This is a genomic window from Bacteroidota bacterium, from assembly GCA_018831055.1.
GTDB lineage: Bacteria > Bacteroidota > Bacteroidia > Bacteroidales > B18-G4 > M55B132.
This window is the reverse complement of the sequence record JAHJRE010000088.1, coordinates 1-51,903: the sequence shown is the minus strand read 5'-3', so window position 1 is coordinate 51,903 and position 51,903 is coordinate 1. Positions and strand designations below refer to the sequence as shown.

General features: G+C 43.2%; 41 protein-coding genes and 1 tRNA gene. 23 read left to right on the top strand and 19 right to left on the bottom strand.

Going from position 1 to position 51,903, the window contains the following annotated elements:
* The 7 genes from KKA81_05410 to KKA81_05380 form a co-directional block, all read left to right on the top strand.
* The coding region (locus KKA81_05410; protein MBU2650351.1) for an ATP-grasp domain-containing protein at positions 1–411 on the top strand (411 nt) is incomplete at its 5' end.
* A gap of 11 nt (positions 412–422) precedes the next feature.
* On the top strand, positions 423–1,784 hold the full coding sequence (locus KKA81_05405; protein MBU2650350.1) for an alanine racemase: 1,362 nt from the start codon (positions 423–425) through the stop codon (positions 1,782–1,784).
* Positions 1,781–4,000, top strand: a complete 2,220-nt coding sequence (locus tag KKA81_05400) for an urea transporter (protein MBU2650349.1) — start codon at positions 1,781–1,783, stop codon at positions 3,998–4,000. Before KKA81_05405 ends, KKA81_05400 begins: the two co-directional genes overlap by 4 nt.
* On the top strand, positions 3,988–5,457 hold the full coding sequence (locus tag KKA81_05395) for a hypothetical protein (GenBank protein ID MBU2650348.1): 1,470 nt from the start codon (positions 3,988–3,990) through the stop codon (positions 5,455–5,457). Before KKA81_05400 ends, KKA81_05395 begins: the two co-directional genes overlap by 13 nt.
* 26 nt (positions 5,458–5,483) lie before the next feature.
* Positions 5,484–6,071: a tetratricopeptide repeat protein gene (locus tag KKA81_05390; protein ID MBU2650347.1), complete on the top strand. Its 588-nt coding sequence runs from the start codon at positions 5,484–5,486 to the stop codon at positions 6,069–6,071.
* A gap of 20 nt (positions 6,072–6,091) precedes the next feature.
* A complete protein-coding gene (zupT, locus tag KKA81_05385; GenBank protein ID MBU2650346.1) occupies positions 6,092–6,913 on the top strand; it encodes a zinc transporter ZupT in 822 nt (273 codons plus the stop codon).
* Positions 6,914–6,963: 50 nt separating this feature from the next.
* Complete coding sequence (locus tag KKA81_05380; protein MBU2650345.1) at positions 6,964–7,467, top strand: flavodoxin; 504 nt, start codon at positions 6,964–6,966, stop codon at positions 7,465–7,467.
* A gap of 61 nt (positions 7,468–7,528) precedes the next feature.
* On the opposite strand, the gene KKA81_05375 is transcribed toward KKA81_05380, so the two are convergent.
* Both KKA81_05375 and KKA81_05370 read right to left on the bottom strand, forming a co-directional pair.
* Entirely contained in the window at positions 7,529–7,936 is a 408-nt protein-coding gene (locus KKA81_05375; protein ID MBU2650344.1) for an Hsp20/alpha crystallin family protein, read from the bottom strand.
* Positions 7,937–8,176: 240 nt separating this feature from the next.
* A complete protein-coding gene (locus tag KKA81_05370; GenBank protein ID MBU2650343.1) occupies positions 8,177–8,839 on the bottom strand; it encodes an EthD domain-containing protein in 663 nt (220 codons plus the stop codon).
* 64 nt (positions 8,840–8,903) lie between these two features.
* Between KKA81_05370 and KKA81_05365 the strand changes: the two genes are divergently transcribed.
* Positions 8,904–9,929 (top strand): NAD-dependent epimerase/dehydratase family protein, encoded by a 1,026-nt coding sequence (locus KKA81_05365; protein MBU2650342.1) that lies wholly within the window; start codon positions 8,904–8,906, stop codon positions 9,927–9,929.
* Positions 9,930–10,186: 257 nt separating this feature from the next.
* Here KKA81_05365 and KKA81_05360 read toward each other — a convergent pair whose 3' ends face one another.
* A complete protein-coding gene (locus KKA81_05360) occupies positions 10,187–10,795 on the bottom strand; it encodes a DUF1684 domain-containing protein (GenBank protein ID MBU2650341.1) in 609 nt (202 codons plus the stop codon).
* Between the two features lie 684 nt (positions 10,796–11,479).
* On the opposite strand from KKA81_05360, the gene KKA81_05355 reads away from it, so the two are divergent.
* Positions 11,480–11,956: a nucleoside deaminase gene (locus KKA81_05355; protein ID MBU2650340.1), complete on the top strand. Its 477-nt coding sequence runs from the start codon at positions 11,480–11,482 to the stop codon at positions 11,954–11,956.
* Between the two features lie 200 nt (positions 11,957–12,156).
* Positions 12,157–13,224 (top strand): flippase-like domain-containing protein, encoded by a 1,068-nt coding sequence (locus KKA81_05350; GenBank protein MBU2650339.1) that lies wholly within the window; start codon positions 12,157–12,159, stop codon positions 13,222–13,224.
* Positions 13,225–13,360: 136 nt separating this feature from the next.
* Here the strand turns inward: KKA81_05350 and KKA81_05345 are convergent, their stop codons facing one another.
* Entirely contained in the window at positions 13,361–14,863 is a 1,503-nt protein-coding gene (locus KKA81_05345; GenBank protein MBU2650338.1) for a glutamine synthetase family protein, read from the bottom strand.
* Positions 14,864–15,009: 146 nt separating this feature from the next.
* Here KKA81_05345 and KKA81_05340 point away from each other — a divergent pair, with 146 nt between their 5' ends.
* Entirely contained in the window at positions 15,010–16,062 is a 1,053-nt protein-coding gene (locus tag KKA81_05340; protein MBU2650337.1) for a TerC/Alx family metal homeostasis membrane protein, read from the top strand.
* A gap of 60 nt (positions 16,063–16,122) precedes the next feature.
* On the opposite strand, the gene meaB is transcribed toward KKA81_05340, so the two are convergent.
* The gene (meaB, locus tag KKA81_05335) at positions 16,123–17,226 is read right to left on the bottom strand and encodes a methylmalonyl Co-A mutase-associated GTPase MeaB (protein MBU2650336.1); all 1,104 of its coding nucleotides are present in this window, start codon (positions 17,224–17,226) and stop codon (positions 16,123–16,125) included.
* A gap of 144 nt (positions 17,227–17,370) precedes the next feature.
* Between meaB and KKA81_05330 the strand changes: the two genes are divergently transcribed.
* From KKA81_05330 to KKA81_05315, 4 genes are all read left to right on the top strand, one after another.
* Entirely contained in the window at positions 17,371–17,784 is a 414-nt protein-coding gene (locus KKA81_05330) for a DUF2384 domain-containing protein (GenBank protein ID MBU2650335.1), read from the top strand.
* Complete coding sequence (locus tag KKA81_05325) at positions 17,781–18,239, top strand: RES family NAD+ phosphorylase (protein MBU2650334.1); 459 nt, start codon at positions 17,781–17,783, stop codon at positions 18,237–18,239. Before KKA81_05330 ends, KKA81_05325 begins: the two co-directional genes overlap by 4 nt.
* A 154-nt stretch (positions 18,240–18,393) precedes the next feature.
* A tRNA-Lys gene (locus tag KKA81_05320) sits at positions 18,394–18,466 on the top strand.
* 39 nt (positions 18,467–18,505) lie between these two features.
* Positions 18,506–20,053: an organic solvent tolerance protein OstA gene (locus tag KKA81_05315; GenBank protein ID MBU2650333.1), complete on the top strand. Its 1,548-nt coding sequence runs from the start codon at positions 18,506–18,508 to the stop codon at positions 20,051–20,053.
* 46 nt (positions 20,054–20,099) lie between these two features.
* Here the strand turns inward: KKA81_05315 and KKA81_05310 are convergent, their stop codons facing one another.
* Positions 20,100–21,047, bottom strand: coding sequence for an MCE family protein (locus tag KKA81_05310; protein ID MBU2650332.1), 948 nt, complete (start codon positions 21,045–21,047; stop codon positions 20,100–20,102).
* Between the two features lie 81 nt (positions 21,048–21,128).
* Positions 21,129–22,277, bottom strand: coding sequence for an N-acetylmuramoyl-L-alanine amidase (locus KKA81_05305; protein MBU2650331.1), 1,149 nt, complete (start codon positions 22,275–22,277; stop codon positions 21,129–21,131).
* 159 nt (positions 22,278–22,436) lie between these two features.
* On the opposite strand from KKA81_05305, the gene KKA81_05300 reads away from it, so the two are divergent.
* From KKA81_05300 to KKA81_05290, 3 genes are all read left to right on the top strand, one after another.
* Complete coding sequence (locus KKA81_05300) at positions 22,437–25,142, top strand: hypothetical protein (GenBank protein MBU2650330.1); 2,706 nt, start codon at positions 22,437–22,439, stop codon at positions 25,140–25,142.
* Positions 25,143–25,248: 106 nt separating this feature from the next.
* Positions 25,249–25,626, top strand: coding sequence for a RidA family protein (locus KKA81_05295; GenBank protein MBU2650329.1), 378 nt, complete (start codon positions 25,249–25,251; stop codon positions 25,624–25,626).
* A 43-nt stretch (positions 25,627–25,669) separates the two neighbouring features.
* Positions 25,670–27,838, top strand: coding sequence for a S46 family peptidase (locus KKA81_05290; protein ID MBU2650328.1), 2,169 nt, complete (start codon positions 25,670–25,672; stop codon positions 27,836–27,838).
* Positions 27,839–28,150: 312 nt separating this feature from the next.
* Here the strand turns inward: KKA81_05290 and KKA81_05285 are convergent, their stop codons facing one another.
* Positions 28,151–30,022 (bottom strand): T9SS type A sorting domain-containing protein, encoded by a 1,872-nt coding sequence (locus KKA81_05285; GenBank protein ID MBU2650327.1) that lies wholly within the window; start codon positions 30,020–30,022, stop codon positions 28,151–28,153.
* 23 nt (positions 30,023–30,045) lie between these two features.
* A complete protein-coding gene (locus KKA81_05280) occupies positions 30,046–32,124 on the bottom strand; it encodes a hypothetical protein (GenBank protein MBU2650326.1) in 2,079 nt (692 codons plus the stop codon).
* Positions 32,125–32,432: 308 nt separating this feature from the next.
* On the opposite strand from KKA81_05280, the gene KKA81_05275 reads away from it, so the two are divergent.
* A complete protein-coding gene (locus tag KKA81_05275) occupies positions 32,433–34,319 on the top strand; it encodes a methylmalonyl-CoA mutase small subunit (protein ID MBU2650325.1) in 1,887 nt (628 codons plus the stop codon).
* Between the two features lie 18 nt (positions 34,320–34,337).
* Positions 34,338–36,491: a methylmalonyl-CoA mutase gene (gene scpA / locus KKA81_05270; protein ID MBU2650324.1), complete on the top strand. Its 2,154-nt coding sequence runs from the start codon at positions 34,338–34,340 to the stop codon at positions 36,489–36,491.
* A 36-nt stretch (positions 36,492–36,527) separates the two neighbouring features.
* On the opposite strand, the gene KKA81_05265 is transcribed toward scpA, so the two are convergent.
* The gene (locus KKA81_05265) at positions 36,528–37,244 is read right to left on the bottom strand and encodes a serine/threonine protein phosphatase (protein ID MBU2650323.1); all 717 of its coding nucleotides are present in this window, start codon (positions 37,242–37,244) and stop codon (positions 36,528–36,530) included.
* Positions 37,245–37,249: 5 nt separating this feature from the next.
* Positions 37,250–37,996 (bottom strand): 2,3-diphosphoglycerate-dependent phosphoglycerate mutase, encoded by a 747-nt coding sequence (gpmA, locus tag KKA81_05260; GenBank protein MBU2650322.1) that lies wholly within the window; start codon positions 37,994–37,996, stop codon positions 37,250–37,252.
* Positions 37,997–38,127: 131 nt separating this feature from the next.
* On the opposite strand from gpmA, the gene KKA81_05255 reads away from it, so the two are divergent.
* From KKA81_05255 to KKA81_05245, 3 genes are all read left to right on the top strand, one after another.
* Positions 38,128–41,319: a DUF2723 domain-containing protein gene (locus tag KKA81_05255; GenBank protein ID MBU2650321.1), complete on the top strand. Its 3,192-nt coding sequence runs from the start codon at positions 38,128–38,130 to the stop codon at positions 41,317–41,319.
* A gap of 29 nt (positions 41,320–41,348) precedes the next feature.
* Positions 41,349–41,933 (top strand): polysaccharide deacetylase family protein, encoded by a 585-nt coding sequence (locus KKA81_05250; protein ID MBU2650320.1) that lies wholly within the window; start codon positions 41,349–41,351, stop codon positions 41,931–41,933.
* A 92-nt stretch (positions 41,934–42,025) separates the two neighbouring features.
* Entirely contained in the window at positions 42,026–43,885 is a 1,860-nt protein-coding gene (locus tag KKA81_05245) for an Ig-like domain-containing protein (GenBank protein ID MBU2650319.1), read from the top strand.
* A gap of 140 nt (positions 43,886–44,025) precedes the next feature.
* Here KKA81_05245 and KKA81_05240 read toward each other — a convergent pair whose 3' ends face one another.
* From KKA81_05240 to groEL, 8 genes are all read right to left on the bottom strand, one after another.
* Positions 44,026–44,325 carry a metalloregulator ArsR/SmtB family transcription factor gene (locus KKA81_05240; protein ID MBU2650318.1) on the bottom strand — a complete coding sequence of 100 codons (300 nt, stop codon included), beginning with the start codon at positions 44,323–44,325 and terminating at the stop codon, positions 44,026–44,028.
* 72 nt (positions 44,326–44,397) lie between these two features.
* Complete coding sequence (gene ade, locus KKA81_05235) at positions 44,398–46,029, bottom strand: adenine deaminase (GenBank protein MBU2650317.1); 1,632 nt, start codon at positions 46,027–46,029, stop codon at positions 44,398–44,400.
* 17 nt (positions 46,030–46,046) lie between these two features.
* Positions 46,047–47,045: a mevalonate kinase gene (locus KKA81_05230; protein ID MBU2650316.1), complete on the bottom strand. Its 999-nt coding sequence runs from the start codon at positions 47,043–47,045 to the stop codon at positions 46,047–46,049.
* Complete coding sequence (mvaD, locus tag KKA81_05225) at positions 47,042–48,112, bottom strand: diphosphomevalonate decarboxylase (protein ID MBU2650315.1); 1,071 nt, start codon at positions 48,110–48,112, stop codon at positions 47,042–47,044. The genes KKA81_05230 and mvaD overlap by 4 nt, the downstream gene beginning before the upstream one ends.
* Entirely contained in the window at positions 48,087–49,028 is a 942-nt protein-coding gene (locus KKA81_05220) for a GHMP kinase (protein MBU2650314.1), read from the bottom strand. Before KKA81_05220 ends, mvaD begins: the two co-directional genes overlap by 26 nt.
* 11 nt (positions 49,029–49,039) lie before the next feature.
* Positions 49,040–50,365: a hydroxymethylglutaryl-CoA reductase, degradative gene (locus KKA81_05215; protein ID MBU2650313.1), complete on the bottom strand. Its 1,326-nt coding sequence runs from the start codon at positions 50,363–50,365 to the stop codon at positions 49,040–49,042.
* 145 nt (positions 50,366–50,510) lie between these two features.
* Entirely contained in the window at positions 50,511–51,086 is a 576-nt protein-coding gene (locus tag KKA81_05210) for a DUF4468 domain-containing protein (GenBank protein ID MBU2650312.1), read from the bottom strand.
* 105 nt (positions 51,087–51,191) lie between these two features.
* Positions 51,192–51,903, bottom strand: a 712-nt coding sequence (gene groEL, locus KKA81_05205) for a chaperonin GroEL (GenBank protein MBU2650311.1), incomplete at its 5' end; no start/stop codon positions are given.

Genomic DNA, 51,903 nt, shown 5'->3' with positions numbered 1-51,903 from the left:
TTGGGTGATGGGAAGGGAAATACAATCTCAGCAGTCCCGATGCGGAAGCAATACATAACTGATAAAGGAAAAGCATGGGGAGGAATAACTATTTCCGACCCCAAGATATTGGATCTTACACGTAAGTTTTTAAGTTCGACCAAATGGAAAGGAGGCTTTGAGCTGGAACTCATGAAGAATAAAGACAATGAGTTTTATATTCTGGAAATAAACCCACGCATACCGGCCTGGATCTATCTGGCAGTCGGTGCAGGGCAAAATATCCCTGAAGCTTTAGTCAACCTTGCTTTTGGTAAAGACGTCCCTCCATTTCAGGAATATACGGTAGGAAAAATGTTTATCCGTTATTCCTGGGATATGATCGTAAACATTGAAGAATTTCAGCAAATTTCAATTAACGGAGAATTATAATTACAATAACTATGGAAAAACTAAGATATGAGCGGCCGGTGATACGCCGGCATGAAAGCAATCTTCCCAATAAATTCGGCATGAAGGCGGAATACTCTCCTATGCCATACATCGATAATGTTTCGGTTAGTGAATTGATTAAAACTTACGGTTCACCTTTGTTTGTGATCTCTGAAAAGACAATTCGCAATAAATACAGGGCCGCACTCAAATCTTTTACCACTCGCTATCCAAAAGTGCAATTCGCCTGGTCATACAAAACCAACTATTTAGATGCCGTATGCAGGGTTTATCATCAGGAAGGTTCATGGGCTGAGGTTGTATCGGGTTTTGAATACGATAAAGCTATTGCCAACGGAGTAAGTGGGAACAGGATCATTTTTAACGGGCCTGACAAGACCGGAGAGGACCTGACCAAGGCTATCCTGAATGAGTCTCTTATACATATTGATCACCTCGATGAGTTATATTCCGTTATTGAGATTGCTGAAAAGACCAAGAAGAGGCCTAAAGTGGCCATCAGGGTCAATATGGACACAGGCGTTTATCCCATGTGGGACCGTTTTGGCTTCAATTATGAAAACGGCCAGGCCTGGGAAGCCCTGAACAAGATCATGCATTCTGATATGCTTGACCTGGTTGGTCTTCACACGCATATCGGGACTTACATGATGACGGCAAAAGCATATGAAACAGCAGCGTATAAAATGGCCGATCTTGCCATCGGACTTAAGAACAAATACCAGCATGAGATTAAATACATCGATATGGGAGGCGGCTTTGCTTCCGGAAATACGCTGAAAGGGGCATACCTGCCTGCAAGCGATACAAATCCTACTTTTGATGATTATGCCGAAGCTATAACTACACCACTCCTGAACAGCAACTTCGACCGTGAGAATATGCCTTTACTTATCCTTGAAACCGGAAGAGCCCTCATCGATGATGCCGGTTATCTGCTTGGTACCGTCATCGCCAATAAACGTCTCTCCGATGGCAGGCGCACAACCATCGTTGACGTGGGTGTAAACCTCTTGTTTACTTCTTTCTGGTACGATCATAAGATTTCACCTGCAAGGAAACAAACCCAGTATACGGAGGAAACTGTAGTTTACGGACCCCTCTGTATGAATATCGATGTGATCCGTGAAAGTATCAACCTTCCATTGATGAACAAAGGGGATCATTTTGTCATTCACAGCGTTGGTGCCTACAATATGACCCAATGGATGCAGTTCATCACGCTGAGACCCAAAGTAGTGATAATCGACGAAGACAGTATTCCTCATGTTATCAGGGAGAATGAGACCTTGGATCAACTGGTTCAGAACGAATTGGTCCCTGCTAATCTTAACCGTTTTGACCTTAAATGATGCAACCTATATCATACAAGCGTTGGAAATCAGTTGTTTCGGCCTTTTTGCTGAGCATTGGCAATAGCTATTCGCAGGTTTTCTTTTCCCATTCGAGGATTTTTGCGGTTATTTTACTCGTTGTTACCTTGTTTGATATAAACGCGGGTCTTGCCGGATTAATCTCTGTGGTGATTTCGAATCTCGCAGCGTTCTTCATGGGGTTCAACCGGTTTAACATCAAAGCTGGATACTATGGATTTAACAGCCTGTTGGTAGGATTAGGACTGGGAGTGTTTTATCAGCCGGGTGTGGAATTCTACCTTATTCTGGCTTTTACAGCCATGTTTACACTGTTTATTACGCTTATGATGGAAGGTGTGATCGGAAAGTACGGACTGCCTTATCTCAGTATTCCTTTTCTGATCTCGCTCTGGATGGTGACCCTGGCTGCTCGTTCTGTAACTTCGCTTGAGATTAGTGAAGGCGGCATCTTTTCCCTGAATGAAATGTATGCCATTGGCGGGATTAACCTTGTGAAAATTTATGAGTGGTTCAACAATCTCAACATACCTCAATCCTGGGTTATTTATTTTCGTTCCCTCGGGGCCATCTTCTTTCAGTATCATCTCTTTCCAGGGTTGATCATTGCCATTGGAGTGCTGATCTGTTCCAGGATCTCTTTCCTGCTGAGCCTGGTAGGTTTCTTTTCCGCATACTACTTTTACAGGTTGATAGGGGCCGATATTTCCGAATTAAATTACAGTTACATCGGCTTCAATTTCATCCTCACAGCCATTGCAGTTGGAGGGTTTTTCATCATTCCTTCCAGGAGCTCTTTTCTTTGGGTGGTCTTATTAATCCCTTTGATTTCAATCACGATCAGCAGCACCTCAGCATTGTTTTACACATTACAGCTTTCGGTGTATTCCCTGCCTTTTAATTTCATTGTTCTGCTCTTTCTGTATGTAATGAAGTTTCGGGAAAGGTTTTTCCGCAGCCCTGAACTGGTTTATGTGCAGCACCATTCCCCGGAAAAGAATTTGTATATCAGTCGCAACTTTCTTGAACGCTTTCGCCCCGATGTAAATATGAGCTTGTCTCTGCCTTTTTACGGTGAATGGAAAGTGACACAGGGATATAGCGGCAAATACACCCATCAGGGAGAATGGAAACACGGACTGGATTTTCAGATTGAGGATGAAGAGGGAAAGGTTTTTAATAGCAAGGGAGATGATTTGGCGGATTATTACTGTTTCAACAAACCGGTCATAGCTCCTGCCGACGGGAAAGTAGAGGAAATCGCTGATGGTATCCCGGACAATCCGGTTGGCGAAGTCAATCTAAGGCAAAACTGGGGAAACACCATTATCATCCGGCATACTGACAAACTATTTACCAAGCTTAGCCATCTGAAGGAAGGATCGTTCAAAGTGGCTAAAGGCGATTTTGTAAAAAAAGGTGATGTTTTGGCTCATTGCGGGAACAGTGGAAGATCTCCTTATCCTCATCTTCATTTTCAGGTTCAGAAAGATCCCTTTATTGGATCTGCTACGATTCACTATCCTTTTGCTTATTATATCAGCTTCCGGGAAAAGAGACCCGAATTGAAGGCATACGCAGTCCCGGAAGAAAATGAATTATTATCCAATATCAGCAGGAATGCAATGCTGAAAAAGGCTTTCGGACTGGTTCCCGGTCAGAAATTTTCTTTCCTGGTTAAAGACTTGTTGAATCACGCTGAGGAAAGGGTTTCGTGGAAAGTGGAGGCCGATAGTCTGAACAATACTTACATTAAATGCGAAGAATCCGGCTCCAGAGCATATTTCAAAGCAGTCGACGGCGTTGTCTTTTTTATCGATTTTACAGGAAACAGAAAGTCCCTTCTGTATTATTTCTACCTGGGTGCATTCAAAGTCATTTATGGGTATTACCAGGGGATAACGATAAATGATCGTATTCCCGATCATATGTTTACGGTTTCCTGGATCAAACCTTTTCAGGATTTTATGGCTCCATTCTTGAGGTTGGTAAACATAACCTATACACTTGAATTGGCTGAAAAGACCAGCGATTTTCTGAATGAAAAAATCACCCTGAATTCCAAAGTTAATGCTTGTATCGGGAAAAAGCCGATCAGGAACATCCGGTTCCGGATGGAAATCGCAGACGGAAAATTGTCGGTTTTTACCATTACTGCCCCTAATAAAGAAATTAAAGCCATATGGGAAGATTAGTGATGTTGGTATTAGTCATTTTTACGGGTATGCAAGCCGGTTTTTCCCAGGAAAGAACATTTCATGCATCCGATAGCATTACGTACAGCCTTTATCTGCATCAGGACTGGGACAGACTGGTGAAAAAAGGAAAGGAAGCCCTCGGGGCAGGCACGGATTATTTCTATCTCAGAATGAGACTGGGTATAGCATACTATGAAAAGCACAATTATATTGAGGCAGCCCGCCAGTTTCGCAGGGCTCTTGACTTCAACAGCCTTGATAAGGATGCCTGGACTTACTACTACTATTCCCTGAAGTTTTCAGGGCAAAACGATGTCATTACTTCCGTAAACCGAAAAATCCCTTCATTCCTGAAACAATCCCTGAAAATCCCGGAAAATAAATTCCTGGAAATGGTATATGCAGAAGGAGGCCTCTTGACTACCAATAATATCTCTAAGAATTCGGACCTGAATATTATGGGCAAGGATCAGATTTATGGAGAGCAGCTTTTATATGGTAACGGCAGATATGCTCATGCCGGAGTGCGCTTCCGCCTTTCAGACCGTGTTAAGATGTATGTTGGGTATAACTTCATCGAAGCAGATATGAGAAAACGCTTTGAATATACCCTGTATGAAGCAAAGGTGGATTCTGTTGTTTATGAATCGTGGGGTTATTCAAAGTATTATTCTTTTCCGGTGACCGATAATCAGAATATCATAGATTATAAGGTCAGACAAAATGAGCTGTATCTTAATGCCACTTTTACATTAAAAAATGAAATTCAGATTATTCCTGCATTTCACTACTCAATGCTAAATTTTCCCGTTACGGAAGCCCGGTATGAACCGCAAGAAGCTTCCGACACGGCTTATTTTGTTTATGATGGTCAACAAACGTTTTGGTTTACTTATGAAAGACCCGCTTATAGTTTTACCACCAGGAATGTCAGCACAAACGATTACCTGGGGGCGCTGTCGGTGAATAAATCCTTTTCCCGATTTAACGGAGGCATTTCTGCAATTTATTCCAGCCTGAACGAAAGGAAGTTTTTTCAGATCGATGGGCGGCTGACCTGGTTCCCCAGTGGTAACCTGAATTTTTATTCCACGACAGAATTGAGAAATTTCTTAACAGACAAGGAGTATCGTTTGATCTTTCACCAGGTATTGGGAGGCAGGATTTTATCCTGGCTCTGGACTGAAGGCTCGGTCACGGTGGGTGACCTGTCTTATACTTCTGAAAACAACGGCCTGGTAATATTTACCATTACTGATAAAATTAAATATCGACTTGCAATGAGGTTGATTTTCCCACTATCGGAGCACCTTTCTTTTAATCTGCGTTATCAGTTCCTGGCAAAGGAGGGAGTATACGCAGTGTTTCACGATTCGCCAAAGGGCGAATTCCGGTTTCATAGTTTTGACTACTTTCACAATAATTTTTTCGGAGGAATACAATGGAACTTTTAGCGCATAGGTTTTTAACTGTTTTATTTCTGATATTCTCAGGAATAACCCTTTCGACAGCACAGGATTATAATACGATGAAAGAGGCTTTTCGTTCAAGTTACACCTGGCAGGAATCGGGCGAATATACAAAGGCCATTAAAGCATTGAAAGATGTTTACAGCGAGGATCATTATATCCTGAATTTAAGATTGGGATGGCTGAGTTATCAAAATGGAAGCTTTACCGAATCCATGGCCTATTACCAGCGTGCAATCGGGTTGAAGCCCTATTCATTGGAACCACGGTTTGGCATAACCTTTCCGGCTTCCGCCCTGGGAAACTGGAATCTTGTCGTAAATCAATACGAAAAGATCCTGGAGATAGACCCCCAGAATACCATTGCCCATTATAAGTTGGGTTTGTATTACTACAATAATGAAGTATACGATAAGGCATTCACTCATTTTGAAAAGATTGTGAATCTCTATCCTTTTGATTATGATGGATTGATCATGTACGCCTGGACGAACCTGAAACTGGGAAAACTAAGAGAAGCGGGGGTGCTTTTTCGACAGGTGTTACTATACAATCCCGAAGATGAATCCGCCATTGAGGGGTTGAAATGGGTGCAATAATTTTCATAATTTAGCCTGGTATGGAATTTCAAACGGGAACGGTATTATTTGCCTTTGCGCTTACCCTGTTTGCCGGTTTGTCGACCGGGATAGGCAGTGCACTCGCTTTTTTTACAAAGCAGACCAACACGAAATTTCTCGCTATATCGCTGGGTTTTTCGGCTGGGGTAATGATTTATGTCTCTTTCGTGGAAATATTCGGAAAGGCCAGGGACTCACTTGTCGGCGTTTACGGCGATACTTCGGCATTCTGGTACACAACGGCCGGATTTTTCGGCGGGATCTTACTGATTGCGATCATCGACAAGCTTATCCCGGGATATGAAAATCCGCATGAGATCAGGATGATAGAAGAAATTCAACCTGGAACGGCAAATAACGGGCGTAATGAAAAGCTTATGCGCATGGGTTTATTTACTGCCCTTGCCATAGCTATCCATAATTTTCCGGAAGGGCTTGCCACCTTTACCGCCGCATTGACCGAGCCCGGACTGGGTATCGCCATTGCAGTTGCTATTGCAATTCACAACATCCCGGAAGGCATTGCAGTATCTGTTCCTATTTTTTACGCAACCGGCAGCAAAAGAAAGGCATTCTGGTATTCCTTCTCTTCGGGTCTGGCAGAGCCTGCGGGAGCCATCCTGGGTTATCTTATCCTTATGCCCTTTATCACACCGGCTGTTTTTGGCGTCTTGTTCGCATCTGTTGCCGGGATCATGGTCTTCATCTCTATTGATGAACTATTGCCGGCAGCAAGGGAATATGGGGAACACCATCTTTCCATTTACGGACTGGTTGCCGGTATGGCGGTAATGGCGTTTAGTTTGCTGATGTTTGCCTGAAACATATTTCGTCGCCGTTTGTTATTGTTTTCAGGAAAATATAGAATATTATGGCAAAAATTGGAATATTTTACGGATCTTCCACAGGAAATACGGAGTTCGCCGCCAGGAAGATAGCAATGCAATTCGGTGAAGGTAAAGCCGATGTTTACAACGTTGATTCAGCCGATGCATCTGATATTGAAAAATACCCTTATCTTATCTTCGGAACCTCTACCTGGGGAATTGGGGATATGCAGGACGATTGGGAGGATTTTATCGAAGTAGTTGAGTCGGTTGATCTGAAAGGGAAAAAGGCAGCCATTTTCGGTGTGGGTGACCAGGATACGTATCCCGACAGTTTTGTGGATGGAATGGGAACACTCTATAAGAGATTGAAAGATAAAGTTGAGTTCGCAGGAGAATGGCCAACGGATGGTTATGATTTCGATCATTCAGACGCGGTCATTAAAGACAAATTTGTTGGATTATCCCTGGATGTCGATAATCAGGATGAACTGACCCAGGAAAGGATAGAACAATGGGTTAAGATTCTTATGAAAGAATTTAAATAAAAAAGGCCGGATTTCCGGCCTTTTTTTCGCATTAACCATTTTTGCTAACTTTGGCTTAGTATTAAGAGATTTCTATAGTCCTGGCAGGTTTAGCCCTGGCTTCTTCCTTCTTCGGTAAATGCAGTTTCAGTATACCATCGTTGTACTCAGCTTTGATCTCATCCGTGTTGATGCTTTCCGGGATAGAAAACGAGCGGCTGAAGCTGCCAATTCCAAATTCCCTTCTTGTGTAATTGCTTACATTTTCCTGCTCTGCTTCGGCTGATATGGTCAGGATATCCTTATCGAGGTCAATCTTAAAGTCTTCCTTCTTCATTCCCGGAACCATCAGTTCAATGCCAAAACCATCTTCTTTCTCAAGAATATTGGCAGCAGGACGGCAGGTATTGCAACGGTTGCCGAAACGGTTCATTCCGTAGTTCATCAATTCTGCCATTAAGGGGTCTTTGCTCCATTTAATAAGTGTCATGGTTTTATCCTCCATCTATTTTTAAGTTATTGTTTTGATTTCTTTCCACTCCCCAGTCAATTTCCATACCAGCGAAAATCAAACTTCAAAACAAGACAAAATGACACATAAATTAAAATGAAATACGCCATAATGACATTAAATACTCCATCTCCCAGCCCCCCAGCCCCTAGTCCCCAGCCCCCTGCCCCCTGCAACCTGCCCCCTGCAACCTGTTCCCTGTTCCCTGCCCCCTGTATTTCACCCCCCCATCACATACTCCCTGCACAAATAAGGCTCTATACTCTTGTAATCCAGGAAAGAATTAACATCACGATAGACACGCAGCATGTTCCAGGGCATTTTAAGCGGGCCACCGAAGAATCTGGCAGGATTGAAGAGGAGGGAAGGTTTTTCCACATGTTCTTCGACGATACCGTCGAAAGGTTCGGAATCTGGGGTGAGGGTTTCCAGGATAACATTACGGTTGTAATGGTAAATGGGATGGACCTCCAGGGTGAGAGGGGTATGGCCGTTATGCCAGCGGTGGATAAAAGTATCATGATTGAGGTTTTTCTTTTTCCGGAATAGAGTGAGGAGGCAAAGGCCGGGAGTAACGGTTCCCGGATCCCAGTTGCGTCGGTATTTGATGGGAAATGCTTTATCGACCTTGTAAGCACCGGCAAAACCGGGAATATCGGCCAGTTGCTCCAGGACTTGTTTAATTGGGGTAGAAACCGAGACAGCAGCGATTTTGTTTTTCCGGAAAGGGATCACGGATAAAGTTGGAGGTTTGCTTTCCGTCAGGGTTACGCTAACTTTAATGTCTTCCCTCAGCATCTTTGCGGCGGATAGTATTCGTTTTGAGAATTCAGGGTAAGTCTCCCGTTCTTCTCCGCGGATCAGGTAAATTTGGTTTTCCATGAAGTTTATTATTTTCTATGTTTGCAATGATAGAATATTTTGTCGTTTCTAAAGTAATTGATTTATGAACCAACCCAATGTTTTGATTACAGGTGGCAACGGTTTCCTGGGAAAGGCCATAGTTAAAGAGTTCCTGGATAATGATTCACCTTTAAGACCCGGATCGCTAACTGTTTTTGATATTAAAGACACAGGATCAAAGGTTGATGGAGTTGAATACGTTCAGGGGGACATCCTGGATTATAATTTGCTTTTAGAAGCCTTACAAGGGAAAGATATTGTCATACATTCGGCGGCGATAGTTGATTGGGGAACGAAAAGCGATAAGGAGGTGTTGGATGTGAATTTGGAGGGTACGAAGAACGTGATCCGTGCCTGCCGGGAGAGCGGAGTAAAATACCTGATCTTTACAGGATCGGTGGATGCGGTCTTCGGCGGTAAGCCTCTTATCAATGTTGACGAAAGCCATCCATATCCTGAAAAGCATTCCAACAGTTACTGCACTTCAAAGTACCTTGCGGAAAAACTCATCCTGGAAGAAAACGATGATGTACTAAAGACTTGCGTACTCAGAGGGTCGGACATTTACGGTGAAGACGACCCCTATCATATCAGCTCTTTGATAAATATGGCCAAAGGAGGATTCTACGTCCGGCTGGGCAATGGCAAAACCCGTTGTCAGCACATATACGTTGGAAATGCGGGATATGCCCATGTGCTTGCTGCTGCAGCCATGTGGAACGGGAATGAGAAAGTCTGTGGTCAGGTTTATTTCATGACGGATGGTCCGGGCAGTAATTTTTTTAAATTCTTTGACCGTATCGTGGAAGGGGCAGGATACAGAATTTGGCCGAAAAACCTGTGGTTACCTCGTGGGTTTGCCTATGCAATCGGCAGTATATCCGAATTCATAGCCTGGATGGTCAGACCCGTTAAAAGTTACCAGCCAAAATTCAGTCGCTTTGCCGTGGTTTATACCTGTACTGATATCACCTATTCATCGGAGAAAGCACGGAAAGATTTTGGATTTGTGCCTAAATACAGCGAGGAGGAAGGAGTGGAAAGGACAGCGGAGCATTATAAGATCTGAGATCGACGATCGCAGATCGCAGATATTGTCTTGCTAACAGAGTGTTCTTTTAATTACTAACTGTTAAAGTGTCGCCCCTACGGGGCTTTGGTTTATCAGGTAAAAAATATAATCCACATCAGAAAGCAATTTATAAACCTATCTATTTCCCAGCCCCGTAGGGGCGCACCTCCGGTAGCCAAATGGACGCGACACGTTTTCCGGAACCCCGTAGGGGTGACACTTTTATACAGATGACATCTCCCATGACTAGGATTTCATTTGCCAGGTTTTTTAACCCCCGCCCTGATTTCAACCTCCATCCTGTTTTCTCTGGGCGGGACCGGACATGAGTATTTGTGATTATAGGCACAATAAGGGTTGTAAGCCTGATTAAAATCGATGATAATAGTGTCTCCTGCCGGTATTTTCAGGTCGATATACCGACCTCCACCGTATGTTTCTTCACCGTTGGTGAGGTCATTGAAAGGAAGGAATAAATAATCCCTGTATTCTTCCGATTCAGTGAGCTTGATGTTTTGGTAAATGTTCAGAATTATATCTTTCCCGTGAAGGTTAAAATGAGCTTCACCGTATTTGACATAAACCGGAAGCCTTTCGGTGGTTGTTGCCATCCCGAAGGGATCTTCCCCGGGGGTACGGATTAATTCTGCGGAAATTCTGTATTTCAAATCTATGGGATATAAGTCCAGCCCGCGAAATGTTGCCTTCTCAGCTTCAGGTAATGGGGAGCTAGCTGTATCTGCAAAATGTTTATTTAATTCCAGGCGGAATTGGTTGATTTCATTTTCAGCTTCGGATTGGGAATAGGTAAGGGTGGAAATAAAGATAAATAAGGATATCAGAAGGAGAATGATTGTTTTCATTGCATGGGTATTAAATCAGAGGGTAAAGGTATTAAAATGGAGGAGAATTTTTCTTATACAAATATTTCGTCCCTTCTAACATGCCGCCCCTAACGGGGCTTTGGAAACCGATCTGCGCCTATTTTGCTATAAATATTCCGCCCCTCCGGGGCTTGGTTTATCAGGTAAAAAATGTTTTCCACATCATATAGCTCTTTAATAACCCTATCTATTTTCCAGCCCCGTAGGGGCGCCCCTACGGTAGCAAATGGACGCGACTCGTTTTCCAGAACCCCGTAGGGGTGACACTTTTAAACAGATGACATCTCCCAGGCCTGAGATGTCATCTGCCTTCAAAACAAAGCAAACAATATAAAAACCATGATAACCCAGCCCCGTTAGGGGCGGAATATTTATAGAAAAGGACGGCGCAACCAACAGAAAGCCCCATAGGGGCGACATATTTGTTATTATTGATATGAAAATAATAATAAACACCGCTACGGGACTTATAATGCGAAAACCCAAAATGACCAGCGGGTAAAATTACATTAATGAAAATTACTTTTTATTTGACAGTATATTAAATGACCGGTTCTAGCTTTTCCTGAAAATCAAATCTTTTTGTTTCGAATTTAATCATATTTGTTGTCTTTGAAATAATCTCCTTAAAAAATCATACATTAGTCGAAAGTTTACAACGTGATCCCAAAAGAGGACAGCAAATTTCTGCGCAAAGCCATTGAATTAAGCGCCCGCCACTCGCACGACGGGATTCACGGACCTTTTGGTGCTGTGATCGTTAAGGATGGGAAGATCATTGCCGAGGGTTGGAACGAGGTATTGAAAACCAACGATCCCACTGCCCATGCAGAAATCGTAGCAATCCGGAATGCATGCCGGTATCTGGGTACCTGGGATCTGGGGGGAACAACGATATATTCCAGTTGCGAACCCTGTCCAATGTGCTTAGGGGCTATCTACTGGGCGAAAATTTCACGGGTGGTTTTCGCCGCCAACCGTAACGATGCTACCAAAGCCGGGTTTAGCGATGAACATATCTATCGGGAAATTGAAATCCCTCATGATATCCGGATGGTGGAATTTGTCCAGCACCTCCGGGATGAAGCTGTTGAGGTGTTGGAGAAGTGGACAGAAAATGAAACGAGGAAAATGTATTAAGCTTGCAGGAATATTTGGTGAAAAGGCTGCAAGTTACAAGATGCAGGTTACAGGTTGCAGGAGGCAGGGAAAGGTTACAGGTTGCAGGTTGCAGGGGTCAGAGTGCAGGGTGAGGGTAATATTTTGCAGTCGTAGCTTGTAACTTGTAGCTTGTAGCTTGTAGCTTGTTTTTCCACTTCACATAATCTCAGAATTCGTTCATGGTCAGCGATCTAAGAAAAGTACTACGTTTTTTTCAGCTTAAACGCATCATCATTCCGATCGTCATCGGTTTAGGGGTGGCGGCATGGCTTATTATCCGGGATTTTGAAACGGAGCACCTAAGTGGGGTCCAATGGTCGGGGTATATGGTCGGATGGTTGCTGGCTGCCATCTGCCTGCAGGCGATACGCGATATTGCCTATATGTATAGAATAAGGCTGATGACCGATAAGCAGATCTCCTGGCGGCACAGCTTCGATGTGATCATGCTTTGGGAATTCGCTTCGTCAATAACACCTTCAGTGGTTGGCGGTTCTGCAATAGCCCTTATCATTGTCCATAAAGAAGGAATTTCCGTTGGGAAATCCACGGCAATTGTCATGGTTACAGCCATGCTGGATGAACTTTTTTATATTCTCATGGTACCCTTGATCTTGCTGCTTATCGGTACCAGTAATCTATTTACCAGCAGCCAGTTATTTCTGATGAACTGGGGTAGCGAAGGGGTTTTTATTGCAGGATATGTTTTTATCCTATTACTGACTACAATAATCACTTATGCCATATTTCTGAATCCCAGGGGGTTTAAATGGATATTGCTGAAGATCTTCAAGTTGAAATTCCTGAAAAGATGGAGATATGACGCTGCGAGGACAGGGGATGACATCATCACCACTTCCCGTGAAATGAAAGGCAAATCCTGGAAATTCTGGTTAAAAGCATACGGGGCAACGGTTTTTAGCTGGACAGCCCGTTTCTGGGTGGTTAATTGCCTTATACTGGCTTTTAATCCTGCCGTCCAGGATCAATTGCTGATTTATGGCCGGCAACTGGTAATGTGGGTCATACTCCTGATCAGTCCTACCCCCGGAAGCAGCGGAATTGCAGAATATGCCTTTCCTATGTTCTTAGGAGAATTTATACCACAAGGGTTTGAAGCTGCCGTTGGTCTTTTATGGCGCATACTGAGTTATTATCCTTATCTTGTTATTGGCGTGATCGTATTGCCTTTCTGGATCAGAAGGGTTTTCCTGAAGCGGAAGCTGATTCGGTTTAGAAGCGTTTGAATTGTCAATTCTGGATTCTGTATTCTGTATTTACAATAGGATTTTCGATTGGAAATATTCAATTTTCAATGCATTGACAATATCAAATTGCAAATCCAATTGTAAATACAGAATACAGAATCCAGAATCCAGAATATTATCCGCAATGATAGTACTTCTTCACCAGCTTCATGATCTCTTCTTCATTGTGGCTGATTTCGGTGCGAAGGTTTTTATCGTTGAAGTTTTTCAGGTATTGCGCGATCCAGTCGAGCATGCGTTCCGGGAATACCCCGTATTTGGTATATATATCTTTCTGTTTTTCCAGATATTCGCCGGATTCGTAGCAGGATGTTGGCAACTGATTCAATTCCTGGAGTTTTGCTTTATTCTCATCTTTGAAAATGTTGACATCAACATAAGTTTTCCGGGCATATTCCAGGGCATCTTTCATTTCGAATCCATGTCTTGCGGCAACCGTGAGTCCGGCCATTAACAGGTAAATGTCTGCTGAGCCGTCGGGGCAGCGGAATTCGACAGTTTGTTTGACGGTCATATCTTCTGTGTGCGGTTTTTCCTGGGGATTTACCTGGGAGACCATATCTTTTCCGAGCGACCAACCCAATGGAACCCTTACCAGAACGGAGCGGTTGCGGTCACCCCAGCAAATATTGGTAGGGGCTTCCTGATGGGGAACCAATCTGAAATACGATGTTGGATTGATATTCCCGAAAGCAGTCAGTGAAGGAGCCAGGTCGAGGTAACCGGCAATGGCTTTCCTGGCTGTATCACTGAGCCGGCCGTTTTCTACCATCATGTTTTTCCCGTCTTTCATCAGGCGGGTATGCACATGCAGACCGCTCCCGGCTTTTCCCACGGTGATCTTGGGAGCAAAGGAAACAGTTACTCCATAGCGGTATGCAAGGGTGCGGAGCATCCATTTGGCAACCATAAGCTGATCGGCTGCATCTTCTACATTGGTTGGAAGGAATTCGATCTCGTTCTGCTCGTATTCCATATCACCCAGACTGAAATTTCCAACTTCAGAATGCCCGTATTTAATGAGTCCTCCTGCCTGAGCAATAGCCTGCATAGCATCAATGCGCAATTGTTCCCATTTGGTAAAAGGGCTGGATTCGTGGTATCCACGTTGGTCGGAGGCCTGGAAAAGGTCTTCCCTGGGAAAAACAACGTAATATTCCAGTTCCCCCATGGTTTCGAAGGTCATGCCCGTTACATCCTTAAAGGCTTTATGAGCTTTTTTCAGGATATACTCAGGAGCGGATTCGAGAGGATTACCCTCTTTATCAAAATAAGAACACAATATGTCGAGTGTGGGGATATCATTGAACGGGTTGACAAAAGCCGTTTTGTACCTGGGAACTACATAGAGGTCGCTTGAACCGGCCTCCACAAAACTGAAAAGGCTGGATCCGTCGACGCGCTCACCGTTGGTAAGGATCTCCTCCAGGTGTTTCTTGCTGTTAATAATGAAATTAAGGGTTTTCAGACGACCATCCCATCCTGCATAACGGAAGTTGATCATCTCAATGTTGTAATCCTCACAATATTTCACGAGATCATCACGTGTGAAATCCTTTGCGGGTTTGTTCAGATATTGAACCAACTGATTCGGGTTCATGGCAGTTTTTTCGTTCATAGCATCGGGTTTGGGATACAGGCGTCAAACTTAGGAAATTTTTGTTAATTGCTTAACAATAGAACATTAATCTTTGGAAAATTAAAGTTGGTTCATGCAAACAATAGCACCCCAAAACTTGTTATTTTTGCTCCTTAGTTCCATTTATGTCAACAGAAGTAATTTTTATAGCAGGATTCATATTCTTTATCCTTCTTATCCTGTTTCTCGACCTTGGGATATTCTCAAAAAAGGATCACGTGGTTGGATTCAGGGAATCGCTTATCTGGACAATGGTCTGGATCACTTTTTCAATGGGATTTTATACCTTTTTGTATTTTGAGGGGCATTTTCTGCATGGCCTTGGAAGCTGGGAGGAAATTGCAGAAAATGTAAAGCGCTTTTCACATCAGATCGATATTAACGGTCTGGATTATGAAGCAGCCAAAACCGTTTATAATCACAACTTATCACTTGAATATCTTACGGGTTATATTATCGAGTATGCTTTATCGGTCGACAATGTTTTTGTAATGATCCTGATATTTATGGCTTTTGGGGTTGAGGAGAAGTATTACAAAAAGGTTTTGTTCTGGGGTATCCTGGGTGCCATTATCATGCGCTTCATTTTTATTTTCCTGAGTTCCGCCCTGATACAACGTTTCGATTGGATTTTACTGATCTTTGGAGCTATACTGATCTTCACCGGAGGAAAAATGTTGCAGGAGTTCATTAAGGGGAAGGAAAAGACGATCGATCCTGAACATCATCCTGTTGTCAGGTTTGCATCCCGTTATTTTTCGGTACACCCGCGGTATGAGGGTCATAAATTCTGGATACGTCAAAATGGCAAACTTTTAATAACTCCATTATTCATTGTTTTACTGGTCATAGAGTTTACGGATGTGATCTTTGCCGTGGATTCCGTGCCTGCCATTTTTGCTGTCACCAAAGACCCTTATATTGTATTTTTTTCAAATGTGTTTGCCATTATTGGGTTACGCTCCCTGTTCTTCCTTATTTCACATGTGATCAACCGTTTTTACTTTCTTAAGGCGGGGTTATCGGTATTACTGATTTTCATCGGATTGAAGATGCCGGCGCATTATTTTCATATCCTGGATATTGATACGCAGACCAGTTTATTGATCATAGTGGGGATTCTGGGATCGTCAATACTGATTTCCTTGATGTTTCCGAAAAAGGTGAGCGGGTTGTAAACACAGATTACACGGATTTTCACAGATTTTCCGGAAACAGGCTGGAGAATACTTGTAGCTTTAAAAGGATGATGGTTTTTTGAATGCATTGATAAGGAGAGAGGCGGCGAGATATGGACTGGTTTTATTGGCCAGGATGTCGGTTTCCAGTTTTTTCTGAAGGGTTTTGATTTCAGGATTCCGGTAAAAGAGTTCTCTGAGTTCGGCTTCAAGAGCTTCGTACATGATCCCGATGTTTTGCCTCTGTCTTTTTTCCAGGAAATATCCGTTTCCTTTCGTCAGTTTCATGTAATCCAGGATGTTATTCCATACTTCGGATATCCCCTGTTTGGTTTGAGCGGAGCAGGTTTTCACCGGTGGGAGCCATCCGGAAGCAGGAGGGGGGAACATATGGAGGGCGTTTTCGTATTCGGCTTTAGCCAGTTTTGCCCGTTGGATATTATCTCCATCGGCCTTATTGATCACCAGCGCGTCGGCCATTTCCATGATGCCTCTTTTGATGCCCTGCAACTCGTCACCGGCGCCGGAAAGCATCAACAGCAGGAAGAAGTCCACCATAGAATGGACGGCCGTTTCCGATTGACCTACCCCGACAGTTTCCACGAAGATCACATCGAAGCCTGCTGCTTCGCAGATGATGATGGCTTCCCGCGTTTTCCTGGAAACGCCACCCAGAGAACCTCCGCTGGAAGAGGGCCGGATATAAGCATTTGGGTGGTTGGCAAGGTCTTCCATGCGTGTTTTATCTCCCAGGATGCTGCCTTTGGAACGCTGGCTGCTGGGGTCGATGGCCAGGACGGCGATCCTGTGTCCCGATCCGGTTAGATGCAAACCCAATGCTTCAATAAATGTGCTTTTGCCAACTCCGGGGACTCCTGTGATGCCAACACGAATTGATTTACCGGAATGCGGTAGGCATAATGAAATAATTTCCTGGGCAATATCCTGGTGTTTTGGTAGTGTGCTTTCTATCAAGGTAATGGCCTTGCTGAATATAGCTCGATCCCCGGAAAGGATACCTCTTAAAAAGTCAGATGCATTCAGATCGGGTTTTTTCAAACCTTTAAGCTTCCCGGCGGCCAAAGGGTTTATCTGGGATGGCTGCTCTATACCTTTGTTTACATGAAGCGCAGACTTTTTATCTTTTTTGTTTGCGTCAGGCATATTTGATGGTTGAAATGCAAAGATAGTCAAAGATTTTTGTAGAAATCCAGCGGTTTTATAACCATCGCTAAACGTCTTTAACCATTATTCCGACATTTGACGTAAAAAATCGTAAATATGACGTATCTTTGTAAAAAAATGTCCATGAAAGCAGAAAGTATTTCCTATAAATCTCTTGAAAACTGCGATGTTTTCTTGCTGATGGAATCGGCCAGGCAAGGAATTGACTATAAAACATTTGATGAGCTTTCGGAAAAGTTCCCGTTGAAGATGTCGGAATGGTCGAGAATATTAAATGTTTCGGAGCGCACCATGCAAAGATATAAGAGGGAGCAAAGACGTTTTGATCCGATTCATTCTGAACGTTTGATACTTATCGGGCTGCTTTTCAAAAAGGGGACTGAGGTATTTGGTACAATTAATGATTTTTTAACGTGGTTATTTACTGAAAATGTATCACTGGGGGGGGCAAGCCCTTCGGAATTCCTGGATAATTCATTTGGTTTAGCATTGGTTAAGGATGAACTTATAAGAATTGAACACGGCGTATTAGCATGATTGTTTACAGGTTATCGAAAGAAAAGTACGCGGGTGATCTTTCCGGTAAGGGGGCAGAGTTATCCGGTGGTCGATGGAATCATAAAGGGACAAAAGTGCTGTATACCTCTGATTCAAGGGCTTTATGCACGGCGGAAATAGCTGTTCATTGTTCTATGGGAAATATTCCACATGATTATTTTATGATAAGCATTGAAATTCCTGATGATATTACAGTGCAGGAGATAAAAGTAGGTTCATTACCAAAGAGTTGGAAAAGTTTCCCTTATGCCGGTTCTACACAAAAGATCGGTGATGAATTTATTAAGGAGAATAGATTATTAATTTTGAAAGTTCCCTCGGCCGTTGTTCAAGGTGATCATAATTACCTGATCAATCCGGCACATGAAGATTTTCAAAAGATCAAAATCACTGGTAAAGAACGATTTGTTTTTGATCAACGATTGTTCAGATAGGTTAGTTGCGGAAATTGCATTGATATTTGATTTGATTTCTTTTGAGGGCAAACATATCTATTAAGTTTTTTATTAACTTTGCGACCCGAATTAAATACTTCACCGTAGCTTGGTTGAAGGGTCCCAGGTCGAGCAACACGGAAAAAGGAAATAGCTCTCCGTAGCTCAGTTGGTAGAGCAGCTGACTCTTAATCAGCGGGTCCCAGGTTCGAGTCCTGGCGGGGAGACAAAGGAGAGGGCTTCGTTATGAAGCCCTGTTTTATATAATGCCAGGCCATTCCGCAGAAAAAATATTTCCTTCCGGCAGGTTTGTTCTCCTGATAACAGTCCTGGTGATATTTGCTTTTTCAAATCATCCCGGATTTTCCCAGAAGAAAACCCAGGTGAAAATCGTTAATGCCCGTGAGCTAAGAATCGATAACAAAGTTGGAGAGAACATCAAACAGTTGGTTGGTGATGTTGTGATGCGGCAAGACAGTACCTGGTTTTATTGTGACAGTGCCCTTCTGAATTCGCAGTCGAACAATTTCGATGCATTTGGTAATGTCAGGATCAATGTGAACGATACATTGAATATATATGGTGATGTTCTGAACTACGACGGGGCTACCCGGCTCGCCATTATGCATTACAATGTGAAAATGGTTGACAAACGGGCCGTACTTACCACCGATCATCTGAATTATGATCGCAATACCGGTATTGCTTTTTACAATACCGGAGGCCGTATTGTAAGTGATACGAATATCCTGACCAGCCGTATCGGGTATTTTTATTCGAATGAGAACCTGTTTTTCTTTCGCGACAGCGTCGTGCTTACGAATCCCGATTATATTATGCGATCGGATACCCTGAAATATCATACGGTCACCGAAACTGCCTTTTTCCTGGGACCAACTACCATTACGGGGGAGGAAAACTTTATTTACTGCGAACGCGGTTGGTATGATACTAAAAACAATATATCAAGCCTTAAGCAGAATGCCTATATCGTTCACGGGGATCAGACGGTGGAAGGGGACAGCATTTACTATAATCGCGGAAGGTCATACGGTGAAGCATACAGGAACATCATTATTACTGATACAGTGGAGGATATTATCATCAATGGCAATTATGCCGAGTTCGACAGGGACGAGGGTTATGCTTTTGTAACCGACAGTGCACTGGCTATTATGATCGACAAATACGACTCTTTATTTCTCCATGCCGACACCATCATGGTTATGTCTGATTCGTCCGGTAAAGCAGAAGTGATCAATGCTTATCATAAAGTGAAATTCTTTCGTCCCGACCTGCAAGGTATGAGCGATTCGATGACCTATTTTGTTCCCGATTCCACCGTAACCCTGCGAGGGAATCCTATACTGTGGTCGGATGAAAACCAGCTTAGTGCTGATACCATAAAGATCGTTTATGCCAATAATGAAGTAGACTCAATGGTTATGTATAATTCCTGTTTTATTATTTCCCGCGACGACAGCACTACCTTTAACCAGATCAAGGGTAAAACCATGGTGGGGTATTTTAAGGAGAACAGGATATACAAGATCACAGTTTCCGGGAATTCGGAGACCATTTACTTTGTCAGGGAAGAGGACCGCACCCTGATCGGCATCAATAAAGCCCTGGCCAGTCGTATGCTGATCTTCCTGGATGGCAATGAGATCAGCACCATTTCCTATATCGATAAACCTGATGCGCACCTGGTGCCGGAAAAGGATTACCCACCGGCGGAGCTGAAACTGAAAGGGTTTCAATGGATAGAAGAACAGAGGCCTTTGGACCGTTATGATATTTTCAAGTGGGATTGATTTGATGTTGCAAATTGCGCAAGGCGTTGAAAAGCAGCAATATTTGTTAGAAGACTGAGAACCTTACGTAGCGCTTTGGGTTGTTTTGAATATCAAGCAGGAGTTTATCCAGATCCTGGGATGCCTGAATCAGGTTATTGTACAATTCATCATCGTTGATAAGTTGTCCCAGAGTGCCTTGTCCGCTGTTGATTTTATCGGCTATCAGCGACAGGTCATTAACCGTCCGGTTGATATTATTGAAGGTTTTCGGGATTTCAGCTTTGGCCAGTGAATCGCTGATGCTTGCAAAGTTGTTTATAATGCGATCGATCTTATCGTTATTATTCTCGATGTTAGAAGTGATCATATCCAGATTATAGAGGATGTTGGCAAGCCGGCCGGCCTGGCTTTTAACAATGGTATCGATATTATATGAAGCGCTTTCCAGGCTGTTAAGGGTATTTTTAATGCTTTCCAGGGCATTGGCAATATCTTCTCTGGATTTTTTGTTAAAAACGGCCTGCACCATAACCACAACGGAATCGATAGAGCGTATCAGGTCTTCCGCTTTGTTCTTCAGCGGCTGGATCTGCTGGTTAACCGCTTCTTTGAGGCTGGGGTCCACCCTCGAGGCCAGAGTATCCAGATCTTTAAGGTTGGTTGTTGAGTTTCCCATGATCAGCTCAATGGCTTTGGAACCCATCAGGTCGGAACTGTATATGCCGGCAATAGTATTATCGGGAATGGGAAGTTCTGTTGTCACTGACATAACTACCACAATCAATCCTGAATAATCGGGGGAGAAATAAATATCACTCACATGTCCTACTTTCAAGCCGTTAATGAAAACAGGATTGGATTTTTCAAGCCCGTTAACCGTAGGATAAATAGCATAATAGGTTTGATGTTTTTTGAACAGATCGAACCCTTTGAGGTAGTTTAAACCCCAAACAAGTGCTGCAATGGCAACGATAAAAACAATACCTACCTTAAATTCACGAGACAGTTTCAAAATTTCCGGCTTTTCTTTACTACAAATGTAAGATATTTTTATAGAAATTCCAGGAAAACCTTTAACCAATGATCCAAGCCTTTATAATCCGAGCATTTCCCTGGCTGCCTTAATAGAAATCCTTTCACCGTTCAGGAAGGCGACAACGAAAGCATCTTTGTATTTGCTGTTTTTCCTGATTTTATTCTGCAAAACGGTTGCTTCCTTCAGATCGCTTGTTTTACCTGCAGTATATTTATAGGAGCCATTCTGAACATACTCCTCCACAGGTCCAATATCGCCAAACTGACTGCTTTTCAGCGGTTTGTCCGAGGATGCGACCTGAACCTTAAAAATTACTTCCGGTGAAGCTTTCTGTTCGGATTCATTCACATTTTCAGGCTCAGGGTTGTTATTTACAGGCAATTCCTCAATACCCGTTTCCGGAGCTGAGGTATGGCCCGTGTATGCTATCCCTGCTTCCTTATCCAGGTTGTTCTTATATTCTTTGATAGCCCGGTAGATGGCAGAAGCAATATACGTTTGTCCGTCGGCTGAAGCCAGGTATTTTTCTTCAGTCGGGTTGGAAATATATCCTGTTTCTATGAGCACACCCGGCATAGCTGTTTTATACAATACCAGGAATCCGGCTTGCAACACCCCCCTGCTTTTTCTTCCGACCCTTTCGCTGAATTGTGCTTCAACCCTGGAAGCAAGGTCAATGCTTTGGTCCATGAAAGCATTCTGGAACAGACTAAGGGTGATGTAATCCTCATCATTATTCGGATCAAAGCCTTCGTACATATCGGAATAGTCTTCTTCTTTCAGGATGGCAGCATTTTCCAGCTTGGCAACTTCCAGGTTGGCCTGTGACCTGTGCAATCCCATCACATAGGTCTCGGTACCGTATATAGAGGTGGAATTATTAGCATTGCAATGAATGGATACGAAAAGATCTGCTTTATTTTCATTGGCGATCTGGGCTCTGCGGTGCAATTCCACGAAGCGGTCGTCGCTGCGGGTATAAATAACCTCCACATCCGGCAGGTTTTCTTTGATATATTTACCTGTCTTTAAAGCTATGGATAGCGCAATGTTTTTCTCGTAGTTATTTTTCCCGACTGCCCCAGGATCCTTGCCACCATGGCCGGCATCAATCACAACCTTCCGCAATTTCTGCTGCGAATATCCTGTATTGAAGGCAATAAGCAGCATACAAAAAATACCAAATAACAAGCCTGTACGTTTCACCTTAGAATTATTTTGTAGCTTTGAAAATTTGATGTTGTTTGATTTATATTGCTCTGAACATGGTAGTTAGCTGTAAAATCAGGCCCATGTTTTCACAAATTTAGCACTTAAAAACTGCAATTATTAAAGTTGTCGATCAAGTTATTAACAAAGAGACAGTTGAAATATTGCCTGGCGGCTGCCCTGCTGCTCAGGGTGTTTGTGCCGTTGCAGGCACAGACTGATTCAACAGGAATAAGCCTGCAGGACACTGTTCCTCAGATCCTGCAGGGAGATGTCGACACACTGTATGTGCAAGATACCCTTTATGTTTCTGACACGGTCATTGTTGATGATCTGCAGGATTATCTGCCATCCGATACGCTTTCTCCTGAAGATACACAGCCGGCAAAACCCAAACTGGAAGCAACCGTTGATTATAAGGCACGCGATTCCCTTCGTTTCGATGTGAAAAACCGCAAGGTTTACATTTATGGTGATGCCGAGATCTACTATGAAGACATCAGTCTGAAGTCGGCTTATGTGGATATTGATTTCACCACTAATCTGGTTAATGCAGCCGGAATACCTGATTCTACGGGGAAGGAGAGGGGATTACCCGTTTTCGCAGAAGGAGGGCAGGAGTTTCAATCGCGGACCATGAAATACAACTTTGATACGAAGAAAGGATTGATCAGCGATGTTTACACGCAGGATGGGGAAGGGCTTATCCACGGGTCAACCATCAAGAAGATGCCAGATAACGATGTGAACATCCTGCGTGGGTCATATACAACCTGTCCGCCCTGTGAGAACAAAGATTTCGAGTTCCGTTATTTCAAATCGAAAGTGATACCGGGAAAACGCATCGTGACGGGGCCTGCTTATCTCGTCATTGAAGATGTACCTACTCCCGTGTTCATCCCCTTCGGGATATTCCCCAACCGAGCCGGTCAACGGTCGGGTATAGTCATTCCAACCTGGGGGGAATCGGCCGACAGGGGATTCTATTTTGAAAACGGAGGCTATTACTGGGCTGTAAACGATTATCTTGACCTGAAGCTGGTTGGTGATATTTATACCCGGGGTAGCTGGGCAGTAAAACCTTCAATGCGCTATAAAAAAAGGTACAAGTTCACGGGGAATTTTGATTTTATTTATGCAATAAACATTACGGGAGAACAAGGTTCGGCCGATTATCGCAAAGACCGCGATTATTCCATCCGGTGGCTTCATAGTCAGGATCCCAAGGCCAGACCAAACAGCCGTTTTTCAGCCGATGTGAATATCCGCAGCCGCAAATCCAACTATTATAACCCTACCACAACCCAGGATTACCTCTCGAACACTTTCCAGTCGAGCGTTTCCTATCAGACCGGCTTCGCAGGGAAGTATTTCCTGACACTCAACGGAAGTCATACGCAAAGCACCCTGGATAAAAAGGTTACCCTTAACCTGCCTGAGATCACATTCTCGGTAAATCGTTTCTACCCACTACGTAAAAAGAACAAGGTTGGGAAACTCCGCTGGTACGAAAATATCAGCATGAATTACACCATGAATGCGAAGAATACCGTTACCACCGCCGATTCACTGTTGTTTAAGGACGATGTGTTCAAAGACATGAGGAACGGAATAAAACATACCATTCCTATCAGTTCATCCATCAAGCTGCTCAAATATTTCACCTGGACCAATTCCATAAATATTACCGACCGTATGTATTTCCGTTATATCGATAGGTACTGGACGAACGATACCCTGTTCAGCGGGAACGACACAACGGTGGGATACGTACGTACGGATACCATCAATGCATTCAGGAATGCTTTTGATTATAACCTGTCGACATCTGTGACAACGAAACTATATGGGATGTACCAGTTTGGAAGCTGGTCGCCTGTAACTGCCATCCGGCATGTACTGACACCTACGGTGGGCATGTCCTATACACCTTCATTTGAAGGGGATAACTGGGGTTATTATAAATCTTATTTTAATCCCAGTACGGGAAAGGAGGTTACGTATTCCATTTTCGAAGGGAGTTTGTTCGGATCACCGCCCCAGAGAAAATCCGGACGGGTCAATTTCAGTCTTACCAATAACCTTGAAATGAAGGTCAGATCGCGTAAAGACACGGTTACGGGGACCAAAAAAATACCCCTCATCGATAATTTCACCATTTCCACTTCTTACGATATGGCAAAGGATTCAATGCGTTGGGATAAGATACGCATGAGTGGCAGGACCCGGCTTTTTCAGGGATTTGATATAACATATGGCAGCAATTGGGATTTATACGTATTGGATTCCACCGGAACCAAAAACCTGAACAAGACGGAGTGGGAAGAAAACCGTCGCCTGATGCGATTGATGAATACCACCTGGACGGTAGGGGCAAGTTTGAGTCTGTCGCCCGATATGTTCAAGAAAAAGGGGGCTAAGGACAAAGCTCTTGCACCGGAGCCACCTCCGGAGATGACACCGGAAGAACTGCGTGATATTGAGGAGAATCCCCAGGATTATATTGACTGGAACATTCCCTGGAGGCTAAGCATTAATTATAACCTGAGCCTTGATCATACAAATAAATATGTGAATGGCGAACCCGAGAAGGTGGAGACCCTGGTTCAGACCCTTGGGTTAAGCGGGGATCTGAGCATCACACCCAAATGGAAGATAGGATTTATGACAGGATGGGATTTTGAAGCTGCCGATATCTCTTATACTTCCATTAATATTTACCGCGACCTGCATTGCTTTGAGATGCGGTTAAACTGGATCCCCATCGGCCCCAGGAAAAGCTGGAACTTTGCACTTAATGTCAAAGCTTCCCTGCTGCAGGATATGAAACTGACGAAGAAAAAGGACTTCAGAGACCTGTAAATCGAAGATCGGAGAACAACGATCTTCGATCTCCGATCTCCGATCTGCGATCTGCGATCTTCTGATCTGCGATTAAATATTATTTTTGTTCTAAATATCTGAATAAATGAAAAAGATCATTCACACCGACAAAGCGCCACAGGCTGTTGGACCGTATAGCCAGGCAGTTGAAAAGAACGGGATGCTGTTCATCTCGGGCCAGATCCCTATGAATCCTGAAACAGGAAAGATCGTGGAAGGAGGGATCCGTGAACAGACGGAACAGGTTATGAAAAACATCGGGGCCATCCTGGAAAAAGCTGGTTACTCATACGAAGATGTGGTAAAATCCACCTGCCTGTTAAGCGATATGGATAATTTTGCTGCCATGAACGAGATTTATTCGAAGTACTATCCAAATAATCCTCCTGCCAGGGCGGCTTATGGCGTAGTAAGGTTGCCTCTTGGGGTTTTGGTTGAGATTGAGACCATTGCAGTGAAGTAGTCAAAATCATTAGATTCGTTAGCAATTACTAAATTAGTTAAAGATGATGAAAATCAATGTCTTACTATTAACGTTTATTCTTTCTATATCAATTCCTTCCATATCCTTAGCCGATGAGGGTATGTGGATACCCATGCTTCTGAAGAAGTACAATGAGAAGGATATGCAGGAAATGGGCATGAAGCTCAGTGCGGATGACATTTACAACATCAATCACACCAGTCTGAAGGATGCTATTGTGATCTTTGGTGGCGGGTGTACAGGGGCGCTTGTTTCCGACCAGGGGCTGTTGCTTACCAACCATCATTGCGGTTATGGTTCCATACAACGGCACAGCAGTCTGGAAAATGACTACCTTACGGATGGTTTCTGGGCCATGAGTCGTGAAAAGGAGCTGCCCAACCCGGGTTTAAGGGTCACTTTCCTGGTCAGGATGGACGACGTGACAGCAAGAGTGCTGGAGGGAATAGACGACAATATGCGTGAGAAGGTGAGGGATTCCATTGTCCGCAGCCATATCGATGCTATCGTGAGGAGCGTGGAGGATACCTCCGGGTACAAGGTGGTGATAAGGCCTTTTTATCATGGGAACCAGTATTATATGTTTATTAACGAGGTTTTCAAAGATGTACGGCTGGTGGGTGCGCCGCCTTCCAATATTGGCAAGTTCGGAGGGGATACCGACAACTGGATGTGGCCCAGGCATACGGGCGATTTTTCGGTATTCAGGATTTATGCTGATTCAAACAATAAACCGGCGCCATATTCTGATAAGAATGTTCCTTACAAACCAAAATATTTCTTTCCTGTATCCCTTAAAGGTGTTGATAAAGGTGATTTTACCATGGTATTCGGTTACCCGGGCTCAACTGAGCAATATATTCCTTCATTTGCAATAGAACCCCTTTTCGGACATAAGAATCCATTACGGATTGAAATGCGGGGGAAAGTCCTGGATATTTACAATAAATACATTAACCAGGATGACCTGATCAGGATACAATATGCCTCCAAATCGGCAGGGGTAGCCAATAGCTGGAAAAAGTGGATAGGGGAGAACCGTGGGATACTCCGCACCGGGATCATTGAAAGGAAGCAACAGCAGGAACGTGAGTTCATTGAATGGGCCGGAGCTGATAGTCAGAGGGCAAAAAAATATGCCAAGCTGCTTCCTGAATATGAAAAAGTGTACGAGGAGATAACACCCCTTGATATAGCCATGACCTATGTAACGGAAGTGGGTTTCAGGATAGAGATACTCCGTTATGCACTTGGATTCCGCAGGATGGTTGAGGCAAGCGAAAAAGGAATGGACGACACACAGTTGGCAACCTTGCTTGAGTCGTATCATGTTGCGGCGCAACGGCATTTCAAAGATTATCAGGAAAAGGTTGACAAGGAAGTATTCATCACCCTGTTGACTGAGTATTACCGTCAGGTGGAACAGGAATTTCAACCCACTGTATTCAGGGAGATTGCAAAGAAGTATAATGGAGATATCAAGGCGTATGCCGGAATGGTCTTTGAAAAGTCCTTCCTGGCTTCGGAAGAGAAAGTCCTTTCCTTCCTGGATACCTATAAGCCATCTGCTTATAAGAAAATCCTGAAAGACCCCGCTTACAAGCTTGCTTCGGATATTTACTCGGTTTATCAGGAAAAGATCATCCCGGATATCTTTGTTTTGTACGATAGGGCCGACAGCCTCCAGCGCATATACATGAAGGCATTGATGGAGTTTGAGCCGGAGCGCCGTTTTTACCCGGATGCCAATTCCACCTTGCGTGTTTCCTACGGGCCTGTCATGGATTATTCGCCGGCCGACGGGGTGGAATACGGCTATTATACGACCCTCGACGGCATAATGGAAAAGGAGAATCCAGATATTTACGACTATGTGGTTGAAGACAAGCTAAAAGAGCTATACAGGGAAGAGGATTACGGACGTTACGCAGATAAAGACGGAAGTTTGCGGGTATGTTTCACGGCCATGAACCACACCTCCGGGGGTAATTCCGGAAGCCCGGTCATCAACGCCACCGGCGAACTCATCGGCCTGAATTTCGACCGTTGCTGGGAAGGCACCATGAGCGATATTGTCTATGACCCTGAACAATGCCGCAACATCAGCCTCGACATCCGTTACTGCCTGTTTATCATGGATAAGTTCGCAGGAGCCGGGCATTTGGTAGAAGAGATGGAGGTGGTGGAGTAAGGGAGGGATGCCGACTGGATACGGGGATAGGGTGATGCAGGTTATTGGGGCTGGGTACTGGGGAACTGGGTACTGGGGAACTGGGTACTGGGGAACTGGGTGCTGGGGAACTGGGTGCTGGAGAATTGGGAATTATAGAAAGTTGAATATTGATTCAATGAAGCTTGGGAGAAATAACTGTTAAATTTTCATTAACAGATGACATCACCACCAGGGGAGAAGTCATCTGATTAAAACATATTTTTCTAACTTACAGACCTTATCCTTAAACAGCTAGAAACAGATCACCAAGATTGAATAGTAATAAGGTTTCTAATAAGTTATAATCACTTTTTTTGATTCCAACCTTCTTTCCATATCATAAAGTAATACAAGATAAATTCCCGACGAAAGTTTATAATCACAAAGATGAATTGCTTCTTGAGGATTTACAATCATTTTGATCTTATTCCCAAAAGAGTCAATAATTTGTATAATAGGTGCCTTAAATCTAGACGGGTCAATAAGTTCAATATTTACATTTTTTGAAGGATTATTATAAACCCTTATAAACTCCTTTTTTCTTGTGCTAACTTGATGAGAGAAAAGAATTGCATTAGTATTATTTCGATCAGGAATTGGTTCCTCGCCACAATCAGGACCAGGGGCAAGTTGAATAATTTCAATCGTTTCTTTATCATATTTCCAATTCCCATATACTGCGTTTGTATCACAAATAAGGATCCCTTTCTCTTCTTTGTCTGTTCCTATAAATTTTGCATTCATTATTATTGTACATGGTTCAATAGTAATTGCAATTCTATTATTCAGTTGGTAGGTTGACCAAGGCTCTGCATTAATATCCTTATTAACTGGGGTTGGATAATATCGCTCAAATTCAAATATGAATGGTTTGTTATACCAATAATCTTCATAATATTTAAGTACTTCATTATCCTTATCAGGATATTTGCCATGTAAAGTAAGAAATTTATAGTCTCGTGGGAAAGTTAAATTAGCATTAACAAATACATGTGAGGGATTATATATTATTTTTTCATAGGGGTTTATTAATGTTAAATCTATACTATTGTTAATCTCATAGACATGTTCCTTGCCCTCAAGTATTGATCCTGAGGCGTCATAACCAGCCCAATATTGACCATTTGCATTTAGTAGAGGAGCATCTAATAATGCATATGAACAGGGATGTATATGATCAACATATTTCCACGAAGGCGTAACTAAAAAGCCGCTATTAATTGGCTGTTGGTTTGGATTGTAGTATAATTCATATGTTTCGCAAACGTCAAAGTTTTCCAATACCTCTTCGGGTGGAAAGTAATTGACAGAGCCAGATGCATCCTCAGGTGGTTGCCAACCACTATCATAATCAGGATGATTTGTTATTTGTACTAAAGGATTATAAACAAAATTACAATTCATAAAAGTTGGTCTAAAACAAACATCGATAGTTGGATTAATAAAATCATTGAATTCACCGCCACCATTTGTACTAACAAAGGGATATCCTTTCATAGTGCCACGAGTATTGTCATAAATCCAATACAATGAGTCAACAATGTTATCTTCAAGACTTGGTCCACAATGAAAATATACTGTATGCTTAATAATGGTGTGAGGAAACCAAACATCTTTTTGGTTATCATTGCTACATGGAATGGGTACATAGAACCCTGCACTAATTAAACCATAGTCACCCTTGCACATTTTATAAACACCTTCATCATCACAAATGTAATTATTCTTTATTTTACTAAATATATTCCAATATCCATAATCCCAACCCCATCCCCAATAATCATAAACATCCCCACCTTGATTATAATGTTGTTCAAGTTCTCCAAAAGAATAACCTTCTGCAAGTTGTACGTCAAAACATCTATAATCATAAAGGTTTGAGTGTAAGTTCACCTTTGTATTTGTATCGTTGTCATCTAAATATTTTGGTATAAATGGGAATGAAACAATTTCCATTTTAAAGGATTTTGCAGCTTGATTGTAATTTTTGTATATAGAATTCCAGTATATATCTTTTAAAAATACTTGATATTCTCCATCCCAACCAGGAGGAATGAAATCTGAAAATCTACTTTGTCCAGTATGATCTGAGTATGCATCATCTATATTCTGCCCAACTAAACAAATTGGGAAAAGCATTCCTAAGAAAAATAATTTCTTCATAATTGTTATTTTTCCTAATATATTTATTTTATGTATATCATTTTTTTAATTAAAGATTGATTGCAACCTCTAATAGTAATAAATATAAGTCCAGAACAATTATCAGTGGATGGATTCCATATGATTTTTTGGACATCATTGTTTGATATCTTAATCATTTGTTCATGCAAAATATTTCCGGATTGATTATAAATTCTAATTTCAAATTCACAAGCCTGCTTGGAGTATATCTGAATTATTGCTTTATTATGAAAAGGATTTGGCATAGTTAGAATAGCAAGCTCTTCTTTTTGTTTTAACTGATTGAATCCTACTATCCCCCCATTATCAGTATAAAAAATATTCCCCAATTCTCCAACAACCCATCCAGAGTTATGATCACAGAAGTAAATATCCATTAAATTATTTGAAGTATTAATTGGTTGACTATACCAATTCAATCCTATATCGGGTGTATAGAAGATTTTTCCATCATATCCTGCAATCCATCCATTATAGTCATTAAAGAAATATATGGATTTGAGAGATGATGTAATTGGCAATATTTTTAAATCCCAAAAATCTCCACTATTATGAGTAAATAAAAGTTTACCATTGTTACCAACGATCCAACCAACAGAGTCATTCAGAAAAAATATGTCATTAAGTGAAGAATATGTTGGGCATTCCTGCTGTTCCCAGTTTAATCCAGCATCATTTGTATATAATATTAATCCCTCCTCACCACATATAAATCCCTGATTAGGATTTGTAAAGCAAATGCTATTTAAATCTTTTGTTACTCCTGAATTCTGACTTATCCAGTTAAAACCACCATCTGTTGATTTTAATATCTCTCCCATACTACCACATATCCAGGCGGTAGATGGATTAATGAAATAGATGGTGTAAAGATCATTAATAGAGTTACATGCCTGAATATTCCAGTCTGTTCCGCCATTTTGAGTGAATAAAATAGTACCATTATTACCTATTGTCCAACCATTCATTTCATCGGCAAAGTATATATCATGTAAAATCTCATTGCCTATATTATTCTGTATTGTCCATTTTTCACCTGCATCAATAGTTTTCAGAATTGTGCCGTTATAACCAGCAGCCCAAGCAATATTATTGTTTAAAGAAAAAATACTTTGTAGATATTCAATGCTTCCCTTTGTTAAAGCTAACCAATTTTCCCCTCCATCTTCTGTATTAATAATTTGTCCAAATTGACCAACAGCCCATCCAGTCGTCTGATTTATAAATTGAACATTCAGAAAATCAGAGGATATAGGATTACTTTGTTGGATCCAATCATCTCCAGAATTATTGGTATATATTATGAAACCATTATTCCCAACCGCCCAACCGTTCAAATGATCTGCAAAAGATACACTATTAAGATCTTCAATAATATTTGGATATTGAGTTGTCCAACAATTGCCCCCGTCATTTGAATACTTAACCTTTCCATTTTCACCAACAATCCATCCGTTATAGTAATCCGAAAAATAGATACAATTATAGGAGGCAATTGCTCCTAAACTTCCTTTGTTCCATGTATTTCCACCATTTAAGGTATAATGATATTCTCCATTATATCCAGCGCACCATCCAGTATCTTGATTGATAAAAAATATTGTTTTTAGAGCATAAACTACTGAGGAGGGTTGAAGAGTCCAATTCACTCCACCATCAATAGTATTCATTATTTTGCTATTTGATCCAACAGCCCACCCCTTTAAATTATCAATAAAAAATATATCAAATACTATATGGTCAAATATTTTCCCTTGATGTAACCAAGTAAGACCCCCATCAGGAGTATAAAAAATATCAGCTGTACTCGTGCCAAACCAACCATTATTTTCATCTACAAACATTATACAAGGAATTGATGACGTAATTGAATCCAAAGATCTATCCTCCCAATTTAATCCTCCATCGAAAGTTACAAACACTTTTCCGTTGTCACCGGCAATCCATCCAGTATAATTATTTATAAAACAAGCATCATACAATGTTTCGCTAGTTGGAATAGGACTTTGTAACACCCATTGCGAAAGTGTAATGTTACATATACCAAAAATTGTGATAAAAGAAAAAATAACGGTTTTCATTTTCTGTATGGTGAGTAAATGGATGCCTATTTTGACAAGTTGTAAATATAGTAAAGTTTGTTAAAATTTGCGGTTGTTGAACCGAAAAGGAAAAAGAGCAAACTTCATTCATTAACAGATGACATCTCCCCCGGGGGAGATGTCATCTGTGTTCCGAAACCAGAATGCCGATGTTGAACGGCTGGTGTTAATTAAATAACAACAAATTTCCTCATCCTTGCCCCACTTCCTGTAATTGTTGTAATTTTGCCGGGTGTCGGTTTCTATGATGCTGACATTTAAATCATTTCAAAAGAAAATAAGACAACATGCCGCAGGAAGAAAAGAAACCAAGACTTTTCAGCGAGTTTCCGCCGGTAAGCACGGAAGAGTGGGAAGCCCTGATCCGTGCCGATCTCAAGGGGGCGGATTATGAAAAAAAGCTGGTCTGGAAGACCGGGGAAGGCTTTGATGTAAAGCCATATTACAGGAAGGAAGACCTTTCGGAACTGGAGTTCCTCATGGAGGTCCCCGGTGAATTTCCATTTGTCAGGGGCGATAAAACCACTGCAAACGAGTGGTATATCCGACAGGACATCCGGGTAAACGACATTGAAAAAGCCAACGGGAAAGCCCTCGACATCCTGATGAAGGGCGTAGATTCGCTGGGCTTTATCCTGGAGGACAAGGAATACACTGAAAGTGACCTCGACAGGCTGATGAAAAACATTTTCGCCGAGATCGTGGAGGTCAACTTCGCCTGTCCGCCCGGACAGGCTCTGCAGGTCATGCAGCACCACTATGATCTGATTGTAAAATATAACCGGGATTTCCAGAAGATACATGGATTCATTGATTTTGATCCATTGGGTTATCTTCTGCTGAAGGGATCCTTTTACCAGAGCCGGGAGGAAAGCTTTGATACCGCTCGCCGTTTGATCGATATTGCTCGTCATTTCCAGCATTTCAGCGTTTTACAGGTTAACGGTTCCCTGTTCCGCAATGCCGGTTCTTCGATTGTCCAGGAACTGGCTTTCAGTCTGGCATGCGGTGCTGAGTACCTCACACAGCTCACAGATACGGGTGTTTCTGTCGACCAGGTAGCACCGAACATCAAGTTTACCTTTGCCACAGGCTCAAATTATTTCCTGGAAATTGCCAAGATCCGTGCAGCAAGGCTTTTATGGGCATCCATAGTAAAAGCATACGGCCCGTCGGATAATGAAATTGCACTTATGAGGGTGAATGCCGTTACACTCGACTGGAACAAGACCCTCTATGACCCTTACGTGAATATGCTGCGAACAACAACGGAGGCCATGTCAGCAATCATTGCCGGGGTAGATTCCCTAACGGTAAAACCCTTCGATAGCATTTTTGAGGAGCCGGGCGACTTTTCAGAGCGGATAGCCCGTAACCAGCAGTTGTTGCTGAAAGAGGAATCTTATTTCGACAAGATCATTGATCCTGCAGCCGGCAGTTATTATATTGAGAACCTTACGGCATCCATAGCCGAAGAGTCGTGGAGATTATTCCTGGAAGTAGAATCCCAAGGTGGTTTTATCGAAGCCTTCAGGCAGGGATACATTCAGGAAGTAATAGCAGAAACGGCCAGGGAGAAAGACAAAGATATTGCTACGCGCAGACAGGTCATCCTGGGAACAAACCAGTACCCAAATTTCGGGGAACACATTAGCAAGGAGGTTGACCTGACTGTATTTGAAGAAGATGACGAAAAAGTGGCAGGTGCCATGGCGGAGACGTTGAAGTTATACCGGGGAGCACAGGAATTTGAGCGTTTGCGTTACGAAACCGATCAGTATGCATTGAAGAGCGGTCGTCCGAAAGCATTTATGTTCACTTTCGGGAACCTTTCGATGCGCATCGCAAGGGCACAGTTTTCCTCAAATTTCTTTGCCTGTGCGGGTTATGAGATTATCGACAATCTTGGTTTCGCTGCCATTGACGAGGGAGTGGAAGCTGCCCTGAAACAGCAAGCGGAAATCGTTGTGATATGTAGTTCCGATGAGGAATATCCCGTGATTGCCCCGGAGATATATGCCAAACTGAATGATCGTGCCATAGTCGTGATAGCCGGCTACCCGAAAGAAAGCCTGGAAATGTTGCAGGCAGCCGGCATCAGGCATTTTATCCATATCCGGTCGAATGTCCTGGAAACCTTAAGGGAATTTAATAAAGAACTGGGTATTATTTAATTTAAAAATGATTTACGGATGAAACCTAATTTCCAACACATCGATTATAAGTCTGTGCGGTCGAAAGAAGCAGATATTCCATCCTGGGAGCACAGAAGCCATATTGAGGCAGGCTGGATAACCCCGGAAAAGATAGCAGTGAAACCGGTATACACAGCCGCCGACCTAAGGGAAATGGAACATCTGGATTATGCGGCAGGACTTCCGCCTTTTCTTCGGGGGCCTTATTCGGCCATGTACGTTATGCGTCCATGGACCATCCGTCAGTACGCAGGTTTTTCCACGGCAGAGGAGTCGAATGCTTTTTACCGCCGCAATCTGGCGGCCGGCCAGAAAGGATTATCCATTGCCTTTGACCTGGCCACTCACCGGGGATATGACTCCGATCACGAGAGGGTTGTAGGTGATGTAGGCAAGGCAGGTGTTGCTATCGATTCCATTCTCGACATGGAGATATTGTTCAAGAGCATTCCATTGGATAAGATGTCGGTTTCGATGACCATGAACGGGGCTGTCTTGCCGGTAATGGCGTTTTATATCGTGGCTGCGCTGGAGCAGGGAGTGAAACTGGAGCAGCTTAGCGGCACCATCCAGAACGACATCCTGAAAGAATTCATGGTCAGGAACACCTATATTTATCCGCCATTACCCTCCATGCGAATCATAGCCGATATCTTTGAATATACGTCGAAGAATATGCCCAAGTTCAATTCCATCAGCATTTCGGGGTATCATATGCAGGAAGCCGGTGCCACGGCTGATCTTGAACTTGCCTATACGCTGGCCGACGGGCTGGAATATATCCGTACAGGCATACAGGCCGGGATGGATATCGATACTTTTGCACCGAGGTTATCCTTTTTCTGGGGCATAGGTATGAACCACTTCATGGAGATTGCCAAGATGCGGGCTGCCCGAATGCTATGGGCTAAGATCGTGAAGCAGTTCAATCCAAAGAATCCCAAATCCATGGCATTACGAACGCATTGCCAGACATCGGGCTGGAGTTTGACGGAGCAGGATCCTTTCAACAATGTAGCCAGGACCTGCATTGAAGCCATGGGTGCTGTCCTGGGCCACACGCAAAGCCTTCATACGAATGCTCTGGATGAGGCCATTGCTTTGCCCACCGACTTTTCCGCGCGAATTGCCAGGAACACGCAAATATATATCCAGGAAGAGACCCAGGTGACACGGAATGTTGATCCCTGGGCAGGATCCTACTATGTGGAAGCGCTTACGAATGATATCGCTCATCGTGCCTGGGAGTTAATCAGTGAAGTGGAAGAGCTGGGAGGTATGGCAAAGGCCATCGAGACCGGATTGCCGAAGATGCGTATTGAGGAAGCTGCCGCCCGCAAACAGGCCAGGATCGATTCACACAAAGATACCATCGTTGGAGTGAACAAGTACCGGCTGGAAAAGGAAGACCCGATAGAAACCCTTGAGGTTGACAACAGCGCCGTGAGGGAAGCACAGATAAGACGGATCAATAAACTGAAGGCATCCAGGAACGAAGCGGAAGTGCAGGAAGCCTTGAAAGCCATCACCTATTCCTGCGAAACCGGCGAAGGCAACCTGCTGGAGCTTGCAGTTGACGCTGCAAAGAAAAGAGCAACCCTGGGAGAGATCTCCTTTGCCTGCGAAAAGGTCTTTGGCCGTTACAAAGCAGTGATCAGGTCTATTTCAGGTGTTTATTCTTTCGAATCGAAGGGAGACAGCAGTTTTAGCAAAGCATGTGAGTTAGCGGATAAGTTTGCCGAACTGGAAGGAAGAAGGCCCAGGATCATGGTCGCCAAGATGGGCCAGGACGGGCACGACAGGGGTGAAAAGGTAGTAGCTACAGGATTTGCAGATATAGGGTTCGATGTTGACATCGGGCCATTGTTCCAGACTCCTCAGGAAACGGCACGCCAGGCAGTTGAGAACGATGTGCACATAGTGGGGGTTTCCAGTCTGGCTGCAGGGCATAAGACACTGGTCCCTCAGTTGATAGAAGAACTGAAGAAACTCGGTCGTGAAGACATCATGGTGATTGTTGGAGGCGTAATCCCACCCCAGGATTATGACTTTCTTTACAAAGCCGGGGCAGTAGCCATTTTCGGTCCCGGAACCGTGATTTCCGACGCAGGGATCAAGTTGCTGGAGATTTTGATTGAATCGAGGAGTTAGCAGATGACATCTCCCCCGGGGAAGATGTCATCTGTATCACATATCCAAATTATACTGCACCGCTAAATCCATAGAGCCCAACTCCAGCGCCAGTAAATTTCCAAACCCGGAACGGTCTTTCATGTAAACGCCGTTATCAAGATCGATGACCTTCAGTTCGGGATGATCCCTGAAATGATAAAGTAATTCGAGGTTAATGGGGACATGCCCGTGAATAATGGTTTTATTGCCGATCCGTTCCGGTTCGTTTAGAAATTCCCGTATCCAAAGCATGGCATGTTCGTCCTCAAAAGGATCCTCCTTGCCGAAGTTCAACCCGGCATGTACAAGGAGGAACTGATCAAGATCGATATACAATTCCAGGTTTTCAAGCCAATGGATATATTTTTCCGGAATATCGCGCAGGTTTTTCACCCCGAAACTGTTCATACATTCTTTCCCGCCGAAGTGGGTCCATTCTTTTTTTACCTCATTTTTTTTACCAAAACCCAGGAACCCTTTTTTTTCAGGCTCGGCATAATAGGCTTTCAGGATGTATTCCTCATGGTTTCCCTTTAAAAGGCGGATATTATACTCTTTTTCCTGGAGGCTCATGATATAATCGATCACTCCCTTAGAATCGGGGCCGCGGTCGATATAATCGCCCAGGAAATACAGCCAGTCATGTTTGGAAGGGTTGATCTGATAATCTATCAGTGACTGCAGGGTTTTGGAGCAGCCATGGATGTCGGGTATGACCCAATGCTTTTTCATCCGGGTTACTTCTTTTTAGCCTGGTTGGCAACCTGTTCCATCAGCTTTTTTATCACTTCGGGGTCTCCCAGGAAGTAATCTTTCAGCAGGTTCATATCATCATCGAATTCAAAAACGTAGGGAATTCCAGTGGGGATATTGAATGCCAGGATATCCTCATCGCTCATATCCTTGAGGTATTTAACCACAGCCCTAAGGCTGTTACCATGGGCAGCCACCAGTACTTCTTCGTAGGCTTCGAGGTTAACGGAGATTTCATTTTCCCAGTATGGAACCATGCGGTCAACCACATCTTTGAGGCATTCTGTCATGGGGATATCTTTTTTATTCAGTTCTGCATAGCGGGGATCCTTCAGGGAGCTACGTTCATCATCCTCTGTCAGGGGTGGGGGAGGGATGTCGTAGCTTCTTCTCCACAGGAGTATCTGTTCATCGCCGTATTTGTCAGCCATTTCGGATTTGTTCAATCCCTGTAGCATACCGTAATGTTTCTCATTCAGCCTCCAGCTTTTGTCAACCGGGATCCACATCAGGTCCATCTCTTCCAGCACAAGCCAGAGGGTCTTGATGGCCCTGGTAAGGTAAGAGGTATAAGCCAGTTTAAACCGGAAGCCATTGTCTTTCAGTACTTTTCCGGCTTCAATGGCTTCTTCTGTTCCTTTTTCCGAAAGGCCGACATCGGTCCAACCCGTAAACCTGTTCTCTTTGTTCCAGACACTTTCACCATGCCTTAGCAAGACTAATTTTTTCATATCCTTGATATTAAATTGATTATAATAATGTTCATGCTCAATAGTTTAAGCAAAATTAGAGAATTATTGAATATTGGGGCATCCTTATTTTTTCTATTTTCGCAGGATAGCGAATAACCTAAATTATTGTTATGACCTCATATCGAAGGCTAAACAACCTCACCGGCTGGATCATATTCCTGATCGCCTCAGTTGTATATATTTTAACAGCTGAACCGACAACAAGTTTTTGGGATTGCGGGGAATATATTTCCACCGCCTTTAAATTACAGGTGGGTCATCCTCCGGGGGCGCCATTCTTCCAGTTACTTGGGCGTTTTTTCTCCCTGTTTGCTTTTGGGGATAACAGCCAGGTTGCCTTTATGATCAACACCATGTCGGCTCTGTCGAGTAGTTTTACCATACTTTTCCTGTTCTGGACAATCACCATGCTTGCCAAACGATTGGTGATCAGGGGTGGGGAAGAGATGACAAAGGCCGGGATGTGGACGATCCTTTCGGCAGGAATCGTAGGCTCTCTTGCTTATGCCTTTTCCGATTCGTTCTGGTTTTCCGCGGTGGAAGGAGAAGTATATGCCATGTCATCGCTGTTCACCGCGATGGTTTTCTGGGCTGTACTACGTTGGGAGCAGGTTGCCGACGAAAAGCATGCCGACCGCTGGCTTATCCTTATTGCATACCTGATGGGTTTGTCAATCGGGGTGCATCTGCTGAACCTGCTTGCCATTCCTGCCATCGGATTGATAATATATTTCAGGAAGTATCGCAACTATAAATTCTGGAGGGTGATATTTGTCATCCTGGTCAGTTTTCTGGTACTTGCTGCCATCATGTATGGCATCATACCCGAAACACTTACCCTGTTTGCCAACACCGAGCTTTTATTTGTCAATGGAATGGGTTTGCCTTTTCATACCGGGACGATCGTTCTGGCAGTGGTATTGATCTCCTTGCTGGTCATAGCGCTTATTTATACCCAGCGGCCCACGAGAAGGTTTAAAATGTGGGTTTATATCCTGGGTGGGATTATGGCCCTCTTTTTTCTGTTGGAAAGCGATAGTGCCGGTTCATTTTTTCTCAGAATCGTCATTCTCGCCATTGTAGCCGGATTTTTCTTTCTTACCCGCAAACTGGCTGCTTTGCAGAATACCGTCATTTTATCCCTTGTTTTCATCCTCATCGGTTACTCTTCATTTATCATGCTGGTGATACGTTCCAACGCGGAAACCCCGATCAATGAGAATAGCCCGAAGGATGCGATCAGCCTGTTATCCTATTTGAATCGTGAGCAATACGGTGACTGGCCCTTGCTGAAGGGTCCGTATTACAATGCGCCGGTGATTGGGCAGGAAGACGGCAAACCGGTTTACATGCGCGACAGCTCGAAGGGCAAATATGTGATCAAGGATGACCGCAAAGGAACAAAACTGGTATACGATCCGGAATATATAACGATATTCCCCAGGATGTGGAACAATACGGAAAGCCGTTATATTGAGGATTACAAGAGGTGGGCCGGTATCAAGGGTGATCCTGATGGAAAAAGGAAACCAACATTCGGCGAAAACCTCAGGTATTTTTTCGATTACCAGCTGGGGCATATGTATTTCCGGTATTTCATGTGGAATTTCGCAGGAAGGCAAAATGAAATACAGGGACATGGTGACCTTTTGCATGGTAACTGGCTGAGTGGGATCACCTTCCTTGACGAAATGCGTCTGGGGCCACAGAAGAACCTTCCTGACAATATGAAAAGCAAAGCCAGGAACACGTATTATTTCCTTCCTCTTATCCTGGGATTGTTCGGGCTCTTTTATCAATTCCGCAAAAAGTATCACGACGGGCTGGTAGTGACTTTGTTGTTTGTGATGACAGGCCTGGCCATTGTGGTTTACCTCAATCAGCATGCGCCGCAACCCCGTGAAAGGGATTATGCTTACGCCGCTTCCTTTTATGCATTTTCCATCTGGATCGGACTGGGAGTGATATACCTGGTTGAAAAACTGAGTCGGTATTTAAAGCCTGTCACCAGTGTACTCATAGTTGGCATTGCCACTGTTTTGCTGGTTCCGGCAAATATGGGTTACGAAGGATGGGATGATCACAGCCGTTCGGGACGCTATACCGCACTGGAAGTGGCTAAATGTTACCTGAATTCCTGTGAACCCAATGCCATTTTGTTTACAAACGGCGATAACGACACTTTCCCTCTATGGTATGCCCAGGAAGTTGAGGGTATACGTACCGATGTGAGGGTTTGCAATCTGAGCCTGCTCAGTGGCGACTGGTACATCAGCCAGATGCAGCGAAAGGTTTATGATGCGGATCCGGTACCCTTCACTCTGAACTACGACCAGTACAAGCAGGGAACACGCGATGTTGTGTACCTCATTGAAAATGAAAACATCAAAGGCTATGTGGAATTGAAGGAACTTTTCAACATTATGAAAAGAGATGAAGATAAGCTGAAGATACGTTCGGGAGGACAAACCTTTGATTATTTTCCTGCAAAGAAGTTCAGGGTATCTGTTGATTCAGCGGAGGTTATTGCTAATAATGCAATTCCTGCAGAATTTGCCGACAGAATTGAGGATATAGAATGGACGGTCAACACCCAGGGTGTTGGAAAGAATCACTTAATGGTGCTGGATTTGATAGCACATATTGACTGGACACGGCCGGTATATTTTTCGACAACCACAGGTGATGATGCGTATCTTGGTATTCAAAAGTATTTTGTTCAGGAAGGTATGGCCTACCGTTTAATCCCGGCCAGGATCAAGAGTCCTGACCATCAGGTCGGAGGGGTTAGCACTGAGGCAATGTACAACAACCTGATGAACCGTTATAGCATCAGCATGGCCGATTCCACGCTATTCTGGAGTGAAGAGAATATACGGGCTGCGATGAATCTGAGAAATATCTATGGCAGGCTGGCCCAGGAACTTATACGCCAGGGGAAGAAGGATTCGGCAGCATTGGTGGCCGACAGGATTACGGAAATCATCCCCGATGCCTCAATACCTTATGATTATTTTGTTGTCCCTGTGGCCGATGCATATTATAAGTCAGGCAGGACGGATAAAGGAGATGCCATCCTGGTAAAACTCTACGATCATACCCTGGACAACCTATATTATTTCTTCAGTTTTACAGGAGATAAAGCAGAAAAGGTTGACTTTCAAAGGCAGCAGAACCTTGCCATGATGCAGGAAATTTATCGGTTGGCATTGGAGAATCAAAGGGAAGATATTGCCGGTGAATCGAAAAAGATATTCGATCAGTATTACCAGCGTTATGTTGGACAACCCTTTAACCGATAATTTTGAATTATCTCAAGCCATCCTGGTTAATGAGGAACCTGTATGGTCCCGGGCTTATCTGGAGGGTCCGAAACGGTAAGAATTCTCTGTATCTTACCTTTGACGACGGGCCCCATCCTGATGTAACCCCGGCTGTACTTGATATCCTTGATCATTTTGATGTAAAGGCAACATTTTTCTGTGTTGGCGATAATGTCCGCAAATACCCCGAGGTTTATGCGAAAGTTATTGGCAAAGGACATAGGACAGGCAACCACACTTTTCATCATCTTAATGGCTGGAAATCAGGATTTGAGGATTACATCCGGGATGTCGAACAATGTGCCGGTCTGGTATCCGGGGATTTATTCCGGCCACCTTATGGCAGGATCACCCGCAGGCAGGCCAAATGGCTTAAAGGGAAATACCGGGTAATCATGTGGACTGCTTTAAGCGGTGATTTTAACAGGGACCTGCAACCTGCAACCTGTCTAAGTAACGCCTTGAATATCTCCGGCAGAGGAGATATTCTTGTCTTTCACGACAGCCTGAAAGCAAGGGAAAATATGCTGATTACGCTTCCATTATTCCTGGAAGAGTGTCTGGGAAGGGGTTATGAATTCCGCTTGCTTTAAAGGGGTAATGAAGTTTTTACCATCTTTGTAAAATGAAGCACCTGAGAATGGGTAAGATTTGCAGACCGTTTATTTTTCCAATCATTATCACAATGCTTGTAGCGGTGCGTTGTGCCAATCCGGTAGCGCCTACGGGAGGGAGTAAAGACACCAATCCCCCGGTCATCATTGCCCTTGAGCCACCTAATGGCACTACTGATTTTCAGGAAGGACAATTTCGTTTGTCGTTTGATGAATTTATACAACTCAATAATGTAAACGACGAGGTATTTTTATCCCCACCTGCGGAATTACCTGAATTCAAGCTAAAAGGAAGATCCGTGCAGGTTACTTTCGAGGGGGATCTGGAAGACAGCACAACCTATTCGGTATTTTTCGGTAAAGCCATCAGCGACCTCAATGAAGGGAATGTGTTGCCCTATTTCACCTATGTTTTCTCTACAGGTCCGGTGCTTGATTCCATGAGCATCATGGGTGAGGTTGTGAATGCTTTTGATCTTAAGCCTCAGAAAGATGTACTGGTCATGTTGTATAAGTCATCATACGATACCATTCCCCTTGATTCGGTACCTTACCTGGTGCGGCCCCTTTATGTTACCCGAACCATAGAAGAAGGCGTTTTTGTACTGAACAACCTCCGTCCCGGTCATTTTAAGATATTTGCACTGAACGATATCAATAAGAATTTCCTGTTTGATCTTCCCAATGAGGATATCGCATTCCTGGATTCTCTTATTGTTCCGGAGTATTTTTCAACGCCTGTATTGGACACCTTGGTGCCGGATACAATTGGGGTTGCAATGGATTCCATCGTGCAGGATTCCGGTTATTATATGATAGTGGGGAATGATACCATACGTGTTTTTGAGGAGGATCAAGGACAGGATTCCATACCGGTGTTGGAGGAATTTCAGGAACAGGATTCCATTATGGCGGATACAAGCCTGGTGTTGCAGGATACATTGTTAACAGACAGTGTTGCAACTCAGGAAAAGCCGGATTACAATCATTATAGATTATCCATGTTCCGGGAGGTAGACTCAACTCAGCGTTTGCTGGAAGCAAAGCTGGAAAAAGAAGCATTTTTGCGTTTTGTTTTCCGTTTTCCTGTTAAGCATCCCCATATTGTTGTTAGCGATACTGTGGTTGGGGATGAATGGAAGACGGAAGAATGGAACCGGGGAAGGGATACTCTTGTTTACTGGATAAGGAATGCGTTTACAGATTCCTTGAATCTGATTATCTCTGATGATACTCTTGTTTTGGATACAGTTAAGGTACCGCTTATTCAAACTGTACGGAAAGGCAGGATTAATAAGCAGGACAAGAAACCGGAACCTTTGAAGTTTTCTACCAATCTTCGGGGAGGAAAGATGGATCTGAACGGGAAGGCATCCATGATCTTTGAATATCCGGTGACGAATTTTGATTTTTCTCAGGTATTGTTAATTGAGGAGGCGGATACACAGTTCTTTGCTCCCGTTTTTATTGACACACCGGTCAACAGACGACTTTTATTCGATATACCCTGGAAGGAGTCTGCTTCCTACGAGATTATCATACCCGATTCCATTCTGACAGATTTAACCGGAAAGCAGAATGACAGCCTGAATTTCCGTTTTGGCACTCTTTCACCGGAAGATTACGGCATATTGAGAATGAAAGTAAGCATTTCCGACAGTCTTAACCCTTATGTTGTCCAATTGCTCGACGGCAAAGAAAAAGTATTGCGGGAAGCTGTGGTAGAAGGGGAGGCATCCCTGGAGTTTCAATATCTTCAGCCTGCAAAATATGTAATCAAAGCAATCCAGGACAGGAACCGGAACGGCCGTTGGGATTCAGGCAATTATTTGAAAGGTATTCAGCCCGAAAAAGTTTATTACTTTCCTGAAAGCATTGAAATCCGAGGCAATTGGGAGATGGATGAAGAATGGAACCTGATTCCGGAATAAAAAAAAGACCCAAAGGGTCTTAGTTGTGAATTGCTTAAACATTATAAGGATAATGAAATTATTAAATAACATTATCCTGAAAATCGAAAAAACAAATTTGGCAAGTTTGATAAAGAAGAGCAACAGAAAGTTATTACTTTCTATTCTTCATTGCACCTGTTAATGCAATCAATGATCTCCTTTAAAGTCTGACTCTTAAGGGAGTAAAAGATTTTCTTTCCATCCCTTTTTGATTCCAGAACACCTTTATTTTTAAGGATATTCAGATGATGTGAGGCAGAAGCCTGCTCAATGTTGAGTTTTTTATAGATTTCCGTAACGCTCATTTTCGCACCATTGTTCAAAAGCTCAATGATGGCAATTCTCATCGGATGTGCTATAGCCCGTAATTTACTGGCTGCACTTTCCAGTTTTGTGATTTCTAATTTTAATTTTCCCATAACCAAACATTTTTGCAAAAATATATAAAAATGATATAAATGGCAAATAAATATATAAATATCTCACCTCAGCTAAGAAAAAATTTTGGTAAAACGGAAGTTTTTCGCATCAAAAAGTCCTTTATCACTGAGTTTTAATTGTGGAATAACCAGGAGAGCCATAAAAGACAGAGTCATATATGGAGCATGTAGTTCAGATCCGAGTTTTTTTGCCTGTTTATCGGCCAATTCGTAATCACTGGCGACCTGGTATCCATCCTTATCAGACATCAGTCCTGCGACAGGAAGGGGAAGTATATGCTTGAAATCCTTTCCAATGGCAGCAATACCTCCTTTGTGCTCTATTAAAAGGTTGGCGGCTTCAGCCATGGCTTCATCAGTAGCTCCGGTAACGATGATATTATGGCTGTCGTGTGCCACTGAGGATGCGATAGCACCTTCTTTAAGTCCAAATCCTTTGATAAATCCGATAGCTGGTATGGCAGGATCATAACGGTTAATAACGGCAATTTTCAGGATGTCATCCATAGGACTACTTTCAGCAAAATCTCCATTACGTATTGCTTTGGACTCGAGGCTGCCAGTTATAAGCTGACCATCGATTGCTTGGATCACGCGGATATGGTCACCGGTAGCTTGCAGTTGAAAATCCTCCGTTTTAATCCTTTGAGCATTAAAATTGTTGATCGGTTCTGTTTGTATAGATGTTAAGAGTGATACCCCATTTTCTGATACTTTTTCGCCATTGATATAGGTTTTCAGGATATTGAATTCCTGCAGGTTATCGACCACGATAAAATCGGCGGGATCTCCGGGTTGGAGCAATCCTGCATCGAGTTTATAATGTTTAACAGGGTTGAGGGATGCGGCTCTTAAAACGTCAATAGGGTTGTAACCCATGTTCAATGCCCTTTTAACATGGCTGTTTATGTGTTCTTTAACAAGGTCATCGGGGTGGCGGTCGTCAGAGCAGAACATCACCATTTCAGGATTTTCAGCCAGCAAGGGTATAAGCTCATTGAAATTCTTGGCAGCACTACCTTCCCTGATGAGAATTTTCATGCCCAAAGCCACCTTCTCCCGTGCCTCTTCGATCATATAACATTCATGGTCAGTGCTTATCCCTGCTGCAATGTATTTTCGTGCATCCTCGCCCATGAGGCCGGGGGCATGGCCGTCGACCGGTTTATCCAGTCCATGGGCAATGTTGATTTTGTTCATTACCTCAGCATCCTGGGAAATAACTCCGGGATAATTCATCATTTCGGAAAGATAGTGGATTTCGGGCATTTCCAGGAGTTTCCTGACTTCATCAGGCCCAAGGATTGCACCGGAGGATTCAAAACCGGTGGCAGGCACGCATGAGGAAGCACCGAAAAAGAATTTGAAAGGTGTTTTCTTGCCGTTTTCTATCATGAACATGATTCCGGGGATACCCAATACATTGGCAATTTCATGAGGATCCGACACCGTGGCAACGGTTCCGTGCGTAACGGCAATCCTGGCAAATTCGGAGGGAACGAGCATGGAACTTTCGATGTGTATGTGGGCATCAATCAGTCCTGGTATAATATATTGATCCGGGACATTTGAGGTTTCCTCAATTCTTATTATCCTGCCATTCTCTGCAAAAACGGTACCGTCAAAGATCCTTCCGGTCACAACATCTATGATATGACCAGAAACAGAAAAGTAATTCTTCATGTATTCAGAGATTATCTTTATACAAATATAAAGGAAGGAGCCTTAACACCGGCAGAATTTTTATATACTGTAATAAATTCCAAACCACGATGTTGCAGGTCAGCAACAGCAGACTCGTAATGATTGGCAAAAGCCAGCATAAAACCGCCACCTCCTGAACCGCATAGTTTCATCGAGAATTTCCCATGATTAAGGCCATCTTCCCAAATATTCCGGAAATGGGCAGGGATCATGGCCGAAAAATTATGTAGCTGGAACGCCGATAGTTTTTGCAGACTATCTGTAAACACCTCCGTATCAGCCTTAAGCAGGGATGTGATGCATTGATCGTTGAGGGGTATCAGTTCCGATTGAATTCTGTCGTTGAAAGCAGTGACTTTGCACTGATTCATAAAATGCTTCACCAGGGGCTGGGTTTTTCCTGGTTTACCTGAATCCAGGAGGAATATGGCACCTTGTCGGGAAAACTGGTTAGGAGGGATATTCACAAACTGGATATCGGTTTTATTTCGGATAAGCAAGGGTCGCTGAAGAAAACAAAGCAGTGGGTCGAGGCCGGAACTGGTTCCATGGAAATAGGATTCCATAAGGGCAAATGTTTTCTTAAGATCGTTTGTTTTCTCCGGGCCAATAGGCTGACCAGGGTTTAAACCACTGTTGCCATAGCGTTCATAGATAGCTGCTACAAGGGCTCCTGAGCTACCAATGCCATAGCCTTGTGGAATGTTTGAACGAAAGTATAGTCCTGCATCAATATCCCGGAAAAGCTGTTCGAGATCCATTCCTGAAAAATATTCGCCTTCGAGTCGTAATAGTGCAAGATGGTCAGCATATTTTTTCAAGTGGCGGTTGGAGCGGATGGCCTCATCATAGTTTTTATTGGAATCCTGGTTAATAAAGCTGAATGTCCCCTCGAAATGAGCGTAGGGGATGGTTAATCCCATAGAATCGCAAATGACACTGTACTCTCCGAACAGCAATATCTTTGCATAAAATTTGCTGCTAATGTTCTTCATCGTTTTTCGTTTTTTAACAGTACAGGTCCGTTACCGGTTTCATCCTCAATCCTGTGATGGTTTTCACAATATCCAGGAAGTGTTTTTTCAATCCATGGCTTTATTGCATCCGATTCTGAAGCAGGGTAGATTAAATGCACATTTGGCCCGGCGTCTAGGGTAAAACAAACATTTAATTGCCTTTGTTCCCGTATTTTCTTTATTTCCTGCAAAATATTTAAAGTATCCGGTTTAAGCAGGGTATAACCATTCTGGGCTGACATCATGAGGGAATGCAAAGTCAATGCCTCATTTTCGGTGATATCCTGGAAAACCTGCCAGTTTCCGGTTGTAATAGCCTTCAGGATGGAAGAGAGGTTAGCATTAGCCTGTCTGTAGCGGGCTTCTGCAAAGGGATGACCGGTCATGGATGCATGTCCCATGGAACTTGAAACCTGTTTTTCACCTGAATCGACAATTAATATGGTATCTTTCAGGTCGGCGAACAGGGGATGAACTTTCACAGGAACGGGAATGGCAAAGTAATCTGATGAACCCGCAACATCGGGATGGTTCCCCCAGACCGTCATTCCACCGTAAACCGACCGTGAGGCACTTCCTGAACCTTGACGGGCCAAATCGGATGCCATCCTGAAAAAATCATCGTAATTATTACCACGGATGTTTTCGTGCCACGTGAGCAGGCATAAAGCCAGGGCGCTGAATCCGGATGCCGAGGATGCAATGCCCGCTGAATGTGGGAAAGTGTTGTGAGTTTTTATCCTGAATGAAAAAGATCCTATCTCCGGGAAATGTTTCTGGAGCTTTTCAAAATAATTCTGTATCCGGGTCGTGAATTTCTCAGATTGATTACCATCAACAAGGATTTCAGGAGAGTTAGTATTGGCCGGCTGATATTGCAAAACGGTTTCCGTATAGGCATTCTTCAGTGTCATGCTAAGGGAAGGGTTGGCTGGGATCTGCCCGTCGAATTTCCCCCAGTATTTGATCAGGGCTATATTCGATGGGCTTCTCCAGGAAATGGTTCCCTCAAGACGATTGTTATTTTGCATTATTGCTCCCATCATGTCTGATGATTTGGTCAAATCCGTAAATTATATTCAGTCCTTTATTTTGGAAGTACTGCCGGATATATTCAATGCCATTGTTACTGGCAGCCAAAAGAAAATCACCTCCCCAGGCGCCCAGTGATTTGGTGATACCTTCAAAATCTCCAAACTCTGCTTCCTGTATCATTTTCATTCCCAGGAGGGAGCTGATGATCTTTTCATGTTCTTTGAGGAAATAGAGAAAATCGTTGAGTTTACGGCTATCTGCTATTTCTTTGGTAATCTGGGTAATCTGTTCGGATTCAGTAGTATGTTTGCTAATTTCTGACCTAAATTCAAGGATACTTGTTCTGGTATCCTGTTTTTTTCCGGAATAGATGAAAGCTAAATTAGCCCGGAAAGGAGGGTTGAAGTCAATTTCCTGGTATACAGGGTCTTTTCCTCTAAGTTGATATAAAACTGCCTGTTTTGCATGAGCGCAGGCAATATCATAACCTGAACCGTTTTCCAAAGCAAAATATAGGGTGAAAGGATCAATTTCTGCCCAATTTGCAATGTTGGTATATAGTGTAGAACTACTACCCCATCCCCATTCTTTCGAAAACTCCAGATTACTTTGTACCTTATATCCTTGATCGTGGATCAGAAAACGGGGATTCAGAATGGCTGCCATCCTGATTATTTCAATGAGTTTAGATGCTTTTAAGGGATCTGATGTGGAAATAATGTCCCATGAGTTCAGGTTAATTTCGCAGGAAAACCATATTCCTTCAGTATCTGTGCTTTCCCATAGAAGTCTGTTCCCATGTACCGGGCTGATATTCAGGGATTGACCTTTAATGAGAGGCAGGGCAAGGGCAAGAGCACCCTGCATCACGAGGTATTCACCGCTGAGCAGCAGTTTCCCGTTGGAATGTAGGGTGATATTCTTCAAAACGATAGGAATTAATTAGATCTCAGATTTGCGATCAATTCATTTACAGAACTGAAAGATACCTTTTTATCTTTAAAATACTCAACTGCCTTGTTTTTTTCCTGCGGTGAAACACCTATATGGTTCAGGATATTATATAAGTGCATGCGCATATGGCCAATTTGAATGCCTTTGGTTATAAGAGATTTGACGGCACCAAAGTTATTGGCCAGACCCACGGATGCCGCGATCATCATAAGCTGTTCGGCATCCGGGTTATTCAGCAAGCCCAATGAAAATTTGGCAAGGGGATGGAGTCCTGTTAAGCCGCCAACAGTTCCTAATGCCATGGGGATTGTAAGGCTGTAGTGAAAACGGTTATTTTCTATTTTGATGTCAGTGAGGCTCGCGTATTTTCCGTTTCTGGCCGCATAAGTATGACCTCCGGCTTCAATGGCCCTGAAATCATTTCCCGTGGCCAGGATTACTGCGTCTATACCGTTAAAAACACCTTTGTTGTGAGTTGTTGCCCGATGCACGTCGGCATGGGCGATTTGCACTGCTTTTTCAAACTTCCAGGCAAAACGCTCGGCGCTGAGGTTTTCGTCGCAGTTCTTAAAGGCGTCGATCTCGCATTCCACATATGTCTTTACCAGACATTCAGGAGTATAATTTGAGAGTATCGACATGATAATTTCGCAATACTTTTCGTGGCTTTCGAAGTTGTCCTGACGGGCGATAAATCTTGTCAGGATACCGGCAAATTCTTCCAGGATGGTATTGATGAAATTGGCACCCATGGAATCCACGGTATTGAAAGATGCTTTGATCTGGTAATAGTTATCAATTTCATGGGTCATATCCACCAAATCAATATCCAGGATCCCTCCGCCACGCTTTTCCATATTGGCTGTGAGGTGCCTCGTTCCTTTAATCATTTCTTCACGTAACCGAGGCATAGCTGCAATCAGTTTTTCTTTATTACCTTCCCAGATAAAATGCACTTGTCCTATTTTCTTAACTGCGATAACTTTGGCATGAAACCCTCCATGCTCGGCCCAGAATTTGGCACTGCTTGCTGCTGCAGCAACCACAGAACTTTCCTCGATCACCATGGGAATAAGGTATAAGGTATCGTTGATCAGAAAATTCGGTGCTATGCCATAGGGGAAGTTGAAATTAGAGATACTGTTTTCGCTGAATTCGTCCAGGAGGTTTTGAACAGAGGGGTTCTGATGCCAGAATGACTTCAGGATTTGTTCAGCCTCTCCCGGATTTTCAAAATAGCTTGTAACCTGCTTCAGTTTGTCTTCTTTGAATAATTTTGAGAAACCTTTTATGACTTGTACTCTTTGCATTTTGTACTTTTTTGTTTAATCAAAAAGATAAACAATTAAACACGAATAATGTTTATAAAAAAACTGCTATGATTAAATAATCGTAGAATGAATAAATTAGAAAATGATTGCCTGCTTATTCTGTTTAACTGAGTAAGGTGAAGTATTACCATTCTTCTTCCTGGTATTCTTTTTTAGGTTTCATGGCTTCTTTAAGGCTTGCAGCGAAAACATTTCTAACGTAATTATCGATTTGCTGCAGGTATTCCTCCCATTGGGGATTATAATTTGGGTCATTTTTATCGAGCCATTTTTCGATAGGATATCGTGATTGCTGGCGCAGGAGCAGTTCATCGACCGTATAGCGGTATCGTTCGTCCCGGGCCTCTATTTTAAAGGAATACAGGACCATACCGGCATGGATTTTATTTCCGTCTTTATCGGTTCTGAATAATTCGAACTGATGCCGGCCTTTGATAATACCGCTGGATGCGTCTCTTACTTTGGTAACATGGACAGGATTGGCAAAGAACTGGTGCAGCCATTCACTGGCCCGGTTAAACAGAACAGATTTGGTACCGGGTTCTGAGACCACTTCCTGATAAACGATCAGTCCGCTTGCTTCATCAATCGGAATATTAGCAGGAGTGGGAGGTGGGATGCTGTCTTGTTGGGAGAAAAGTTGTAAAGCCGGTAACATGGCAAACAGGATAAGAATTGTGTTAAGCTTTAATTTTGTCATTGTCATGTTTGTTTTGGCATTAAACAATAATCTGATTACAAATTTAAGGATAAATAAAAAACCCCTCGAATGAAGAGGGGTTTTTTAGTAATGGTTTAATGTATTTTAATACATTCCTGGCATTCCGCCGCCCATTCCGGGGCCACCGGGCATACCACCGCTTTCCTTTTCTTCTTTATGGTCGGCGAGTACACATTCGGTAGTAAGTAACATACCTGCAATAGAAGCTGCGTTTTCCAGGGCAACGCGGGCAACTTTGGTTGGGTCGATCACACCGGATTCGAAGAGGTATTCATATTCTTCGGTTCTGGCGTTAAAGCCGAAGTCGTCTTTACCTTCCCTGACTTTCTGAACAATGACGGAGCCTTCGAGTCCGGCATTTTCCACTATTTGGCGCATAGGTTCTTCCAGAGCTCTTTTAATAATTGCGATACCGATTTCTTCGTCTTCGTTTTCTGTCTCAATGTTGTCGAGTTCAGGAACGGCTCTCAGGTAAGCAACACCGCCACCGGGGATAATACCTTCTTCAATGGCTGCGCGAGTTGCGTTGAGGGCGTCATCGAACCTGTCTTTCTTTTCCTTCATTTCGACTTCACTGGCAGCTCCAACGTAGATAACGGCAACACCACCGGCAAGTTTAGCAAGTCTTTCCTGAAGTTTTTCCTTATCGTAGTCGGAGGTAGTGACTTCAATCTGGGCTTTAATTTGTTTTACCCTGCCTTCGATATCTTCTTTTTTACCTTTACCGCTGACGATGGTTGTGTTTTCCTTGTCGATGGTTACCTTTTCAGCTTCACCGAGGTAGCTTAGGTCGGAG

Excerpts from the sequence above, each read along its gene's own strand:
- KKA81_05405 (MBU2650350.1), top strand. The coding sequence starts at position 423 with ATGGAAAAACTAAGATATGAGCGGCCGGTGATACGCCGGCATGAAAGC.
- KKA81_05400 (MBU2650349.1), top strand. The coding sequence starts at position 1,781 with ATGATGCAACCTATATCATACAAGCGTTGGAAATCAGTTGTTTCGGCC.
- KKA81_05395 (MBU2650348.1), top strand. The coding sequence starts at position 3,988 with ATGGGAAGATTAGTGATGTTGGTATTAGTCATTTTTACGGGTATGCAA.
- zupT (MBU2650346.1), top strand. The coding sequence starts at position 6,092 with ATGGAATTTCAAACGGGAACGGTATTATTTGCCTTTGCGCTTACCCTG.
- KKA81_05380 (MBU2650345.1), top strand. The coding sequence starts at position 6,964 with ATGGCAAAAATTGGAATATTTTACGGATCTTCCACAGGAAATACGGAG.
- KKA81_05375 (MBU2650344.1), bottom strand. The coding sequence starts at position 7,936 with ATGACACTTATTAAATGGAGCAAAGACCCCTTAATGGCAGAATTGATG.
- KKA81_05370 (MBU2650343.1), bottom strand. The coding sequence starts at position 8,839 with ATGGAAAACCAAATTTACCTGATCCGCGGAGAAGAACGGGAGACTTAC.
- KKA81_05365 (MBU2650342.1), top strand. The coding sequence starts at position 8,904 with ATGAACCAACCCAATGTTTTGATTACAGGTGGCAACGGTTTCCTGGGA.
- KKA81_05360 (MBU2650341.1), bottom strand. The coding sequence starts at position 10,795 with ATGAAAACAATCATTCTCCTTCTGATATCCTTATTTATCTTTATTTCC.
- KKA81_05350 (MBU2650339.1), top strand. The coding sequence starts at position 12,157 with ATGGTCAGCGATCTAAGAAAAGTACTACGTTTTTTTCAGCTTAAACGC.
- KKA81_05345 (MBU2650338.1), bottom strand. The coding sequence starts at position 14,863 with ATGAACGAAAAAACTGCCATGAACCCGAATCAGTTGGTTCAATATCTG.
- KKA81_05340 (MBU2650337.1), top strand. The coding sequence starts at position 15,010 with ATGTCAACAGAAGTAATTTTTATAGCAGGATTCATATTCTTTATCCTT.
- meaB (MBU2650336.1), bottom strand. The coding sequence starts at position 17,226 with ATGCCTGACGCAAACAAAAAAGATAAAAAGTCTGCGCTTCATGTAAAC.
- KKA81_05330 (MBU2650335.1), top strand. The coding sequence starts at position 17,371 with ATGAAAGCAGAAAGTATTTCCTATAAATCTCTTGAAAACTGCGATGTT.
- KKA81_05325 (MBU2650334.1), top strand. The coding sequence starts at position 17,781 with ATGATTGTTTACAGGTTATCGAAAGAAAAGTACGCGGGTGATCTTTCC.
- KKA81_05315 (MBU2650333.1), top strand. The coding sequence starts at position 18,506 with ATGCCAGGCCATTCCGCAGAAAAAATATTTCCTTCCGGCAGGTTTGTT.
- KKA81_05295 (MBU2650329.1), top strand. The coding sequence starts at position 25,249 with ATGAAAAAGATCATTCACACCGACAAAGCGCCACAGGCTGTTGGACCG.
- KKA81_05290 (MBU2650328.1), top strand. The coding sequence starts at position 25,670 with ATGATGAAAATCAATGTCTTACTATTAACGTTTATTCTTTCTATATCA.
- KKA81_05285 (MBU2650327.1), bottom strand. The coding sequence starts at position 30,022 with ATGAAGAAATTATTTTTCTTAGGAATGCTTTTCCCAATTTGTTTAGTT.
- KKA81_05280 (MBU2650326.1), bottom strand. The coding sequence starts at position 32,124 with ATGAAAACCGTTATTTTTTCTTTTATCACAATTTTTGGTATATGTAAC.
- KKA81_05275 (MBU2650325.1), top strand. The coding sequence starts at position 32,433 with ATGCCGCAGGAAGAAAAGAAACCAAGACTTTTCAGCGAGTTTCCGCCG.
- scpA (MBU2650324.1), top strand. The coding sequence starts at position 34,338 with ATGAAACCTAATTTCCAACACATCGATTATAAGTCTGTGCGGTCGAAA.
- KKA81_05265 (MBU2650323.1), bottom strand. The coding sequence starts at position 37,244 with ATGAAAAAGCATTGGGTCATACCCGACATCCATGGCTGCTCCAAAACC.
- gpmA (MBU2650322.1), bottom strand. The coding sequence starts at position 37,996 with ATGAAAAAATTAGTCTTGCTAAGGCATGGTGAAAGTGTCTGGAACAAA.
- KKA81_05255 (MBU2650321.1), top strand. The coding sequence starts at position 38,128 with ATGACCTCATATCGAAGGCTAAACAACCTCACCGGCTGGATCATATTC.
- KKA81_05250 (MBU2650320.1), top strand. The coding sequence starts at position 41,349 with ATGAGGAACCTGTATGGTCCCGGGCTTATCTGGAGGGTCCGAAACGGT.
- KKA81_05245 (MBU2650319.1), top strand. The coding sequence starts at position 42,026 with ATGCTTGTAGCGGTGCGTTGTGCCAATCCGGTAGCGCCTACGGGAGGG.
- KKA81_05240 (MBU2650318.1), bottom strand. The coding sequence starts at position 44,325 with ATGGGAAAATTAAAATTAGAAATCACAAAACTGGAAAGTGCAGCCAGT.
- ade (MBU2650317.1), bottom strand. The coding sequence starts at position 46,029 with ATGAAGAATTACTTTTCTGTTTCTGGTCATATCATAGATGTTGTGACC.
- KKA81_05230 (MBU2650316.1), bottom strand. The coding sequence starts at position 47,045 with ATGAAGAACATTAGCAGCAAATTTTATGCAAAGATATTGCTGTTCGGA.
- mvaD (MBU2650315.1), bottom strand. The coding sequence starts at position 48,112 with ATGATGGGAGCAATAATGCAAAATAACAATCGTCTTGAGGGAACCATT.
- KKA81_05215 (MBU2650313.1), bottom strand. The coding sequence starts at position 50,365 with ATGCAAAGAGTACAAGTCATAAAAGGTTTCTCAAAATTATTCAAAGAA.
- KKA81_05210 (MBU2650312.1), bottom strand. The coding sequence starts at position 51,086 with ATGACAAAATTAAAGCTTAACACAATTCTTATCCTGTTTGCCATGTTA.